This is a genomic window from Acidisphaera sp. L21, from assembly GCF_009765685.1.
GTDB lineage: Bacteria > Pseudomonadota > Alphaproteobacteria > Acetobacterales > Acetobacteraceae > LMUY01.
The window spans coordinates 76,223-130,419 of the sequence record NZ_LMUY01000075.1; the positions used below are offsets into that span (position 1 = coordinate 76,223).

60 protein-coding genes (1 of these 60 cut by a window edge) are annotated in these 54,197 nt (G+C 66.7%); 38 read left to right on the forward strand and 22 right to left on the reverse strand.

The features are described 5' to 3' along the window. Positions 1-277: PaaI family thioesterase (locus GSQ76_RS15110; RefSeq protein WP_254070424.1), on the forward strand; the 277-nt coding region annotated here is incomplete at its 5' end. Next, entirely contained in the window at positions 274-699 is a 426-nt protein-coding gene (locus GSQ76_RS15115; protein WP_158744735.1) for an NUDIX domain-containing protein, read from the forward strand. The genes GSQ76_RS15110 and GSQ76_RS15115, both read left to right, overlap by 4 nt. 3 nt (positions 700-702) lie before the next feature. On the opposite strand, the gene GSQ76_RS15120 is transcribed toward GSQ76_RS15115, so the two are convergent. Together GSQ76_RS15120 and GSQ76_RS15125 are read right to left on the reverse strand one after the other, a co-directional pair. Continuing rightward, positions 703-1,125, reverse strand: coding sequence for a response regulator (locus GSQ76_RS15120; RefSeq protein ID WP_158744736.1), 423 nt, complete (start codon positions 1,123-1,125; stop codon positions 703-705). 506 nt (positions 1,126-1,631) lie between these two features. Next, positions 1,632-2,507 (reverse strand): ABC transporter ATP-binding protein, encoded by an 876-nt coding sequence (locus tag GSQ76_RS15125; RefSeq protein WP_158744737.1) that lies wholly within the window; start codon positions 2,505-2,507, stop codon positions 1,632-1,634. A 312-nt stretch (positions 2,508-2,819) separates the two neighbouring features. On the opposite strand from GSQ76_RS15125, the gene GSQ76_RS15130 reads away from it, so the two are divergent. From GSQ76_RS15130 to GSQ76_RS15140, 3 genes are all read left to right on the forward strand, one after another. Next, the gene (locus GSQ76_RS15130) at positions 2,820-4,316 is read left to right on the forward strand and encodes a lytic transglycosylase domain-containing protein (RefSeq protein WP_158744738.1); all 1,497 of its coding nucleotides are present in this window, start codon (positions 2,820-2,822) and stop codon (positions 4,314-4,316) included. 125 nt (positions 4,317-4,441) lie between these two features. Then, entirely contained in the window at positions 4,442-5,122 is a 681-nt protein-coding gene (locus GSQ76_RS15135; RefSeq protein WP_158744739.1) for a 3-oxoacid CoA-transferase subunit A, read from the forward strand. Positions 5,123-5,143: 21 nt separating this feature from the next. Further along, positions 5,144-5,791 (forward strand): 3-oxoacid CoA-transferase subunit B, encoded by a 648-nt coding sequence (locus GSQ76_RS15140; RefSeq protein ID WP_216851072.1) that lies wholly within the window; start codon positions 5,144-5,146, stop codon positions 5,789-5,791. A gap of 1 nt (position 5,792) precedes the next feature. Here the strand turns inward: GSQ76_RS15140 and GSQ76_RS15145 are convergent, their stop codons facing one another. Further along, a complete protein-coding gene (locus GSQ76_RS15145) occupies positions 5,793-6,149 on the reverse strand; it encodes a hypothetical protein (RefSeq protein WP_158744740.1) in 357 nt (118 codons plus the stop codon). A gap of 221 nt (positions 6,150-6,370) precedes the next feature. On the opposite strand from GSQ76_RS15145, the gene GSQ76_RS15150 reads away from it, so the two are divergent. The 3 genes from GSQ76_RS15150 to GSQ76_RS15160 are packed head-to-tail and all read left to right on the forward strand — an operon-like array spanning position 6,371 to position 8,508. After that, entirely contained in the window at positions 6,371-7,279 is a 909-nt protein-coding gene (locus GSQ76_RS15150) for a transglutaminase family protein (RefSeq protein ID WP_158744741.1), read from the forward strand. A 14-nt stretch (positions 7,280-7,293) separates the two neighbouring features. Further along, the gene (locus GSQ76_RS15155) at positions 7,294-8,115 is read left to right on the forward strand and encodes a transglutaminase family protein (protein WP_158744742.1); all 822 of its coding nucleotides are present in this window, start codon (positions 7,294-7,296) and stop codon (positions 8,113-8,115) included. 30 nt (positions 8,116-8,145) lie between these two features. Then, positions 8,146-8,508, forward strand: coding sequence for a Rap1a/Tai family immunity protein (locus GSQ76_RS15160; RefSeq protein WP_158744743.1), 363 nt, complete (start codon positions 8,146-8,148; stop codon positions 8,506-8,508). An 18-nt stretch (positions 8,509-8,526) separates the two neighbouring features. Here the strand turns inward: GSQ76_RS15160 and GSQ76_RS15165 are convergent, their stop codons facing one another. Continuing rightward, positions 8,527-10,248, reverse strand: a complete 1,722-nt coding sequence (locus GSQ76_RS15165; RefSeq protein WP_158744744.1) for a hypothetical protein — start codon at positions 10,246-10,248, stop codon at positions 8,527-8,529. 153 nt (positions 10,249-10,401) lie between these two features. Here GSQ76_RS15165 and GSQ76_RS15170 point away from each other — a divergent pair, with 153 nt between their 5' ends. Next, entirely contained in the window at positions 10,402-12,009 is a 1,608-nt protein-coding gene (locus tag GSQ76_RS15170) for an ABC transporter substrate-binding protein (RefSeq protein WP_174247356.1), read from the forward strand. 35 nt (positions 12,010-12,044) lie between these two features. On the opposite strand, the gene GSQ76_RS15175 is transcribed toward GSQ76_RS15170, so the two are convergent. Next, entirely contained in the window at positions 12,045-12,464 is a 420-nt protein-coding gene (locus GSQ76_RS15175) for a CHRD domain-containing protein (RefSeq protein WP_216851073.1), read from the reverse strand. 45 nt (positions 12,465-12,509) lie between these two features. On the opposite strand from GSQ76_RS15175, the gene GSQ76_RS15180 reads away from it, so the two are divergent. Then, the gene (locus GSQ76_RS15180) at positions 12,510-13,211 is read left to right on the forward strand and encodes a GNAT family N-acetyltransferase (protein WP_158744745.1); all 702 of its coding nucleotides are present in this window, start codon (positions 12,510-12,512) and stop codon (positions 13,209-13,211) included. Continuing rightward, a complete protein-coding gene (locus GSQ76_RS15185; protein ID WP_254070425.1) occupies positions 13,211-13,876 on the forward strand; it encodes a DedA family protein in 666 nt (221 codons plus the stop codon). Before GSQ76_RS15180 ends, GSQ76_RS15185 begins: the two co-directional genes overlap by 1 nt. Positions 13,877-13,886: 10 nt before the next feature. Here GSQ76_RS15185 and GSQ76_RS15190 read toward each other — a convergent pair whose 3' ends face one another. Together GSQ76_RS15190 and GSQ76_RS15195 are read right to left on the reverse strand one after the other, a co-directional pair. Then, positions 13,887-15,134, reverse strand: a complete 1,248-nt coding sequence (locus tag GSQ76_RS15190) for an ABC transporter substrate-binding protein (RefSeq protein ID WP_254070426.1) — start codon at positions 15,132-15,134, stop codon at positions 13,887-13,889. Next, complete coding sequence (locus GSQ76_RS15195) at positions 15,098-15,451, reverse strand: DoxX family protein (protein WP_158744746.1); 354 nt, start codon at positions 15,449-15,451, stop codon at positions 15,098-15,100. Before GSQ76_RS15195 ends, GSQ76_RS15190 begins: the two co-directional genes overlap by 37 nt. Positions 15,452-15,546: 95 nt before the next feature. Between GSQ76_RS15195 and GSQ76_RS15200 the strand changes: the two genes are divergently transcribed. Further along, on the forward strand, positions 15,547-16,173 hold the full coding sequence (locus tag GSQ76_RS15200; RefSeq protein ID WP_158744747.1) for a PRC-barrel domain-containing protein: 627 nt from the start codon (positions 15,547-15,549) through the stop codon (positions 16,171-16,173). 3 nt (positions 16,174-16,176) lie between these two features. Next, positions 16,177-17,397, forward strand: a complete 1,221-nt coding sequence (locus GSQ76_RS15205; RefSeq protein ID WP_158744748.1) for an MFS transporter — start codon at positions 16,177-16,179, stop codon at positions 17,395-17,397. A 4-nt stretch (positions 17,398-17,401) separates the two neighbouring features. Here the strand turns inward: GSQ76_RS15205 and GSQ76_RS15210 are convergent, their stop codons facing one another. Further along, positions 17,402-18,502: an alpha/beta fold hydrolase gene (locus tag GSQ76_RS15210; protein ID WP_158744749.1), complete on the reverse strand. Its 1,101-nt coding sequence runs from the start codon at positions 18,500-18,502 to the stop codon at positions 17,402-17,404. Between the two features lie 284 nt (positions 18,503-18,786). Here GSQ76_RS15210 and GSQ76_RS31845 point away from each other — a divergent pair, with 284 nt between their 5' ends. Beyond that, the gene (locus GSQ76_RS31845) at positions 18,787-22,491 is read left to right on the forward strand and encodes a hydantoinase B/oxoprolinase family protein (RefSeq protein ID WP_254070427.1); all 3,705 of its coding nucleotides are present in this window, start codon (positions 18,787-18,789) and stop codon (positions 22,489-22,491) included. A gap of 13 nt (positions 22,492-22,504) precedes the next feature. Here GSQ76_RS31845 and GSQ76_RS15225 read toward each other — a convergent pair whose 3' ends face one another. The 4 genes from GSQ76_RS15225 to GSQ76_RS15240 form a co-directional block, all read right to left on the reverse strand. Then, positions 22,505-22,780 (reverse strand): type II toxin-antitoxin system RelE/ParE family toxin, encoded by a 276-nt coding sequence (locus GSQ76_RS15225; RefSeq protein WP_158744751.1) that lies wholly within the window; start codon positions 22,778-22,780, stop codon positions 22,505-22,507. 3 nt (positions 22,781-22,783) lie between these two features. Then, positions 22,784-22,966 carry a hypothetical protein gene (locus GSQ76_RS15230; RefSeq protein ID WP_216851074.1) on the reverse strand — a complete coding sequence of 61 codons (183 nt, stop codon included), beginning with the start codon at positions 22,964-22,966 and terminating at the stop codon, positions 22,784-22,786. A gap of 44 nt (positions 22,967-23,010) precedes the next feature. Next, positions 23,011-23,679 carry a DsbA family oxidoreductase gene (locus GSQ76_RS15235; protein WP_158744753.1) on the reverse strand — a complete coding sequence of 223 codons (669 nt, stop codon included), beginning with the start codon at positions 23,677-23,679 and terminating at the stop codon, positions 23,011-23,013. 79 nt (positions 23,680-23,758) lie between these two features. After that, positions 23,759-24,673, reverse strand: a complete 915-nt coding sequence (locus GSQ76_RS15240) for a LysR family transcriptional regulator (RefSeq protein WP_158744755.1) — start codon at positions 24,671-24,673, stop codon at positions 23,759-23,761. 120 nt (positions 24,674-24,793) lie between these two features. On the opposite strand from GSQ76_RS15240, the gene GSQ76_RS15245 reads away from it, so the two are divergent. Both GSQ76_RS15245 and GSQ76_RS15250 read left to right on the forward strand, forming a co-directional pair. Next, positions 24,794-25,459, forward strand: coding sequence for a peroxiredoxin-like family protein (locus GSQ76_RS15245; protein ID WP_158744757.1), 666 nt, complete (start codon positions 24,794-24,796; stop codon positions 25,457-25,459). Continuing rightward, positions 25,452-26,081, forward strand: coding sequence for a DUF1684 domain-containing protein (locus tag GSQ76_RS15250; RefSeq protein ID WP_158744759.1), 630 nt, complete (start codon positions 25,452-25,454; stop codon positions 26,079-26,081). The genes GSQ76_RS15245 and GSQ76_RS15250 overlap by 8 nt, the downstream gene beginning before the upstream one ends. A gap of 9 nt (positions 26,082-26,090) precedes the next feature. On the opposite strand, the gene GSQ76_RS15255 is transcribed toward GSQ76_RS15250, so the two are convergent. Then, entirely contained in the window at positions 26,091-26,258 is a 168-nt protein-coding gene (locus GSQ76_RS15255) for a hypothetical protein (protein ID WP_158744761.1), read from the reverse strand. Between the two features lie 159 nt (positions 26,259-26,417). Continuing rightward, entirely contained in the window at positions 26,418-26,900 is a 483-nt protein-coding gene (gene ruvX, locus GSQ76_RS15260) for a Holliday junction resolvase RuvX (RefSeq protein ID WP_158744763.1), read from the reverse strand. A 68-nt stretch (positions 26,901-26,968) separates the two neighbouring features. Here ruvX and gatC point away from each other — a divergent pair, with 68 nt between their 5' ends. From gatC to gatB, 4 genes are read left to right on the forward strand one after another with little or no spacing between them, the layout of a single operon-like run. Next, complete coding sequence (gatC, locus tag GSQ76_RS15265) at positions 26,969-27,256, forward strand: Asp-tRNA(Asn)/Glu-tRNA(Gln) amidotransferase subunit GatC (RefSeq protein WP_158744765.1); 288 nt, start codon at positions 26,969-26,971, stop codon at positions 27,254-27,256. Then, on the forward strand, positions 27,253-28,734 hold the full coding sequence (gene gatA, locus GSQ76_RS15270) for an Asp-tRNA(Asn)/Glu-tRNA(Gln) amidotransferase subunit GatA (RefSeq protein WP_158744767.1): 1,482 nt from the start codon (positions 27,253-27,255) through the stop codon (positions 28,732-28,734). Before gatC ends, gatA begins: the two co-directional genes overlap by 4 nt. Beyond that, positions 28,734-29,228 (forward strand): hypothetical protein, encoded by a 495-nt coding sequence (locus GSQ76_RS15275; RefSeq protein WP_158744769.1) that lies wholly within the window; start codon positions 28,734-28,736, stop codon positions 29,226-29,228. Before gatA ends, GSQ76_RS15275 begins: the two co-directional genes overlap by 1 nt. Then, a complete protein-coding gene (gene gatB, locus GSQ76_RS15280; protein ID WP_158744771.1) occupies positions 29,225-30,676 on the forward strand; it encodes an Asp-tRNA(Asn)/Glu-tRNA(Gln) amidotransferase subunit GatB in 1,452 nt (483 codons plus the stop codon). The genes GSQ76_RS15275 and gatB overlap by 4 nt, the downstream gene beginning before the upstream one ends. Here gatB and GSQ76_RS15285 read toward each other — a convergent pair. Next, positions 30,673-30,900 carry a hypothetical protein gene (locus GSQ76_RS15285; RefSeq protein WP_158744773.1) on the reverse strand — a complete coding sequence of 76 codons (228 nt, stop codon included), beginning with the start codon at positions 30,898-30,900 and terminating at the stop codon, positions 30,673-30,675. The two genes, gatB and GSQ76_RS15285, sit on opposite strands and share 4 nt — an antisense overlap. Before the next feature lie 111 nt (positions 30,901-31,011). Next, positions 31,012-31,608: a superoxide dismutase gene (locus GSQ76_RS15290; RefSeq protein ID WP_158744775.1), complete on the reverse strand. Its 597-nt coding sequence runs from the start codon at positions 31,606-31,608 to the stop codon at positions 31,012-31,014. Between the two features lie 130 nt (positions 31,609-31,738). On the opposite strand from GSQ76_RS15290, the gene GSQ76_RS15295 reads away from it, so the two are divergent. Continuing rightward, positions 31,739-32,521, forward strand: coding sequence for a squalene/phytoene synthase family protein (locus GSQ76_RS15295; protein WP_158744777.1), 783 nt, complete (start codon positions 31,739-31,741; stop codon positions 32,519-32,521). A gap of 2 nt (positions 32,522-32,523) precedes the next feature. Here GSQ76_RS15295 and GSQ76_RS15300 read toward each other — a convergent pair whose 3' ends face one another. Next, entirely contained in the window at positions 32,524-32,811 is a 288-nt protein-coding gene (locus GSQ76_RS15300) for a hypothetical protein (protein ID WP_158744779.1), read from the reverse strand. Positions 32,812-32,857: 46 nt separating this feature from the next. Here GSQ76_RS15300 and GSQ76_RS15305 point away from each other — a divergent pair, with 46 nt between their 5' ends. After that, a complete protein-coding gene (locus tag GSQ76_RS15305; protein ID WP_158744781.1) occupies positions 32,858-33,616 on the forward strand; it encodes an SPFH domain-containing protein in 759 nt (252 codons plus the stop codon). Here GSQ76_RS15305 and GSQ76_RS15310 read toward each other — a convergent pair. Further along, complete coding sequence (locus GSQ76_RS15310; protein ID WP_158744783.1) at positions 33,594-33,779, reverse strand: polyhydroxyalkanoate synthesis regulator DNA-binding domain-containing protein; 186 nt, start codon at positions 33,777-33,779, stop codon at positions 33,594-33,596. The genes GSQ76_RS15305 and GSQ76_RS15310 overlap by 23 nt on opposite strands. Positions 33,780-33,872: 93 nt before the next feature. On the opposite strand from GSQ76_RS15310, the gene GSQ76_RS15315 reads away from it, so the two are divergent. From GSQ76_RS15315 to GSQ76_RS15345, 7 genes are all read left to right on the forward strand, one after another. Beyond that, entirely contained in the window at positions 33,873-35,570 is a 1,698-nt protein-coding gene (locus tag GSQ76_RS15315) for a DEAD/DEAH box helicase (RefSeq protein WP_158744785.1), read from the forward strand. Positions 35,571-35,747: 177 nt separating this feature from the next. After that, on the forward strand, positions 35,748-37,280 hold the full coding sequence (locus tag GSQ76_RS15320) for an ABC transporter substrate-binding protein (RefSeq protein WP_254070428.1): 1,533 nt from the start codon (positions 35,748-35,750) through the stop codon (positions 37,278-37,280). Next, the gene (locus GSQ76_RS15325) at positions 37,280-38,221 is read left to right on the forward strand and encodes an ABC transporter permease (protein WP_158744788.1); all 942 of its coding nucleotides are present in this window, start codon (positions 37,280-37,282) and stop codon (positions 38,219-38,221) included. Before GSQ76_RS15320 ends, GSQ76_RS15325 begins: the two co-directional genes overlap by 1 nt. Beyond that, positions 38,218-39,123, forward strand: coding sequence for an ABC transporter permease (locus GSQ76_RS15330; RefSeq protein ID WP_158744790.1), 906 nt, complete (start codon positions 38,218-38,220; stop codon positions 39,121-39,123). Before GSQ76_RS15325 ends, GSQ76_RS15330 begins: the two co-directional genes overlap by 4 nt. Before the next feature lie 31 nt (positions 39,124-39,154). Further along, positions 39,155-40,138 carry an ABC transporter ATP-binding protein gene (locus tag GSQ76_RS15335; protein ID WP_158744792.1) on the forward strand — a complete coding sequence of 328 codons (984 nt, stop codon included), beginning with the start codon at positions 39,155-39,157 and terminating at the stop codon, positions 40,136-40,138. After that, positions 40,135-40,326, forward strand: a complete 192-nt coding sequence (locus GSQ76_RS15340; RefSeq protein WP_158744794.1) for a hypothetical protein — start codon at positions 40,135-40,137, stop codon at positions 40,324-40,326. The genes GSQ76_RS15335 and GSQ76_RS15340 overlap by 4 nt, the downstream gene beginning before the upstream one ends. Continuing rightward, positions 40,326-41,315, forward strand: a complete 990-nt coding sequence (locus GSQ76_RS15345) for an ABC transporter ATP-binding protein (protein ID WP_158744796.1) — start codon at positions 40,326-40,328, stop codon at positions 41,313-41,315. Before GSQ76_RS15340 ends, GSQ76_RS15345 begins: the two co-directional genes overlap by 1 nt. Position 41,316: 1 nt before the next feature. On the opposite strand, the gene GSQ76_RS15350 is transcribed toward GSQ76_RS15345, so the two are convergent. Genes GSQ76_RS15350 through GSQ76_RS15360 form a run of 3 tightly spaced genes read right to left on the reverse strand, consistent with a single transcriptional unit; the run spans position 41,317 to position 45,103 of the window. Further along, entirely contained in the window at positions 41,317-42,087 is a 771-nt protein-coding gene (locus GSQ76_RS15350; RefSeq protein ID WP_158744797.1) for an exodeoxyribonuclease III, read from the reverse strand. Next, on the reverse strand, positions 42,084-44,312 hold the full coding sequence (locus GSQ76_RS15355) for a pyridoxal-dependent decarboxylase (protein WP_158744798.1): 2,229 nt from the start codon (positions 44,310-44,312) through the stop codon (positions 42,084-42,086). The genes GSQ76_RS15350 and GSQ76_RS15355 overlap by 4 nt, the downstream gene beginning before the upstream one ends. Positions 44,313-44,359: 47 nt before the next feature. Continuing rightward, positions 44,360-45,103, reverse strand: coding sequence for an SDR family NAD(P)-dependent oxidoreductase (locus GSQ76_RS15360; protein ID WP_158744800.1), 744 nt, complete (start codon positions 45,101-45,103; stop codon positions 44,360-44,362). A gap of 227 nt (positions 45,104-45,330) precedes the next feature. Between GSQ76_RS15360 and GSQ76_RS32425 the strand changes: the two genes are divergently transcribed. Further along, positions 45,331-46,011, forward strand: a complete 681-nt coding sequence (locus tag GSQ76_RS32425) for a cold-shock protein (protein ID WP_272482682.1) — start codon at positions 45,331-45,333, stop codon at positions 46,009-46,011. Between the two features lie 131 nt (positions 46,012-46,142). Further along, entirely contained in the window at positions 46,143-47,297 is a 1,155-nt protein-coding gene (locus GSQ76_RS15370; protein WP_158744802.1) for an amidohydrolase/deacetylase family metallohydrolase, read from the forward strand. Positions 47,298-47,307: 10 nt separating this feature from the next. Here the strand turns inward: GSQ76_RS15370 and GSQ76_RS15375 are convergent, their stop codons facing one another. Then, positions 47,308-47,718, reverse strand: a complete 411-nt coding sequence (locus tag GSQ76_RS15375) for a hypothetical protein (RefSeq protein WP_158744804.1) — start codon at positions 47,716-47,718, stop codon at positions 47,308-47,310. A gap of 176 nt (positions 47,719-47,894) precedes the next feature. Between GSQ76_RS15375 and GSQ76_RS15380 the strand changes: the two genes are divergently transcribed. The 7 genes from GSQ76_RS15380 to GSQ76_RS15410 all read left to right on the forward strand — a co-directional run. Then, on the forward strand, positions 47,895-49,166 hold the full coding sequence (locus tag GSQ76_RS15380; RefSeq protein ID WP_158744806.1) for an amidase: 1,272 nt from the start codon (positions 47,895-47,897) through the stop codon (positions 49,164-49,166). A 111-nt stretch (positions 49,167-49,277) separates the two neighbouring features. Continuing rightward, entirely contained in the window at positions 49,278-50,801 is a 1,524-nt protein-coding gene (locus GSQ76_RS15385) for a methyl-accepting chemotaxis protein (protein WP_158744808.1), read from the forward strand. 2 nt (positions 50,802-50,803) lie between these two features. Continuing rightward, complete coding sequence (locus GSQ76_RS15390) at positions 50,804-51,103, forward strand: STAS domain-containing protein (protein WP_158744810.1); 300 nt, start codon at positions 50,804-50,806, stop codon at positions 51,101-51,103. After that, positions 51,100-51,465 (forward strand): response regulator, encoded by a 366-nt coding sequence (locus GSQ76_RS15395; RefSeq protein WP_158744812.1) that lies wholly within the window; start codon positions 51,100-51,102, stop codon positions 51,463-51,465. Before GSQ76_RS15390 ends, GSQ76_RS15395 begins: the two co-directional genes overlap by 4 nt. A gap of 14 nt (positions 51,466-51,479) precedes the next feature. Beyond that, positions 51,480-53,642, forward strand: coding sequence for a chemotaxis protein CheA (locus tag GSQ76_RS15400; protein ID WP_158744814.1), 2,163 nt, complete (start codon positions 51,480-51,482; stop codon positions 53,640-53,642). Beyond that, entirely contained in the window at positions 53,635-54,099 is a 465-nt protein-coding gene (locus tag GSQ76_RS15405; RefSeq protein WP_158744816.1) for a chemotaxis protein CheW, read from the forward strand. Before GSQ76_RS15400 ends, GSQ76_RS15405 begins: the two co-directional genes overlap by 8 nt. After that, a protein-coding gene (locus GSQ76_RS15410) for a protein-glutamate O-methyltransferase CheR (protein ID WP_158744818.1) crosses the window boundary here: on the forward strand, positions 54,096-54,197 show its start. Its footprint extends 771 nt past the window's final position; the window shows 102 of its 873 coding nt (coding positions 1-102); it begins with the start codon at positions 54,096-54,098; its stop codon lies beyond the right edge, outside the window. The genes GSQ76_RS15405 and GSQ76_RS15410 overlap by 4 nt, the downstream gene beginning before the upstream one ends.

Here is a 54,197-nt window from a genome sequence, read left to right on the forward strand (position 1 = left end):
GACGATGCTGGACGAGGCCGGGGCCCTGTGCGGCGTCTGGTGCAGCGTGCCCGGCAACCGGCGGTGGTCGGTGACCGTGGACCTGGATTGCCGCTTCACCGGCCAAGCCAAGGACGGTCGCATCTTCGCCACCGGCGAGTTGGTCAGCCGCGGCCGCTCGCTCTATTTCGCCCGCACCGAGATCATCGATGCGCATGGCCGCGTGCTGGCCTACGGCGCCAGCAGCCATAAATGGCGCCGCGGGAGTGAGGTGCTGGAGGGTGTTCCCCGCTCGTGACCCGCGTGCTGTCCTGCGGCGTCATCGTCACGGATGGCCGGCACGTGCTGATCGGCCACGCCACCGGATCCGCCCGGTGGGACATCCCGAAAGGCCAATCCGATCCCGGTGAGCTGCCCGAGCAAGCAGCTCGTCGCGAACTGCTGGAAGAAACCGGCCTAGACCCGGACACTGCGCCGCTGCAGTCACTCGGCCATTTCGATTATCTACCGCGCAAGGACCTGGCGCTGTTCGTCTGGCGGCGCGACATCATGCCCGACCCGGCGGTTCTCGTCTGCCAGTCCCACTTCATTCTAAAGGGCCGAAGCGTGCCGGAATTCGACCATTTCGCATGCCCGCTCTGGCCAGATGCATTGCCGAAGCTGGGCAAGGCGATGGCGGCACGCCTGACGGTGATCGCCGCCGAACAAGGCTGGTGTTAGCGTCTAGTGAACGTAGGCGCCCCGCCGTGCCTCTTGCGGGACGAAGGCGCCGAACATCGCATCATCCAATGCCACGTCGATCAACCGCAGCAGCCGCGCGGGGCTCAGCGGCTTCTCGATGAAGTATTCATGCCGGGCCAGGATCGGCATCGAGGTGCGGCGTGGCGTGCCAGTGTAGATCACGGGGCGGCCGGGATGACTGGCCCGCCAATGCTCGGCAAGCTGATGACCGCTGAGGTTATCGGGCAGGTCCAAATCGGTCACCAGCAAATCGAACGCCTGCTGCTGCGCCAGCAGCCCAGTCGCCTCGGACCCACGGCAAGCACTCACGACGTCGAACCCGGCCTGGGACAGAACGTCCGTCATGATCCATTGCGTGAGCACGTCGTCGTCGGCGAACAAAATGAGGCGGCTGGGCATAGACATCGAAAAGCTCCTGTAGCAGTCCAACCTACTCCCGCCCGCCACAGTCAGATGCAAAGGAACCTCCCTTATTCGTTCACGGCAAGGTGAGGCACGTGATGAGGTGATGCGAACATTAGGAAACTCAGCGACGAGGTGAGATATGTCGCAGTTTGTTTGGCGTTAGCCCCGTCCCTGTTCGCAAGTGTGAAAATTATTAACTCTACCGCCGTATTTCTTTATTATAAGATTAACGAGTACTCGCCTGTCTCGTCCGCAACGCCAGAGATCGCGCTCACGCCATCAGCGGTTTGACGATCGGTCGACAGATGCCGGTAATGCTTATGCCGCAGTGGCAAAACCCTCCAGGGATCGGTCCCCAGTCGGGCCAGGCGCTTCGGGATCGTCAGGATGGTATGGGATGCCGGGTTCAACCGGGCTGTCACCTCTTTCCAGGCGACAGGTGTGCCACCGTCGCGCCCGGCCCATTTCGCAGCCGAGGCTGAAACGGGTTGCAGTGCCCGCACGGCTCAGCTTGGTTCGACCGCCACAACCTCGACCGGACCAGTGCCGAGGTAGCTGTGCAGCACCTCCTGCGGCACGCCGTCGGCACGGATGCGCCCGGAATCGAGCCAGATCACGCGCGTCGCCCACTCCAGCACGATCGACTCGATGTGCGACGACAGCACCAGGATCTCTGCCGCCTTCACGAGGCTCTCCATCCGTGCGCGGGCTTTGTCCAGGAAGGCGGCGTCGCCCGCCAGGAACCACTCGTCCATCAGCAGTATTTGCGGGCGGATGGCGGTCGCCATGCCAAAGGCCAGCCGAATTCCCATGCCGGACGAATACAACCGCACCGGCAGTTCCATGAACTCGCCCAACTCGGCGAAGTCGGACACGTCGTCCACCATGGCGGCGATCTGGGCCCGGCTCATCTGATTGTACAGCCCGCGCAACATGATGTTCTCGCGGCCCGACAATTCCGGATTCATCCCGGCATTCACGTCCAGCAGGGACCCGATGACGCCATCCACCTGCAATTTGCCGATAATGGGTTCGTAGATCCCAGCTAATGTGCGCAGCAACGTGGTCTTGCCCGCCCCATTGCCGCCCACCAGGCCCAACCGGTCGCCGGGGCGCAGGGTGAACGAAATGTCGCGCAGCGCCTGCACCACGACCCGGTGCTGCTGGTCCTCGCCCAACCGGCCGGACGCCGCGGCGAACACCGCCTTCTTCAGGCTGCGGCCGCCGCCGTGATAGATCGGAAAGTCGACGCAAAGCCCCTCGGCCTTGATGAGTGTCTTCACGCCAGGATGACCCGCCACTCGGGCGGAGGCCGATCGGCGATAGGCCAGTCGAGGATAGGCGAGCCAGGCGCCCGGGATTGCCCGGACATCCAGCGGCATGCGCCAGCCTTTCGACGGACGGGCGGGGGAGTGCTCGGCATAATCAAGCCGCGTAGCCGATCAAACCTGGATCTGCAACCTCACGCGCTCCTCGGTCGGATCGTTCCGGCCTCACGAATCTGTGCTCTTAATAACACAGCAACTTGAAAATCGGATAATGAGTGCGTCGCACCCGCTCAGCGTGGCTTGTTGGAGAAGCTTTGCTTCGTTAGGGACTTAGCCGGGCTTCCTGCCGAGTCACCTGAGCGGCCGCCAATCGGATGTCGTAAACCAGGCCATTAATGGCCATGCCTAGACGGAGAACTGCCCCGCATGACGCGCCCCCCGCACTACCTATCCGCAGCCGCCAAGCCTGCCCGTAACCGGTCTACCGGCCGCACCGCATTGCGTGCCGCTGGATGCCTCGGTGTCATGGGACTGCTATCGGCCTGCGCAGGCGGGCAGCACGTCAGCAACAGCCAGGAGGCTGCGGGTTACGAGCAGCGTGCGCACCGCTCCTACACCCCGCCGGGTGGCCGCAGCGACCCCTGGGGGCCGTACATTCAGGAAGCGTCGGGGAAGTACGATGTGCCGGAGCGTTGGATCCGCGAAGTCATGCGCGTCGAATCCGGTGGCCGGACCGAAATGAATGGCGCGCCCATCACGTCCGGCGCCGGGGCAATGGGCCTGATGCAGGTCATGCCAGCCACCTATGACGAGTTGAAGGGCCGCTATGGCCTCGGCGACGATCCCTACGATCCGCACAACAGCATTCTCGCCGGCACCGCCTATATCCGGGAACTGTATGACCTCTACGGCAACCCCGGCTTCCTGGCCGCCTATAACGGTGGCCCCGGCCGGCTGGACGATTACCTGACCCGCAACCGCGCACTGCCGGAAGAAACCCGGCGTTATGTCGCGAAGATCGGGCCATACATCACAGACTCCTTCCCGAGCCGGCGCTCCACTGCCGAGATGTATGCAATGAACTCGCTGCCAACCAGCATCCCGGCCGGCCCGCGCTACAACACGAACAGCGACACGGCGACCGCCGCCTATGTGCCGCCGCCCGCGCCCGCGCCGGTCGCACCCGCTGCCGCCCCGGTGGAGGTCGCGTTCGCGCCGCCTTCGGAAACCGATGGTGCCTTCAACCCGCCGCCGGGTTGGAAGCCGAAGAACATGTCGCGTGCGGAAGTGGCCGCCTACGTGCCGCCGCCCGCCACCGCGCCGGCACCCACAATGGTCGCCGCGGCCGAACCGCAGCCGACTTACGCAGCCGCGCCCTATGTTCCACCGGCAACGCCAGCCCCCAGCTACACGCCGGCCCCCACTTACGCGCCGGCCCCGATGCCCGCCCGCATGGCCGCGGTCGAGCCATTGCCCACGCCGCCCGAGCCGGTTCGCGCTCCTGCGCCGCCGCCCGCTTCTCGCTACGCAGCGGCACTGCCAACGCCGCCAATGCCTGTGTCAACCGTGCAAACCGCCTCCGCCACCGGCTACGCCAGTCCGCAACGCGGCGGCTTCCGCCTCGTCGGTCCGGCCTATGCCGCCCCAGCGCCTGCCTACCGTGGCGGCGCGGGCGAGTGGGCGATTCAGGTGGGCGCGTTCGGCAACGAAGGCCTGGCCCACATCGCCGTCGGCAATGCTCGCGAGCAGGCCGGCGCCGTGCTGTCATCCGCCAAGCCGGCAGTCGCCGGGATCAAGGAAGCGCATGGCACGCTTTACCGCGCCCGATTGATGGGGCTTTCGCGTGAGAGTGCGACGCAGGCATGCGACCGGCTGAAGGGCCGCAGCTCCTGCATCGTGCTGTCACCGGACGCCCAGTCCTAGCAGCCCAGTCCTAGCAGCCCAGTCCTAAAGCCCAGGGCCTAGCGACCCTGGGCCGCCCTCCAACCTTGCCGTTGGGGGAACCCGGGGGCATGGTTCGTTCGAGTGGGTAGGAAAGACGAGTAGGTATGATCGATAAGCGCGTCGCAAATGTCGCGGCGGCCATGGATGGGATTACCGATGGCGCCACCGTGTTGGTTGGCGGCTTCGGAGCGGTCGGGCAACCGAACCAACTGATCGATGGGCTGATCGAGCAAGGCGCTCGGGACCTGACGATCGTCGCCAACAACTCCGGTGTTGCCGAGTTCGGGCTGGCCAAACTGATGAAGCTGCGCCGGGTGCGAAAGATCATCTGCTCCTTCCCCCGCTCCGCCGGCTCGTTCGTGTTCGAGGAACTGTATCGCGCCGGTGAGATCGAGTTGGAGCTGGTGCCGCAGGGCACGCTTGCCGAACGCATGCGCGCCGCAGGGGCAGGGATCCCCGCCTTCTACACCCCCACCGCTTTTGGAACGAAGCTGGCCGAGGGTAAGCCGACTGCCGAGATCGGCGGCCGCAACTGCGTGCTGGAGTACGCATTGCCCGGCGACGTCGCCCTGGTAGAGGCGTGGGAGGGCGATCGATGGGGCAATCTCACCTACAAAGACAGTGGCCGGAACTTCAATCCGGTCATGGCCGCCGCCGCCAAGCTGACCATCGTGCAGGTTCAGCGCATCGTCGAACTCGGCGCGCTCCCGCCGGAGGCGGTGGTCACGCCAGGGGTCTATGTGGACCGGCTGGTCGCCGTCCCCCATGAAGGCCCGCAAGGCTGAGCCCCGGAAAGGAGCCGCAGGATGACCATTCAAGCCCGTGACCGCGTTGGCATGGCCGCCCGCGTCGCCGCCGACATCCCTGAGGGTTGGTGGGTGAATCTCGGCATCGGCATTCCCGTGCTGGTCGCCGACCACGTCCCCCTCGATCGCGAGGTGGTGTTCCACTCCGAAAATGGCGTGCTCGGCATGGGTCCAGCCCCGGCGCCGGACAAGGTGAACCCCTGGCTGATCAATGCCGGCAAGACGCATGTGACGCTTCGCCAGGGCGGCAGCTACGTGCATCACGCCGATAGCTTCTCGATCATCCGGGGCGGGCATCTTGACCTCTGCGTGCTCGGCGCGTTCGAGGTCGCGCAGAACGGGGACATTGCCAACTGGTCCCGCTCCGACAACGATTTCGCGCCCGCGGTGGGCGGCGCGATGGACCTGGCCGTAGGCGCCAAGCGACTTTGGGCAGTGATGGAACACACTACCAAGACCGGCGAATCCCGTCTTGTGAAGACCTGCACCTATCCGCTGACCGCATTGGGTGCGGTCAGCCGGGTCTACACCAACCTGGCAGTGCTCGACGTTACCGAGCGTGGGTTCGTCGTGGTCGACATCGTGCCGGGCCTTGACTTCGCGGGTCTACAGGAACGCACCGCCGCGACCCTGCACCTCCCGGCCTAGCCTACTTTCCAAGGTTCGGCGTCACCCCATCGCCGCCTGCGGGCGAACCGACCCGGTCGGAATTGCTGGTCTGGGTGCCACCGCTCGACAACGTGCCAGTCGGCGTGCTGCTGAATGGCGTGCTGTTGGCCGGCCCTGCATCCAGCGTCCGGCCACCCGCACCCGCCACGCGATCGACCGAGGCTACGCCAGCCGGCCCGACGCTCGGTACCGGAGCATCCTTCAGGACCGTGTCATTGCCCTGAGCGTCCGCCGCGATCGGAAACCCCGCCGCCGACGCCGTGCTGTCGGGCGACGCCAGTAGCGCCAGCGGAGAGGACAGTAGAACGACGGCGAGAACGATCGTGCTGGAACGCATGGTGTGTATCCTTTTGCGTCGCATTAAGCCTGGTCCGGCATAGTGGTTGCTCTGCGATCCGTTCTCGTTTTGGTGACTGCCTCGCTTTAATTATAAAATGCCGCCGCGCTTGAAACGGCTTGCGCAAGCGTGGCGCGAGTCGTGCATACTACTTCCTCTACCCTTGTTCGGAGTCGAGGCCGCTAGTCTCGCTGCGTTCACCAGCCAGTGCGTGGTACCCCTTGCCCCTGCTGACCGTTCGCCACATCACCACCTATCGCTATCGACACCCGGTCGCCTTCGGTGAACATCGAATGATGTTTCGGCCCCGGGACAGCCACGATCAGCGACTGCTGTCGCACAAGCTGGTCATCAGCCCGTCGCCGTCCGCGCTGCACTGGTCGCTGGACGTCTTCGGCAACTCTGTGTCCCGCGCGCAGTTCTCAGTTCGTAATGATACACTCGTTTTCGACAGCCTGTTGGAAGTCGATCATCAGGAGGCCGCGCCCATGAGCGTGCTTCTGGCAGACCACGCTCGCATGTTCCCATTCGCCTACGACACGGACGAGATGCCGGACCTCGCCCGCTCGATCGAGCGGCAATTGCCCGATCCGGGGCACGTCGTCGCCCGCTGGGCGCACGCCTTCCTCAACGAGAACGGCCCGACTCAGACGATCGAGCTCCTGACGCGGATGACCAAAACGATCTGCCGTCGCTTCACCTATCGCGCCCGCCACGAACCCGGCATCCAGGATCCCCGCACAACGCTGCGGCTGGAAACCGGCACCTGCCGGGATTTCGCGATGCTGATGATGGAGGCCGTCCGCGCCCTCGGCCTCGCCGCCCGCTTCGTCTCCGGCTACCTCCATGTGCCAGCCCGCGCCCACCCTGGTGAGGCGGAGCGGCATGGCGGCGGCAATACGCATGCCTGGCTGCAGGTCTACCTCCCCGGGTCTGGCTGGGTGGATTTCGACCCGACCAACGGCATCATAGGCACGCGTGGCCTCGTCCGCGTCGCAGTGGTGCGCGACCCGGCGATGGCCGTCCCGCTATCCGGCAGTTGGACCGGCGCCGCCGCCGACTGCGTCGGCATGGCCGTCACCGTCCGAGTGACCGAAGACGCCGCTTCCTCCATCCAAGTCGCCTCCTGAGGAGCACCTAGTCCATGCGTATCCGCTGCGGTTTTCGCATCGCGTATGACTTCTCGCAGCCCGTGCCCATGCTGCTCGCGCTCAGCTCGCACCCCTCACGAGAGCAGGATTTGCTCACCAAGCCGGTGCTGACCACCAGTCCGGAGTTGGAGGTCAACGCCTATACCGACGATTTCGGCAATGTCTGCCACCGGGTCGTGGCGCCCCAGGGCCGGGTCGAATTGGCCACCGAATTCGACATCTACGATAGCGGCCTGCCCGACGCAGTGGTGCCCGAGGCCAAGCAGTTCGACGTCCACGACCTGCCGAATGGCGCACTCGTCTACCTGCTGGGAAGCCGCTATTGCGAGACCGACAAGCTATCCAATATCGCCTGGTCGCTATTTGGCGGGACAGAGCCGGGGTGGGCGCGCGTGCAGTCGATCTGCGACTTCGCACACGAGCGGATCACCTTTGGCTACCACCATGCGCGGCCCGACAAGTCTGCCTGGGACGGCTATAACGAGCGCCAGGGCGTGTGCCGCGACTATGCCCATCTGGCAGTCACGCTGTGCCGCTGCATGAACATCCCAGCCCGCTACTGCACCGGCTACCTCGGCGACATCGGCATCCCACCCTCGGACGCGCCGATGGACTTCTCCGCCTGGTTCGAAGCCTATCTCGACGGGCCGGATGGCGGCCGCTGGTACACCTTCGACGCCCGGCATAACTTCCCGCGCATCGGCCGTGTCCTCATGGCCCGGGGCCGCGACGCGACCGACGTCGCCCTCGTCACCAGCTTCGGCCCGGCCTGGCTGAGCATCTTCGAGGTTACGACTTTCGAAGTCACGGAGTAGGGTCTGCTCCGCGATATCGGAGGACATTCCTTGACCCGTCTACACACTATGCTCGCCGCCGCAGCGTTCGCGTCGTTGGGCGTCACCGCCCTGCCCAGCGGGGCGCATGCGCAGGCCTTCATCAGCGGCACCCAATTGGCCAAGGCCTGCGCCAGCCACACCCCGGCGGACGAGAACGCCTGCAACGGCTACATCGCCGGCTCTCTGGACGAGGTGGCCGTCAATACCGATTTGCGGGCCACGATCTGCCCCCCGGCCGGCACCAAGCTCTCGGTGATGCGCATGGCACTGGCCAAATATGGCGCGCAGAACCCGGCCGATACCAAGGGCAGCGGCATCGCCCTGGTCCACGCGATGATCAAGGCAACCTATCCCTGCCCAGCCGCCAAGTAGGCTAGCGCCGCGGCCCGGTCAGCTTCCGGCGATGCTGGGGGTAACCGTGGCCGTGGCGCCCACCGGGCACGACCCGCTCAGTTGGTTGACGAAGGCGCCTGGTGCGGGGGCGATCACCAACGCGTCCGGCGGCTCGGCGATGCCGTTGGATTTACGAACCGTGGCGGCGATCGGCGGCAGGTTGGGCAGACGGACCTGAACCGTCTGGCCAACCTGCAGATGCGCGTCCGACCCGATCGTCAGGAAAGCGTGGTCGCAATCCAGTATCCGGATCAGCGGTAGCCCGGCGGTCGTCGCGGCACCCTGCTGCGCCTCGAGCGAGCGGATGACGCCATGCACGCCGGCCAGAACCGGCAGATCGGCCGGTGCCTTCACCGGAATATGGGCGATCCCATCCTGAAATTGGTTGACGTCGTTCGCAGCCGCGGCGCGCTGGCGGCGAAGGTCGGCCAACTTCGCGCGGCCGGAATCGCTGTTGGGTGTCGACTGCGTCAGCGACTGGTCCAACGCGGACAGCTTGGCCTGCGCCATTGCCAACTGGTCCTGCAACAGCCCAATGGCCGGGTCCGCCACCGGCTCGGTATGGATGGTCAGCAGCAATGTCGACGGATCGACCGCCTGGCCATTCTTGATGGCGATGCTGGCGATACGCCCTTGGCCGCTCGCCCGCAGCACCATCATCGGAGCGTTGAACGTCGCGGTCGGCGTCTGATTGACGACGAAGAGGTGCGGCAACAGCTTCACGATGCCCACGCAGGCGGCTGCGACCACCACCACGCCGACCAGGGCGGGCACCGCCTTGCGGACGATCCGGCCGGCGCCAGTGCCGGGTGCGGCCTGCGGGGGATGGCCAGCGGCCGCATCAGCCGGTTCAGCGGCCCACATGCCAGCCATGGCCGGCGTTGCACGGCCGCGCCGGTCGCCAGTGGTCTCGGCTGGCGGCGTCCACTCGATGCTGTCGGCAGGTTTGCTGGGCGGGGCAGGCGGTTCCGCCCAATAGACAGCGCTGCGAAGTGCCTCGTCCTGCTCGGTCGCAGGCAGGTGGCCATCGTCCGCGTAGCCAGTCGACGGCTCGGCAGTAACGGGCTCTTCCGGGAACGCCCACTCCGCTGCCAGCGGCGCGACGTCCGGTTCGGGCTCGGGCTCGGGCTCGGGCTCTTCGAAATACGGCTCCGGCTCATCGACCGGCAGGGTCTCCGGCTCCAACACCTCCGGGGCGGGCAGAACCACATCGGCATACGGTTCGGGCTCGACTGTCGGCGTCAGATCGGCATACGGCTCCGGCTCGGCGACCGGCGCCGGTTCGCTCGGCGTGATGCTGCCCGCCCAATACGCCATCGGCTCGGGCAGCCGGGGCGCTGCCGCGATGGGCTCTGCCTGCTCGACCGGCACAAGCTCCGGCGCCTGGGCAACCTGCTCGACAGGCTCCAGCCCTACCGATTCGTCGAACGCCGCCGACGTCAGGACGATCGTCGGCAGCGGCGGATGCAGCATCGGCCCCCGCGGCATCGCCAATGGAATGACCACGTGCAACGCCGAGATGAACGCCTGCGCCGGACCCGGCGGCGCAAACCGCTCACTGTGCCGCCATGGCGCGAGCGCCGGTTCATCCAGGGGATCAAAGACCGGCGCCGGCCAAGCTGCCGAATAGGCCAGCCGCCGGCGCTCACGGGGCTCCATGCCGGCGGGATGGCGCCCGAAAATCACCACGGGCGGCGTGCTCTTATCGTCGTCTGTCACGCCATCTCCGGGCCATGCTCACGAACCAACAGCCCACTTCTCCCGACGTCCCCGTGCCGTTAGCCGAGCGGTCCGTCGGGCGTCAAGGCTGGCGCAACTCTTGCGTGGCCAACAGGCCGCGATCCGGCCACACACCTTGATGGAGAGCCCACTTTGACCCTCCCGCTTTCTCGCCGTGCCGTGCTTGCCGGCGGCGCCGCTGGGCTGGCGGCCGGGCTGCCTGTCCTGTCCTACGCCCAGGGCGCAACCGCGCTCACCTACGGTATTTCGATGGCCGACATCCCCCTCACCACCGGCCAGCCGGACCGCGGCGCCGGCGCCTACCAGTTCACTGGGTTGACGCTGTACGACCCGCTGGTCGCCTGGGAACTGGACGTCGCGGACCGCCCCGGCAAGCTCATCCCCGGCCTCGCCACCTCGTGGCAAAGCGATCCCGCGGATCATACCCAATGGACCTTCAAACTGCGGCAGGGCGTCGCCTTCCATGATGGCTCGATGCTGGATGCCAACGCAGTGGTCTGGAATTTCGACAAGGTGCTGAACGCGCAGGCACCGCATTTCGACACCCGCCAGTCCGCGCAGGTCCGCCCCCGCCTGCCCAGCGTCGCGTCCTACCGGGTCATCGACCCGATGACGGTGCAGATCACCACCAAGGCAGTGGATGCGCTGTTCCCATACCAATTGCTGTGGTTCCTCGTGTCCTCCCCGGCGCAATACGCCAAGCTCGGCAGTTGGGAGAAATTCGCGTTCGAGCCGTCCGGAACCGGCCCCTTCAAGCTGACCAGCCTGGTGCCCCGCGTGAAGGCGGAGATGGTGCGCAACGATGCCTACTGGAACAAGGCGCGCATCCCGAAGCTGGAGAAACTGACGCTCATCTGCGCGCCCGAGGATCTGACCCGTGCCAACGCGCTGCTCACCAAACAGGTGGACCTGATCGAGACCCCGGCGCCGGACGCCGTGCCGCAGCTGAAGGCAGGCGGCGCGCGGGTGGTGGGCAACGTCACCCCTCACGTTTGGAACTACCATCTGTCCCTGGCCGACGGCAGCCCGTTCCGCGACATCCGCATCCGCAAGGCGGCCAACCTGGCCGTAGACCGGGACGGCGTGGTGCAGTTGATGGGCGGCCTCGCCAAGCCCGCTATCGGCCAGGTCGACCCAGCCAGCCCCTGGTTCGGCAACCCCACCTTCAAGATCACCACCGACATGGACGCCGCGCGCAAGCTGATGGCCGATGCCGGCTACAGCAAAGCCAATCCGCTGAAGACCAGGTTCATGGTGCCGACCGGCGGCAGCGGCCAGATGCTATCCATGCCGATCAACGAATTCATCCAGCAGGGCTGGACCGACATCGGTCTGCAGGTGGAATTCCAGCCTGTCGAGTTGGAGGTCGCCTACACCGCCTGGCGCAAGGGCGCGGCCGATCCGTCGCTGAAGGGCATCACCGCCAGCAACATCGCCTACGTCACCTCCGACCCGTTCTACGCGCTGATCCGCTTCTACAGCAGCAAGCAGATCGCCCCCGTCGGCATCAATTGGAGCGGCTACAAGAACCCCGAGGTCGACGCGTTATGCGACCAGGTCACCAGCAGCTTCGACCCGGCGGAGCAGGACCGGCTATGCGCCCGGATTCACGAAAAGGTGGTGGACGATGCCGTGCAGGTCTGGGTGGTGCACGACACCAATCCGCACGCGCTATCGGGCCGCGTCAAAAGCTACGTCCAGGCCCAACACTGGTTCCAGGATCTGACGACGCTGGCCTAATCCCCACCCGCACGCGGGTGGGGGAGGGACGCCTCTTACTTCATCATCTGGCCGCGAATTTCCCCACCGGGGTTCGCGGCCGTGTGGACGTTCGCGTACATCTTGCCCGACTCCAACGCCGTCACTTGCGCGTCGGTGAGGGTGGCGGTGCCGTGCAGCGGGCTGGTGACGGGCATGGCGAACGGCACCATCACGGCGGCATTCGCCCCCGGGTCGGCCGGCCCGTGCATGTGGCCCATCGTGGCCGGCCCGGTCAGCCCGGAGAAGGTGACGTCGTAGGTCAGCACCTTGGTGGTGGTGTCGAACGTGGCGTCGACCGTGCCCTTGCCGTCCGTCGTCTTTGCGGGCACTTCCGTGGCACCGTTCATGACGGCATGGAACTTCTGGGTTTCGGCATGCGCTGCGGCAGACACGAGCGCGGCGCAGGCGACCAGCAATAGGGCAGGGCTTTTCACTTTGACATCTTCTCCGGTGGATCTTGATTGCAGCCGGGCGGCATCATGATCGTGACGACCCCAAATGTCGATGGCGCCCCCCCGGTCGGCCCCCTCGTCGACGCCACGCCACGCCCGCTACCGGCCCGCATCCGCCTGCGTGGCCGCGACGTGGAATTGGAGCCGCTGCATGTGCGTCACGCGCCCGAACTCTGGGCCGCCGCGCAGGGCGCCGATGAGTCCTGGGCCTACATGGGCTACGGCCCCTTCGCCGACGAGGCCGCCATGACGCGGCACGTCGCCAGCTTCGCCACCACCCACGATCCCATGGTTTGGGCCGTACGCCCGATCGCCACGGGCGTCGTGTCCGGCTGGCTTTCCCTCATGGAGATCCAGCCCGGCAACGCCGCGATCGAGCTGGGAAACATCTGGTTCGGCCCCCGCATGCAGCGCACCCGCGCCGGTACCGAGGCGATGTTCCTCCTCCTGCGCCTGGCCGCCGACGAACTCGGCTATCGCCGCCTGGTCTGGAAATGCAACGCGCTGAACGCGCCGTCCCGCCGGGCCGCCGCGCGGTTGGGGTTCGAGTACGAGGGCACGTTGCGCGCCCACCTTGTCGTCAAAGGCAGGCGCCGCGATACCGCTTTCTTTGCGATCCTGGCAGATGAGTGGCCGCGCTGCCGCGATGCGATGGTGGCCTGGATGGATCCGTCGAACTTCGCGGCCGGCGGCACAGCGATCCGCGGCATGGCAAGCTTCCGCAGCTGATGGACTGGTTCAGCACCGACACGCTCGACCATCTCCTCGGCGAGTATGGCTACGGCGTTGTCTTCGTCATCATCTGCCTAGAGGCGATGGGCGTGCCCGCGCCGGGTGAAAGCCTCATCATCGCCGCCGCCGTCTACGCCGCCACCACGGGCCGGCTGGGGATCGTCGGGATCATTCTCGCCGCGATTGGCGGGGCGATCATGGGCGACAATTTCGGCTATCTGATTGGCCGCTGGGCCGGGTTTCCCCTGCTGAAGCGCTACGGCAAGCATGTCGGCCTCAACGAGCGCCGGCTGACCCTGGGCCGCTACCTGTTCCAGACCCAGGGTGGCAAGGTCGTGTTCGTCGGCCGCTTCATCGCCATCCTGCGCACTTTCGTGGCCCTGCTGGCAGGCGCCAACGGCATGCACTGGAAGACGTTCCTGCTGTGGAATGCCGTGGGTGGCGTTGTGTGGGCGACGCTGTATGGCACCGGGGCCTACCTGCTTGGCAATTTGATGCACAAAATCGCCGGCCCCGTCGGCATCTCGCTCGGCATCATCGCCGCCATCGTCATCGTCGTCGGCATCGTCCTGCTCCGCCGCAACGAATCCCGGCTGGAGGACAAGGCCGAAAAGGCGATGGGCCAGCAGGCCGATCCCCTTCCCGAACAACGCAGCGCCTAGCCGCCCTAGCCTAACTACCCGGTCGCAATTTGCGCACCACGTCGTCCGGCGGCATCACCGCTTCGCCGTTGACGTAGCCCCAATCCACCATGCCGCCATGCCCATTCTGCTTCGTGGTGCGCCCGACATAGGTGCCGAGCGTGCTCTGGTGATCGATCGCCCGAAACCGGCAGACCCCGAACGGCGTGGGAAACGTGGCGTCGGCGAACCCATCCGCCATCTTTTCGCTGTCGGTCCCGCCGGATTTCAGCACGCCCGACGCGATCGCATTGACCAGCGACACGCCCACCACAGCCCCCATCGTCGGCGCCTCATGATATTGCAGCGTGTAGTCCAACACGAACTGCTTGTTGTCCGGCTCGTCGGACAGGCTTTCTGGATAACCGGTCACCAGCCAGCCCGACGGCGTCTCGTCGCCCAGCAGGTTCAGGTATTCCGGCTCCCCCGTCAGCATCGAAACGACGAGGCGATTATCGAACAGCCCGCGCGTGTTACCCTGGCGCACGAAGGCCTGCAGATCCGTGCCGAATAACGCACAGAAGATCGCATCCGGCGCACCCTGGCCCAGCGCGCCGGCTATCGCCCCGGCATCGATATGCCCCAGCGCCGGCCATTGCTCCCCCACGAAGCGGACGTCCGGGCGGCGGGCGGACATGAGTTGGCGGAACCACTTCACGGCCGACTGGCCATATTCGTAATTCGGCGCGACCGTGGCGTATGTCTTCGCGGGCAGGGTCAGCGCCGTTTCCACCAGCATCGCCGCTTGCATGAAGGTGGAGGGGCGAATGCGGTAGGTGTAGCGATTGCCTTTCTCCCACACCAACGCATCGGTCAGCGGTTCGCCGGCGATGTAGAGCTTCTTCTGCTGCAAGGCGTAGGCGCTGATCGCCAGCCCGACATTCGACAAATAGCCGCCCGCCAGCACATCCACCTTGTCGTCATGCACCAATTCCGCCGCCGCCCGCAGCGCACCCTCCGGCGTGCCGCCATCATCGCGGGAGACGATTTCGACCTTGCGTCCGTTCAGCCCACCCAAATCGTTCAGATGCGACAGCGCCAACTCCCACCCTTTGCGATAGGACCGGGTGAAGTCGGGTTGGGAGGTGTAGCTGTTGATTTCCCCGATGCGGATCGGCGTGCTGGACTGCGCCCGCACTAGGGCAGGGCGGGCGAGCAGCCCGGCCGGTGCCGCTGCCAGCAGGGTCCGCCGGCTGAGCACCATTACGCCTGCCTCGCCGACACGGCCCGGCTGCGACATGCCGACACCGCAATCATCGCCGCCAGCGCGGTCAATGCCAGCCGGGGCAGAACCAATTCGGCTTCGCGGCTGCGCAATTCCACGACCAGCATCATCGCCGAAATCGCTGCCAACCCGGCGCCGCCAATGGCGCGGGTCTCGGGGTTGGCGACCAGCATCGCGCCCCCGGCCTCGAACAATCCGAATTTGCGCATGCTGCGCGGCGGCAGGCCCATGCGGCGAAATAGGCGGGTTTGCAGGCCCAACAGCTTCATCAAGCCCATGATGGTGAAGCTCAGTTCCACCAGGGCAGTGCGGCCCTCGTTCTCGCGCAGCATTTCGCACGTCCTCTCCGGTCGATCTGGCATTAACGCCGCTTGCCGGGTGCGGGATGCAGGCGCAAATTCGCAAGGCGGGTGATGGGGTGGGAGCGATGCGGAAACGGCTGGCATTAGGCTGGGCGGTCTTGCTGCTGATGGCGGCGGACCCGGCCCCACAAGCGACGACGCCGGACCCCACCTCCCCGGCGCCTGCCGCCCCGGCGGCGCCTGCGCCAACGCCAGCGCCATCAACGCCCACCCCGGCGCCCGCAGCGGCGCCTGCTCCCGCGCCGGCCGAACCCGAACTGACGGAGGCAGATGCCACCGGTGTGCTCGGCCGCATGGTGCATGACTCCGACAATCGCGACATCGGCCGCATCGTCGACGTCGTCGTAGATCCCACCGGCCAGTCCCGCGCCGCGGTGATCGACGTCGGGGGCTTCATGGGCGTCGGTGCCCGGCGTGTTGCGGTAAACTGGACGCAGGTGCACGTCCCGCCACCCAGCGCCCCAGACAAACGCGTCTCGATCGACCTGACCGATCAGCAAATCCGCGCCGCCCCCGACTACGTGGACCGGACCAAGCCCGCCATGATTGTCGGGTTGCCAGCGCCCGCCGTGGCAGCGAATACAACGCCCATGCCCCAAATTCCGCCGAACCCCGCCGCCGCGTCTCCTGCCGCCCCGGCCTCCACACCCGTTCCCCCACCAGCAGACAAACCACCCGAGGCCAGCAAATAGGCCTTGCCCAACCCTGCCCGGAGCGTACCTGACCGAAGCAACCGGGGCCTCGACTGGCTGAGCTTCTTCGTTGCGAACGTGCAAACCGGCTTCGGGCCGTTCATTGCCGCCTATCTGGCCTCCGAAGACTGGACCCAGGGCGAAATCGGCACCGCGCTAACCATCGGCACCATCACCACCATGGTGATGCAAATGCCGATGGGCGCCATCGTGGATGCGATGCGCGACAAGCGGTTCCTGGCCCTGGTGGCCATCGCTGCCATCGCCGCCGCCGCGCTCATCCTGGCGCTGTTGCCCGAACGGCTGCCGGTATCGATCGCAGAAATCCTGCATGGCGTCGCAAGCTGCATCCTGGGCCCGGTCATCGCCGTGCTGAGCATGGCCGTCGCCGGCGTGAAGGGTCACGCGCTGGGGGAGCGCCTGGGCCGCAACGCGCGCTTCGCCTCGATCGGCAGCGGATGCGCCGCCGGGCTGATGGGTGGCGTCGGCTACCTGGTGTCCGAACGCTCGGTGTTCTTCCTGGCCGCGGTGCTGGTGCTGCCGGCGATCTGGGCGCTGCGCCTGGTGCCCGTCAGCACCGTGCATGCGTTCGAGCGACCGCCCCCGCAGAAGCTGACCACGCTGTTTCGCGATCGCAGGCTGCTGCTGTTCGCGCTGTGCTGCGCCGGCTTCCAATTCGCCAACGCCGCGATGTTCCCGATTGCCGCCGTACAGGTTACCCGGCATGCCGGCGCGGTTGGCCAATTGGTAATCGCCGCCTGCCTCATCGTGCCGCAAATCCTGGTCGCCGTGTTGTCCCCGGTCGTTGGCCGCGCGGCGGAGCGTTGGGGGCGTCGCCCGGTCTTGCTCCTCGGCTTTGCCGCGGTGCCCCTGCGCGCCGCCCTATTCGCGGCGACCGATCAGCCGACTCTGGTGGCGGTCATCCAGGCGCTGGACGGCGTCAGCGGCGCGGTGTTCGGCGTGTTGCTGCCGCTGATCGTCGCCGATATTTCCCACCGCAGCGGCCGGTTCAATCTGTCCATGGGCGCCATCGGCCTGGCCATCGCCGGCGCCGCCGCAGCCAGCACGGAGGTCGCGGGAATCGTCGCCGACCACGCCGGGGCGCGGGGCGCGTTCGCCGCGCTCACGGTGGCCGGGTTGGTGGCCTGCCTGCTGGTCTGGCTGCTGCTGCCCGAAACGCGCGAGAGCGACGAACCGACGACAATCCCAGCCGTCGCCGAGTAGCCCTTTACAGCCGCCGGACGATCTCCGCCGCCAGGACCTGGGCAAAGGGTGGCCGCACCATCGTCGTGTGGGATCCGGGGATCATCACCACATCCAGATTTTTCCGGTGGGCGAACTGGCGCCACACCGGCACCGGGTCGCAGGCATGCGGGTCGCCCAGTTCGGATTTGAACAGCGTCACCTTCAGATTCAACCGCCGCGGCACGTAGGTTTGGTAGGCGACGATCGACGAATCCCGCACACGCTGAAAATCCGGTTCCAACCCGCCGATGTAGTAGGCGGAGGCATGGATCGACGCTGCGGTCTCGCCCGCCGCCTTGCGGCCGAAATAGCGAACCAGGTTGCGGGCGCGGTGCACGATGTGGTCCACCGCCTCGCGCGGCGGCAGGTGGCGCGCCGCCGCCGCCCGAACCAGGCAACGCTTCAGCACATCCCGCACCCACGCGGCTTTCGGCCAATGCCGCTCGTCCAGGTTGGAATCGATCAGGCCGATCAAGCCGATCCGTCGCCCGGTAGCGGCCAGTTCGCGCGCCGTCTCCAACGCCACGATGCCGCCGAAGGAATAGCCTATGAGGTGATAAGGACCATCCGGCTGCCGGGCGATGATGGCGTCGCGGTGGCACTTGGCCATGTCGGTCAAATCGGTCAGCGGCGCAGTTTCGCCATCCAGCCCGGGAAGCTGCAGGCCCCAAACCGGCCCGGAATACTCGATCAGCCGGGCAAAGGCGCATAGCTCCAGCACCAGCCCACTGCCAGCCGACACGATATACAACGGCGGCCGGTCATCCCCGTCGCGCAACTTCACGCACGGCGACGGCTCCGGCCATTGTCCGGTGCGAATGGCGTCCAACAGGGCATCCAGCGTGCCGAGTTGCAGCAGGGCGGTGGCGCGAACGGTCAGCCCCAATTCGCTCTGCAGATCCTTCATCAGGCGCACGATCCGTCGCAGGCCCACCCCGACCTGCAGAATATTGGCACGCGGCGCCCGCGCCTTGGGGCCCAACGAGCGGTGCCACAGTCGCTCGACCAACTCGGCCACATCAGCGGATTGCGTGACCGTTTCCGGCAGCACACCCGACGGCGCGTCGGCAGCGATCGCATTCATGGTGACATCTCACATGCGTGGCAGGGACGTTGCGGGTGCGGCGTTTTGCCAGATGATCGTGTCGATGCCGTTTCGTTTAACACGAACGGCCAGCGGTTAATTCATGAGATGTTTGTATTTTTTTGATACGATGTCAATATTTCTTGAGCGGCCTCGGCACCCTTCTTCCGCCGCATTTCAGGGTGGCCTGCCTCTTGCTCCACAAACCCGGCCGCTAGGCTCGCTGGCGGTGCTGTTGCACAGTCTGGGCGCCTGCCATCAGGCGATCCCCGCAGGAGACCGCTATGTCCGACCAGCCCCGCCCCATCCGCATCGCCGTCGACATCGGCGGCACGTTTACCGACCTTCAGGTGCTGGATGCCCGCGACGGCGCCGTGCAGGCCTGGAAAACGCCCACCACGCCACTGGACCCGTCCGAGGGCCTGCTGCGCGGCGTGCGCGAGGCGTCGGAGAAGTTCGGCTTCGCCCTGTCCGACGTCGGGCTGCTGCTGCACGGCACCACCATCGCCACCAACGCCGTGCTACAACGCCAACTGGCCCGCGGCGCCCTGGTGACGACCGCCGGGTTCGAGGACGTGTTGGAGATCACCCGGCACTACCGGCGCGAGCTGTATCGCCTGGACCCCGATCCGTTCCCCGTCCTGGTCCCCCGCGACCGCCGCTTCGGCGTGGCGGAGCGGGTGCGGGCCGACGGCACCGTCGAAACCCCGCTGCAGGATGGGGCAGTGGATGCGCTGCTCACTCAGTTGGACGCCGCCGGGGCGGAGTGCGTCGCGATAAGCCTGCTGCACGCCTACGCCAACCCGGCGCATGAACAGCGCCTGCGCGACCTGCTGCTCGCCGCCCGACCCGGCTTGGCCGTCTCCATCTCCAGCGACATCAGCCCGGAGATCCGGGAATACGAGCGCACCTCCACCACCGTGCTGAACGCGCTACTGGTCCCAGTGGTGCGCGCCTATCTGCAGCGGCTGGAGCGGCGGCTTGGTGAGGATGGCTTCGCCCCCGGCGTGTTCCTGGTGCAGTCCAACGGCGGCGTCTGCGGCCTACGCCGTGCGGCAGAACAACCGGCGCGCCTGCTGCTCTCCGGCCCCAGCGGCGGCGCCCTGGCTGCCGAGCGCCTGGCCCAATTGCTGGACCGCCCGAACATGGTCGCGGTCGACATGGGCGGCACGTCCTACGACGTATCGGTGGTGCTCGGCGGTCGCGTATCCATCGTGACGCAAGGCGAGGTGGACCGGCTGCCGGTGCGCCTGCCCATGGTGGAAATGCGCACCATCGGCGCGGGCGGCGGCTCCATCGCGTCGGTCGATTCCGGCGGCAGCCTTGGCGTCGGCCCACGCTCCGCCGGCGCCCGCCCTGGCCCGGTCGCCTACGGCCGCGGTGGCACCGAACCGACCGTCACCGACGCCAACCTGGCCCTGGGGCGGCTGGACCCGGACTACTTCCTGGGCGGCACCATGACGCTGGACATGGACGGCACCCGGCAAGCCATCATCGACCGCATTGCCAAGCCGCTGGGCTTGGGTGCGGAGGAGGCAGCCGAGGGCATCCTGCGCGTTGTCGATGGCGCGCTCGGTTCCGCCGTTCGCCTGTCCCTGTTCGAGAAAGGGCTCGACCCCCGCGACTTCTCCCTGCTGTCGTTCGGTGGGGCAGGCGGCCTGCACGCCACCGCCGTCGCCAGCGAAGTCGGCATCCGCGAAGTCGTTTTCCCGCGGGAGCCGGGGACGCTGTCCGCCTACGGCATCCTCTTCGGCGATCTGGTGCAGGACATTTCCCGGACGCACGTCATTCCCGCGACGCCACAGGGGCTGCCAGCGTTGGGCGGGTTGCTTGGTGAGTTGCGCGGCGAAGCCTTGTCCCGCCTGGCGACCGACGGCGTCGCTGCGGAGCACCAGGCGATCGAGGTCTACGTGGACATGCGCTACCACGGCCAGGCCTTCGAACTGCTGGTGCCCTGGGGCGACGTCGCCACGCCGGGCGAGGCGGACCTGGCCCGGCTGCTGGCGGAATTCCACGCCAGCCATCTGCGTCGCTTCTCCTACGCCGACGAGGCGGAGGCGGTGGAGATCGTCACCATCCGCGTCTCCGCCATCGGCCGCCTGCCGCGTCGCGCCGCCGCCGAGCCGGTCATCGCCGACCGCCCCGCCAGCAAAGGCACCCGCCGCAGCTACGAGGGCGGCGCCTGGCAGGACGTCCCGGTCTGGGATCGCGAGGCGCTGACCGCGTCCGATGTCATCGAGGGCCCGGCGCTGGTGGAGGAAACCTTCGCCACCCATTGGATCGGCCGCGGCTGGACCGCGACGCTCGGCCCCGCCGGCGCCCTGGTCGCCACCGATCGCGCCGCCGCCCCCGCGCATACCGGCGCAGTGCTGGGCCCGGTGGAGATCGAGGTGATCCGCAATGCGCTGACCGCCGCTGCGGCCGAGATGGACGTCACCGTCTGGCGCACCAGCCGTTCCACCATCGTGCGCGAGTTGCTGGACTACTCCACCGCCGTTTTCGACGCCGACGGCAACAACCTGGCGCAATCCGCCCGCATCCCCGGGCACCTGAACTCGATGAGCCACTTGCTGCGCGAGTTGCTGGACAAGCATGTCGACGTCGCCAATTGGGGTCCGGACGACGTGGTCGCGACCAACGACCCGTATTGCGGCGGCCAGCATCTGCCGGACATCGTCACCTACAAGCCGGTGTTCCACGAGGGCAAGCGGATCGGCTTCGTCGGCACGCTCTGCCACCACATCGACATGGGCGGCCTGGCCGCCGGGTCGTACGCGGCAACCGCGACCGAGATCTTCCAGGAGGGGCTGCGCATCCCGCCGCTGAAGCTGGTGGAGAACGGCGTCCGCAACGCCGGCGTCTGGGCCATGATCGGCCAGAATGTGCGCAAACCCGCATTGGTGCTGGGCGACCTGTCCTCCCAGCTCGCCAGCCTGGAGGTGGGCGCCAAGGCGATCCGCCGCCTCGCCACCCGCTACGGCGCCGAGGGCATGCTGGCCGCCAGCAGCCGCATCCTGGACATCAGCGAGGCCGCGATGCGCGCCGCCATCCGCCGCATGCCGGACGGCGTCTACGAGTTCGAGGACTTCCTCGATGATGACGGCGTGGTGCTGAACCAGCCGATCCGCCTGCACGTGAAGCTGGAGGTGAAGGGCGACGACATCATCGCCGACCTATCCGGCTGTTCGCCCCAGGCCAAGGGCCCGGTGAACGCCACCCTGGCGTCCTCGGCCGCGGCCGTGCTGTTCGCCGTGATGTCCGCCAGCGACGAGCCAATGGCGGTGAACGCCGGCTGCTACCGCCCGGTGACCATCATCGCCCCCGAGGGCCTATGCGTGAACGCCCGTCACCCGGCGCCGGTCGCACATCGCGTGGCCGTCGGGCACCGCCTGCTGAACACCGTGCACGGCGCGCTGCACCAGGCCGCACCCGACCGCATCCCCGCCGCTTATTACGGCAACAGCTACGTCTGCACCTTCCAGACGGTGGCCGCGGATGGGTCGCGTGAGGTGCTGGTCGAGATCGAGATCGGCGGCTCCGGCGGCCATCCGACGAAGGACGGGGTCAACGCCTACGCCTCCGGAATGCACAACAACAGCAACATCCCGGTGGAGATGATCGAGAGCGGAATGCCGCTGACGCTGTCGCGCTACAATCTGCTGCCCGGCTCGGGCGGGGCGGGGGAGTTCCGCGGCGGCCTGGGACTGGCGCGGGAATGGCGTGTCGACTCCGAAAGCTGCATCTTCACCGCCAACATGGACCGCTTCCACCACGCACCGTACGGCCTAGCCGGCGGCATGCCAGCCTCGGTCGGGCGTCTGCTGCTGATCCGCGACGGCATCGAAACCCCGATCCCGCCAAAGACCGACGGGCTGGTGCTACGCCGTGGCGACCGGGTGCGCCTGGAAACGTCGGGCGGCGGCGGCTTCGGCAAGCCAGCCGACCGCCAGGCGGCGGCAACTGCAAACGATTTGGCGATGGGGTACTAGGCTGTGGAATCCTCTACCGCCGATCCTGCGCGCCATGCCAGACGCGCAGGATATCGACCGTGTTCCCAGCCCTGATTTTGTAGGCGATGACGTAGGGATGGTACGCTAGCAGTTCTCGCAAGCCTGGCACGCCCGAGGCGCGCCCGCGGTAGGGAAACAGCGCCAGGCTGTCCCCCGCGACAAGAATTTCGCGAGCGATCCGGCGTGCCGCGACAGGATTTTCCGATGTGACGTAGCGAGTGATCCGGCGGACATCGGCAAGCGCCCGCGCCGTCCAGACGACTCCCACGTGTCAGCGTGGTTCAGGGGGTGGTGCGTCGATATCTCCGGCGGCAAGGCGAAGCAGCCACTCGCGGACCTCCTCGTGCGGAACCCGCCGCGGGTCGGCCTCGGCCTCGGCAACCGCTCGCGCCAAGGCCTCGGCTTCAAGTTGGTCTTCATCAGCATCGGATATCGGAACGGGATCGCTCATCATTTTATCATACCCTGGATTGCCATCAGCGCTTTGCGCCAAGCATCCTAACCCTCGACCATGTCCACCGCGGCAACATCCAGCAGACGCTCGATCACCTCGGGCTCCTGTGCGCCGGCGATGGCGTGACGCCCGCCGACTACGAAGCAGGGCACGCCGTTAATGCCCAGCCGGTGGGCGCGCAGATTATCGGCATGCACGCCGTCCAACTCCGCATCGCTGGCCAGCATGGCGCGGGCCGCCACCGGGTCCAGTCCGCACGCCCCGGCAATGGCGCACAGCACGCCGATCTCGCCTAGATCGCGGCCATCGGCGAAATGCGCCGTGAACAGCGCCTCCACCACCCCATTCGCGCGCCCGAACCGCGCCGCCCAGCGCACCAGCCGGTGCGCGTCGATACTGGACGGGGTCCGACGCACGCGGTCGAACCGGAACTGCACGCCTTCCGCCCGGCCAATCTCGGCAATCGAGCTGTACAGCCGCCGCGCCCGATCCTCGCCACCGAACTTGCGCACCACGTAGTCGGATCGGGACATTCCCACCCGCGGCATGTCCGGATTCAACAGAAACGGCCGCCACACCAGCTCGACCAGCAAATCCGGACGCCGGCGCAACGTCCGCAACAGCCGACGCGTACCCAGGTAGCACCATGGGCAAACCAGATCGTGCACGACCTCAACCGTGAGGCGTGCTTTGGGGGGAGCAAGGACGTTCACATAGGCATCCTAAGCCGGGGCCGATGAGGCATGATATGGTTTTCTGGACACGGTGCGGCAATAGACCGTGGTCCCTTCGCTACGCCTCGCCATAGGCCGATATCATCGGATCCAACCGGAACTCATCAACGAAGAAATCGATCACCGCCCGGGTCCGCGGCGCCAGGTTGCGGCGGGAGGGATACACCGCGGTGATCGCCGTTGGCGGCGGCTCCCATCCCGTCAGCACGGGGCGCAACCGCCCATCCGAGACTTCGGTGCCGAAGAACCAGGTCGGCAGCAGTGCATATCCCAGCCCGGCCAACACCGCCTCGCGCACGCCCTCGCCATTATCGGTACGGAACCGCCCCGTGACGTGAACGGTGACGCTCCCCTCTGCCCCCTCGAACTGCCATTCCCCGGGCGTGTTGCTGCCAGTGAAGATGATGCAGGGGAGGTGGTCCAGGTCGGACGGATGCCGCGGCTCGCCATACGCGGCGATACAGGCCTCCGACGCGACGGCGATGCGGCGGGAGGAGCCGATTTTGCGCGCCACCAGGCTCGAATCCTGCACCTGGGTCACCCGCACCGCCAAATCGATGCCGTCCGCGACCAGGTCGGTCAGCGTGTCAGACATCCGCAGTTCGATCGACAGTTCCGGATAGCGCTCCAGCAAACGCGGCATGCGCGGCGCTACATAAAGTCGCCCGAAGGTGGAGGATGTCGCCAGCCGCACCAGGCCGCCGGGCAGGGCGTGGCGCCGGCCCACCGCGGCCTCGGCCTCCTCCACACTGTCTAGCACCCGTCTGGCATGGCCCAGCAGGTCCCGCCCATCCTCCGTCAGGGCCAGGCTACGCGTCGTCCGCTGGATCAGCCTTGCGCCGAGATGTTCCTCCAGCGCGGCCACCTGACGCGACACGGCCGGCTGCGTCGTGCCCATTTCCCGGGCCACGGCGGAAAAGGACTGTGCCTCTGCCACCCGGATGAACACGCGGAATGCGGCGAGAAGATCCATGACCTATGCCCCCCGGACATCGATCATATCGTGCCGCTCCTACTATCAATCCTGAAGGCCAGCGACGACATTTCCCTAGTTGGAATGGTCAAGATGCGATACCACGAAGCAGCTATGCACATGGGACAGAGAACTCTTACTCGCCAATTAGAGGCATTCCGGACGGGTCTGCTCGCGCGGCTTCCGCCGGACGAGCGCGAGGCGATCCTTGGTGCAGCGGAGGATTTGCGCGCCGAATTGTCCGACCGCAAGTCTCCCGTGCCCGGCGATACCGCTCCTGCCTTCACGTTGCCGGATCAACACGGCCAAAACGTCTCGCTGAAAGACCGGCTCCGGCATGGCCCGGTGGTGATCCTGTTCGTGCGCGGCGGGTGGTGCCCGTTTTGCACGTTGACCCTGCGCGCCTATCAGGAGGCATTGCCCGCAATCCAGGCCGCCGGTGCCGACCTGCTCGGCATCACCCCGCAATGTGCCGTCAGCAGTTGTGCGGTGGCAGAGCGCGATCTGCTCGCCTTCCCGATGCTGTCCGACGTCGATAATCGCGTGGCCGACACCTACGGCGTGGCCTACGAGCTGTCGCCGGCCATGCGGAAAATCTACACGCGACTGGGCCATGACCTGCCAAAACTAAACAAGACCGGGAACTGGCAAGTGCCGCTGCCCGCCACGTTCATCATCGGCACCGATGGCCGCGTCCTGTGCGCCCATGTGGAGCCAGTCGCACATCGCCGCTTGGAACCGTCCGAAGTCGTCCGAGCGCTGCAAGAATTGCGGGTGAATGCCTGACCCATCGGACGCGGGTCCATATGGCGAGTTGTGGGATTGGCGCCGCCGGGTAGCTGCGCTCTACACCGCCATCCGCAACGACCCGAACCCGCCCCGCGCGTGGGATGCATGGTGCCACGAACGCAACGAGCTGTTCCGAAACCACCCCCAATCCGCCCTCGACCCGCCGCAGCGGGCCGAATTCACCAGGCTTCGGTATTTCCCCTACGACTCGGCGTTGCGGTTCGCCGTAGATCTACGGCCCATCGAACGACCCGCCTTCACCGTGGATGTCGGCGGAGATGGCGCAATCCATCTTCAAGCCTTCGCGCAAACTATCGGCTTATCGCAAGCGCTCGGTCGCGAACTGACGCTGTATTGGGTCGGCGGCTATGGGGGAGGGGTGTTCCTGCCATTCACCGACGCGACCTGCGGGTCGGGCAGCTATGGCGGTGGACGGTATCTGCTGGACACCATCAAGGGCGCCGATCTCGGCACCACGCCAGACGGGCGAACGATCCTCGACTTCAACTTCGCCTACAATCCATCCTGCAGCTACTCTCCCCGCTACGTTTGCCCGCTATCGCCGGCAGACAATCGCCTGCCGGCGGCGGTACGTGCGGGGGAGAAGCTAGCAGGCTAGACGTCGAGTTTAGCGGCGAACCGACTCGGTCGGCGGCAGCGTCGTCGGCATGCCGCCGACATAGCTCTTGAAGCTGCTCACCCAGCCCTGGATGGTCGCGACGAGCGCGCGAGCGATCAGCAGCTTGCCTTCCTGAGCCATCAGCATGGCTTCGCCGGCTTGGTCGAATGCGTTCATAATTATCAATCCTTCTGCTCGGGCGCTGAGGCCCAGGGTTAGCGGAAGGACGTTTCCGGCTTGTTGTGCAGTGCAACATAGCGCCGCTCATGCTGCGCTGCAACATGTATCACGCGAACCGTTATGAACCCTGTGAACGTGTTGCAAAATTGTTGCGGTCTAGTCTTCGGAGTCGCCCGGCAGCGGCCGCAAATAATCCAGTGCCGCCTGCAAAATCACCGCGGCAGCCATGCGATCCACGGTGGCCGCCCGGCGCGCCCGGTTGGCACCCTGGCTGGACAGCGAGCGGTTCGCCTCCGCCGAGGACAGCCGCTCGTCCCACATGGCGGCCGGAAGCCCTGTCGCATCGGTCAGCGCGAAGGTCCAATCCCGCGCCGCCTGGGCCGACGGGCCAAGCGTTCCGTCCATGAGAAGCGGCAGCCCTACCACGAAACCACCCACATCCTCCCGCCGGGCAATGGCCATGATCGCCTCGACCGACTCGGCCAGTTTGCCTCGCTTGATCGAGCCGTAGGGGCTGGCAAGCACCCGGCGAACATCGCTCAGCGCAATGCCGATTGTGCGGGTGCCGGGGTCGAGCCCGATCAGCCGTTGGTTGCGGGGAAGCTGGGCGTGAAGGTCTGTCAGGTTGAATAGCGGCATAGGGTGCCGTTATGGTCGTCCATTGCTACATCGCCAAGAACCTTCCCCTCTTTTGCCAAAGGAGCGCCATGTCGCTCGATCCCGCGACCGTCAAACGCATCGCCCAACTCGCCCGCATCCGGGTGACGGACGACCAGGTCGCCCCGCTTCAATCCCAGCTCAACGGCATCCTCGGCTGGATCGAGCAGTTGCAGGAGGTGAACGTCGATGGCGTGGCGCCGCTGACGGGCGCGGCCGATATGGCGCTGCGCATGCGGGAGGACCGGGTGACCGATGGCGGCATCGCCGAGAAGGTGCTGGCCAACGCGCCGGATCGCGCCGGCGAGTTCTTTGCCGTGCCGAAGGTGGTGGAATGACCTCCAGCCTGACGGAACTGAGCATCGCCGCCGCGTCCGAAGCACTGCGGGCGCGCAAATTCTCCGCCCGGGAACTGACGCAGGCGCATGTCGACGCCATCGCAGCGCTGGACAGCCAGTTGAACGCCTTCATCACCCAGACGCCCGAATTGGCCCTGGCCGGCGCGGACCAGGCGGACGCTGCCTTGTCACGCGGCGATGCCGGGAAGCTGGCTGGAATTCCTTTGGGAATCAAAGACCTATTCTGCACAACCGGCGTACGCACCACCGCCGCCAGCCGCATCCTCGGCCATTTTGTCCCCCCCTACGAGAGCACGGTCACCGCCAACCTGCTGCGCGACGGCGCAGTGTTCCTGGGCAAGACCAATCTGGACGAGTTCGCCATGGGCTCCTCCAACGAGAGCAGCGCCTTCGGTCCGGTGACCAACCCCTGGTCGCCGCCCGGCAAGGCGCTGGTGCCCGGCGGATCCTCCGGCGGGTCCGCCGCAGCGGTGTCGGCCGGATTGGCGATGGGCGCCACGGGAACCGATACCGGCGGCTCGATTCGCCAGCCCGCCTCGTTGTGCGGCATCGCCGGCATGAAGCCGACCTATGGGCGGTGCAGCCGCTACGGCGTGGTGGCGTTCGCGTCCTCGCTGGACCATCCTGGGCCATTCGGCCGTTCGGTGGCGGATTGCGCGACGTTGCTGGGTTCGATGGCCGGGTTCGACCCGAAGGACAGCACGTCCGCCGACCGCGCCGTGCCGGATTTCGCCGCGGCCTGCGCCCGTGGCGTGAAGGGCCTGCGCATCGGCGTGCCGCGCGAATACCGCCAGGACGGCATGGCGCAGGAGATCGACGCGCTGTGGGAGCAGGGGCTCGCCTGGCTGCGCGATGCCGGGGCAACCGTGGTCGACGTGTCGTTGCCGCACACCAAATACGGCCTTGCCGCCTACTATATCGTCGCCCCGGCCGAAGCATCGTCCAATCTGGCGCGCTATGATGGCGTCCGGTTCGGTCTGCGCGGCCAAACCAACGGCGATTTGGACGATTTATACGAGCTGACCCGGGCCGAAGGCTTCGGCGAGGAAGTGCAGCGCCGAATCCTGATTGGCACCTATGTCTTGTCGGCCGGGTATTACGACGCCTACTACACTCGGGCGCAAAAAGTGCGCGCGCTGATTTTGCGCGACTTTACCGAGGCGTTCGGCCAAGTGGACGCATTGTTGACACCGACCACGCCAAACGCTGCGTTCGCGCAGGGGGAGAAGGTGGACGATCCGGTCACCATGTATCTGAACGACGTCTTCACCGTCCCGGCCGATCTGGCCGGTATCCCCGCTATGTCGGTCCCCGCCGGGTTGGATGGCGCGGGGTTGCCATTGGGGCTGCAGGTGATGGGGCGGCCTTTCGACGAAGAGACGGTGTTCGCGGTAGGCGCCGCTATTGAAAAATCCGCCGGGTTTACCGCCCGGCCACGACTGAGGGCAGGTGTATAGTGGCTGTGATGATCAACATGGCGTCCAAGAAGCCGGACGAACTGAAGACGCTGATTGCGAACCACGAGCGGGTCGGTAAGACCGACTCCGACCGGTATCGCGCCGCCGTGGCCGAGCTGGCCAGCCGCAATAGCGGGGAGCTGACGCTGGAAAAGACCGTCGCGGTGATTACCGCCGCGGCCAAGCGCGGCATTTTCATCAGCTACAAGGACGTCGCCGACGGCAACGGCGCCGCCGCCAACCGGGTGCAGTTCCGCATCGCCAAGCACCTGCTGGAGGTCAGCCGCCACGCGCACAAGCTAGGCTGGCCGATGATCTCCGCCATCGTGGTGAACAAGCTGCACGTCGTGGACGGCAAGATGGAGCCGAAGACGCTGGCCGGCTTCTGCGAATGCGCCCGGTCCATGGATCTGGAGGTGGGGGACGAAGCGACCTTCCTGCATGCCCAGCAGCGCGCGGTGTTCCAGGCAGCGAAGGAAGGACGCCTGTCGTGAGCTACACGGTCGCTGGCGCCGAAGGGGAATGGGAGATCGTCTGCGGCCTGGAAGTCCACGCCCAGGTGACCAGCCAGGCCAAGCTGTTCTCCGGCGCCTCGACCGAGTTCGGCGCCGAGCCGAACAGCCAGGTCAGCTTCGTCGACGCCGGCTTCCCCGGCATGTTGCCGGTCATCAACGCGGAATGCGTCGCCCAGGCGGTGCGCACCGGGTTGGGGTTGGACGCGCAGATCAACCTGGTCAGCAAGTTCGACCGCAAGAACTATTTCTACGCCGACCTGCCGCAGGGCTACCAGATCAGCCAGCTGTATCACCCGATCGTGGGCGCCGGTCATGTGGAGATCGAGGTCGAGGGTGAGACCCGGCGCATCGGCGTGACCCGGCTGCATCTGGAACAGGATGCCGGCAAGTCCCTGCACGACCAGGACCCGTCGCGCTCCTTCATCGACCTCAACCGCTCCGGCGTGGCGCTGATGGAGATCGTCTCCGAACCGGACATCCGCTCCCCGGAGGAGGCCGGCGCCTATCTGCGCAAGCTGCGCTCGATCCTGCGCTATCTCGGCACCTGCGACGGCAACATGGAAGAGGGCTCCATGCGCGCCGACGTGAACGTCTCCGTCCGCAAGCATGGCGAGCCGTTCCGTACCCGGTGCGAGGTGAAGAACGTCAACTCCATCCGCTACGTAATGCACGCGGTCGAGGTCGAGGCCCGGCGTCAGGTCGATGTGTGGGAAAGCGGCGGCGAGGTCCGGCAGGAAACCCGGCTCTACGATAACGTTCGCGGCGAAACCCGCTCCATGCGGTCGAAAGAGAACGCCCACGATTACCGCTATTTCCCCGACCCCGACCTGCTCCCGCTGGTGCTGGAGGAGGCATGGGTTGCCGAATTGAAGACCCATCTGCCCGAATTGCCGGACGCCAAGCGCGCCCGCTTCGTCTCCCAATACGGCCTGTCCCCCTACGACGCCGCCGTGCTGGTGGCGGAGCAGGCGACCGCGGTGTTCTTCGAATCCGTCGCCCACGGCCGCGATGCCAAAGCGGCCGCGAACTGGGTCATGGGGGATCTGTTTGGCGCGCTGAACCGCACCGGCCGCACGATCGAGGACTCGCCGGTATCGGCTGCGGCGCTGGGCGAAATGCTGGATCTGATGGCCGACAACACCATCAACGGCCGAATTGCCAAGGACGTGTTCGAGGCCATGGTCGAAACCGGCGATATGCCCGGCGCCATCGTCGAAGCCCGCGGCTTGCGCCAAGTCACCGATACCGGGGCGATCGACGCCGCCATCGAGGCCGTCATCGCCGCCAACGGCGACAAGGTCGAGCAGTATCGCGGCGGAAAGGAAAAGCTGTTCGGCTTTTTCGTCGGCCAGGTGATGAAGGCCATGGCCGGCAAGGGCAACCCGGCCCTGGTGAATGAAGCGCTGAAGACCCGGCTCGCGGCCTAGAACGGCGTGTGGATCGTCAAACTGGCATAGTTGGGCGCAGTAGCGTTCGGGCCAGACCCGATCCCACTGAACCCCGGCGGCAGACTGTTCACGGGCTGCGGCTCGCTTGCGGAGGATTGCGCCGACTGAGGCGACTGGCCAGACACCAACGGCGGACCGCCGACCTGGGCGTTGCAGCCGCATAGGCTCAGCGCAATTGAACAGGCGAGGGCGGCGCGGAACACGGCTTTTCTCCTGGAAACGCGAACGGCCCCCACTCAACGCCTTGGAGTGGGAGCCGTTCCGTCTGTAGCCCCTAGCAGGGCGCCCGAACTGGGCGTCCTACGTCGTGCGCCCTAGATCTGGCTGGCGGCAAACTCGTAGTTTGCTAGCTTGTCCAGCCAGTTGGTCACGTAGTCCGGGCGGCGGTTGCGGAAGTCCAGGTAGTAGCTGTGCTCCCACACGTCGATGCCCAGCAGGGCCTTGCCCTCGCCTGCTGCCAGCGGGTTGGACCCGTTCGGCGTCTTCGTCACCTTCAGCTTGCCGTCCGTGCCCAGCACCAGCCACGCCCAGCCGGAACCGAACTGCGTGGTGGCCGCGGTCTTGAACGACTCCTTGAACTTATCCACGCCACCGAAATCGGCGTTCATCTTCGCTTCGAGCGACGTCGGCATATTGCCGCCTTCGGTCGGGCTCATCGCCTGCCAGAACAGGATGTGGTTCCAATGCTGGCCGGCATTGTTGAACACCGGGCCGCCTTCGGCCGCGGTCATGGTGACGATCTCTTCCAGGGACTTGCCCTGCAGCTTGGCGTCTTTCTCAACGAACCCATTCAGGGCAGTGACATAGGCCTGATGGTGCTTGTCGTGATGCAGCTCCATCGTCTCCTGGCACATGCCCTTCTCGGCCAGGGCCGAATGGGAATACGGGAGGGGCGGAAGTTCGAAGGCCATGGGCTTTCTCCTCGTGATGTAGCGAAGCGACCCCGTTGCTGGCATGAGCAGCCAGCGCGATCACCGGGACGGGCGGACCTTCCTGCCCGCCGTATCTCCCGTCAAGCGCACCAGCCTTATGGATGTTCCCATGTCGCCTCCCTCTTTCTTATCTGCCGTGGGTGAGATCGTCCGCCGCGCGGACCCCGACCGCTTCCTCACCGCCCTGTTCGCCCCGCCAGCCCGGCGGGACCGGCTGTTCACCCTGTACGCCTTCAACCACGAGACCGCCCGCGCCCGGGAAGCTACCACCGAGCCCGTGATGGCGATGATCCGCCTGCAATGGTGGCGCGAGGTCGTGGAGGGCACCGTCAAACATCACGAAGTCGCCACCCCGCTCACCGAACTGCTCGGCGACGGCGCAGTCGACCCGGCGGACCTGCTCTCGGTGCTGGACGCGCGCGAGGTGACGGAAATCGCCACCGTGTCGGAATGGCGATCCTGGCTGCTGTCCGGCCCGGGCGCGCTGGCCCATGCCGCCGGGCAAGCGCTGGGTGCCGAGGACGAGCGGCTACGAACCCTGGGTGCGGCCTACGGCGCCGCCGGAATGCTCCGCAGCATCGTGCCCCATGCCAAGGCCGGGTTTTGCCTGCTGCCGACCGAATTGCTGGCAGGGCACGGGCTATCCACCGACGCCGTCCTTGCCGACCCGTTCGCCCCGGCGCTGCACCCCGTCATCCAGCGCTTGCTGCAGGAGGGGCGGGATCTGCTCGGCCCCCGGCACCGTCCCGGCCCGGGCCTGGCCGCCGCATTGCCTGCGGTGTTGGCCCGGCGCGACCTGCGCCACGCACCGGACCGCATCATCCAGCCGATGCCCCGTGGCTTGGGCGACCGGCTTGCCGTCACGGCTGCTGCCCTGATGGGCCGCGCCTAGCCCTAGCGGTATGCCTGCGGCGTCACTCTGCGAAACTGGCGCTGGAAGGCGCGGCGCCGAACCACCGGATAGTGATCGACCGCCATCAGCCCCAACTTGATCGCCAGCAGCAGGCAGGCGGCAACGGCCAGCCCGATGCTCATCGCACGCCGCCAGCGGGCAGTTGCCGCTCCATACAGTGATGCCGGGTCATTGCCGATCTCCCCTCCGAACCCGAAGGCTAGGCAGCCCGCCAGCCGAGGGTCAACGAAGCGCCACGAGATAAGCAGGTACTCCCCGAGACGCGGCATCAGACAGGAAAGATGCTACTGTCACCACCACGTTCAGGAGCAAACCATGCCCTACTACTTCATCGCTCCCGCGATCGTTGTCATCCTGTTGCTAATCCGCTCGATCCGTATGGTCCGGGAGTGGGATCGTGCCGTCGTGCTCCGCCTCGGTCGGTTCCACGCCATCAAGGGGCCGGGGCTGGTCCTGGTGATCCCGCTATTGGACCAGGTCGCCGTCACCGTGGACATGCGGGTCGAAACCACCACCATCACCGCCGAGCAGGCGCTGACGCGGGATACGGTGGCGGTTGGCGTCGACGCCATCGTGTTCTGGCAGGTCAGCGACGCCCGGGCCGCTGCCATCAACATCGCCAATTACCGCCAGGCGATCGAACGCGTCTCCCAGACCAGCCTGCGCGAGATGATCGGCTCCACCGACCTGGCCCAACTGCTCAGCGACCGCAAAGCCGCCGACGAGAAGCTGCGCGTCACCATCGGCGACAAAACCGGCAGCTGGGGCGTCGCCATCCGCTCGGTCGAGATCAAGGACGTCGCCATCCCACCCGGCCTGCAGAACGCGATGAGCATGCAGGCCCAGGCGGAGCGGGAGCGGCAGGCGAGGGTGACCCTGGCCTCCGCGGAGGAGGCGATCGCCGAGCAGGTGATGCGCGCCGCCTCGATCTACGCGCAGAACCCGGTGGCGCTGCAACTGCGCCAGATGAACCTGCTGTATGAGATGAACAAGGACCGCGGCAGCACCGTGCTCATCCCGACCGACATGGCCAGCGCTCTGGGTGCCGCGTTCAAGCCCCCGCCGGCAGCGTGACCTCCTGCCCGGTCTCGCTGTCGATCACGGTGTACCGGATGCCGCTCACCCGCCAGCTCCGCAACGTCTCGGCGCTGACGTAGCGACCAGCCGCCGGGTGATACAATCGTGCGCCGCCGTAGCGCTTGATGAGGATGGGCGAAATGTCGATTGCGGCCGGCATAACGAACGGTCCTTCTCCCCCTTTTATTGCATCACTGCAACGCGTTTGCGTCAAATGCTAGCGCCGCGCGGCCGCTTGCCCTAAGTCCCGCCAATGCCATTCCCCCCAATTCATCCCGTGCTCGACGCCGCCCTGGCCGCACGGGGGTATGACGAGCCAACCGCCGTCCAATCCGCCGTCCTGGAACCAGAGGCCGAGGGGCGCGATCTGCTCGTCTCAGCCCGCACCGGGTCGGGCAAGACCGTCGCCTTCGGCCTGGCCGCTGCCCCCACCCTGATGCCCGGCGGCGAACTGCCGCGCCCCGGCACTCCCATCGCCCTGGCCATCGCACCGACGCGGGAACTGGCGCTGCAGGTGCAGGCCGAACTCGCCTGGCTGTATGCCGGCGCCCGTATCGCCGCCTGCGTCGGCGGCATGGACATCCGGCGGGAGGCACGGGCGCTGGCCGCGGGCTGCCACATCGTCGTCGGCACGCCGGGCCGCTTGGGCGACCATTTGCGCCGCGGCAATCTGGACCTGTCCGGCCTGAAGGTCGTCGTGCTGGACGAGGCGGACGAGATGCTCGACCTCGGCTTCCAGGAAGAACTGGAGTTCATCCTCAGCGCCGCCCCGGCCGACCGCCGCACGCTGCTGTTCTCCGCCACCATCCCGCACGACATCGCGGCCCTGGCCCGGCGCTACCAGCGCGACGCCCTGCGCATCGACACGATCGACCGCACCCAGCAGCACACCGACATCGAATACCGCGCCATCTCCGTCGCTTCGCACGAGGCGGGGGCCGCCCTGATCAACCTGCTGCGCTGGTACGACGCTCCCCGCGCCCTGGTGTTCTGCGCCACGCGGGAAGGCACGAAGCGGCTGCACATGGCGCTGGTCGAGCGCGGCTTCGCCGCCGTCATGCTTTCCGGTGAGCTCAGCCAGCACGATCGTACCGCCGCCCTCGACTCGATGCGCGCCGGCCGCGCCCGCGTCGGCGTCTGCACCGACGTGGCCGCCCGCGGGCTGGACCTGCCGGAGCTGGACCTGGTGGTGCATGCCGACCTCCCGACCAACCCCGAAACCCTGCTGCACCGAAGCGGCCGGACCGGTCGGGCAGGGCGCAAGGGCGTCTCGGCTCTCATCGTCCCGCACCCCAAGCGCCGTCGCGCCGAGCAAGTGCTGAATGCCGCCCGGCTGAAGGCCGCATGGTCCGGCGCTCCCAGCGCCGACGAGATCCGCGCCCGCGACCGCGAGCGTTTGTCCGACGACCCGATGTTCGAAATGCCCACCGGGACCGAGCGGACGGAGGCGGAGGCCCTGCTCTCCAGCCACGACGCGATCGCCGTGGCGGCAGCGCTTCTGCGCCTGCATCGCGCCCGCCTGCCCCCGCCGGAGGAGATCACGCGCGAACTGCCCCAGGCCGTTCGTGCCCCGGCCACCTATGCTGGCCATGCCGATGCCGCCCCGCGCGGGCCTCGTCCCACGATCACGCCCGGTGACTTCGTCCAATTCCGCGTCGCGGTCGGTCGTAACGAAAAAGCCGACCCGAAATGGCTGATCCCGCTGATCTGCCGCATGGGTGGCGTCACGAAGAAGGAGATCGGTGCCATCCGAGTCTTCGACACCGACACCCGATTCGAGATCACGCGGGACGCCAGCGCCGCATTCGCCGCAGCCACCTTGGAATCCACGGCTGGTGAGCCGCGGATTACCCCCGCTGGCGACGGTCCGATGCCGGTGCGGGCGCCGCAAAAGCCCTACCGCGGCAAGTCGAATGTGGACACGAAAGCACGCCCACGCCGTCATGGCTGATCGTTAAGCCGCGCGGACACATTTGGCAGTTTGCACCATGACAAACTGCCGCTAGGGTCCGCGCTGGCTGCCGTATGGTCATGGCAGCCATGCGATACAGATCTCCAATCGGGTGGAACTATGAAGCGCCGCGTTTTCCTTTCTGCGTCGGCCGGTTTGGCCGCGAGTGGTTTGGCGATGCCGAATCTGGCCTTGGCACAAAATGCCAAGGTGTTGCGCTTCATCCCCCAGGCAAACCTGTCCACCCTCGACGCGATCGTCGGCACCCAATACGTCGTCCGCAACGCCGCTATCATGGTCTGGGACACGCTGTATGGCGTGAATAGCAAGCTGGAGCCGCAGCCCCAGATGGCCGAGGGGCACGAGGTCTCGGACGACGGCAAGACCTGGACCTTCAAGCTGCGCCCCGGCCTGACATTCCACGACGGCGAGAAGGTACTGCCGAAGGACATCATCGCCAGCCTGAAGCGCTGGATGGTTCGCGACTCCATGGGCCAGATGATCGCCGCCCAGTTGGTCGCGATGGAGGGGCCGGACGACCTGACCTTCCGCATCCGCATGTCCAAGCCGTTCCCGAAGATGCTGTTCGCGCTGGGTAAGGCGAACCCGCCTATGGCGCTGGTGATGCCGGAACGGATTGCCTCGACCGACGCATTCAAGGTGATTACCGAGTTCGTTGGCTCCGGCCCGATGAAGTTCGACAAGGCCAACTGGGTGCCCGGCAGTATGGCGGTGTTCACCAAGTTCGACGGCTACACGCCGCGTGAGGAGCCGTCCGACTGGTCCGCCGGCGGCAAGCGCATGTTCGTCGACCGGATCGAGTGGAACATCATCACCGACCCCGCCACCGCCGCCGGTGCATTGCAGAAGGGCGAGGTCGATTGGTGGGAGAACCCGATCCCCGACCTGGTTCCGCTGTTGAAGAAGAACAGCAATGTCGCCGTGGATATCGCTGATCCGCTTGGCAATATTGGGTCGCTACGCTTCAACCACCTGCAACCGCCATTCAACGACGTGCGCATCCGCCGCGCCGTGCTGATGGCGCTGAGTCAAGAAGATTACATGCGCGCCGTGGTTGGTGACGACACCAGCCTGTGGAAGGTCAGCCCGTCTTTCTTCACGCCGGGCACGCCGGATTACACGACGGATGGCGGCGATATCCTGATGGGCCCGCGCAAATACGACGCCGCCAAGGCCCTGTTGAAGGAAGCCGGCTATAATGGCGAGAAGATTGCCCTTTGCGTCGCCACCGACGTCGCCATCACCAAGGCCGAGGGCGACGTGACGGCGGACCTGCTGCAGCGCATCGGCATGAACGTCGACTACCAGTCGCTGGACTGGGGCACGGTCGGCGCCCGCCGCGCAAAGAAGGACCCGGTGTCCCAGGGCGGCTGGAACATCTTCCACACCTGGCACGCCGGCGCGGACTGCATCAACCCGGCGCCCTATTCGGCGCTCCAGGCCACTGGCGACAAGGCGTGGTTCGGCTGGCCGAAATCCGACAAGGTCCAGGCCGGCATCGACGAATGGTACAACGCGCCCGATCCTGCCGCCGAAAAGGTCGCGCTGGCCAAAACCAACCGCGCCGCGTTCGAGGACGTGATCTACGGCCCGACCGGCTTCTTCCTGGGCTACCAGGCCTGGCGCAAGAACGTCACCGGCGTCGTCAAAGCGCCGTTCCCCGTATTCTGGGACGTTAAGAAGACCTGATGTTCGCGTATATTCTCCGGCGCATCGTCGCCACCATCCCGGTGATGGCGATCGTCGCCCTCTTCGTCTTCAGCTTGTTGTACCTCGCCCCGGGTGACCCGGCGGCGATCATCGCGGGCGACCAGGCCAGCCCCGCCGACGTCGAGCGCATCCGGGAATCCCTCGGCCTGGATCGCCCCTTCGTGGTGCGGTTTGGCGAATGGGTATGGCACGTGCTGCAGGGTGACCTCGGCCAGTCCATCTTCACCAACCTGCCTGTCACGCACATGATCGCGCAGCGTGTCGAGCCAACGCTGTCTTTGATGGTACTCACGCTGGTCTTCTCCGTGGTGGTAGCGGTGCCGATGGGCGTCGTCGCTGCCTGGAAACAGGGCACCTGGATCGACCGCGTCGTCATGCTGCTGGCGGTGTTCGGCTTCTCGGTTCCGGTGTTCGTCGTCGGCTACCTGATGGCCTACGCCTTCGCCCTGCAGCTCGAATGGCTGCCGGTGCAGGGCTACACGCCGATCGCCAACGGCATCTGGCCATGGCTGTCCAACCTGATCCTGCCGGTGCTGACCCTGGGGGGCGCCTTCATCGCGCTGATCGCCCGTATCACCCGCGCCACCATGCTGGAGGTACTGAGCCAGGATTACGTCCGAACGGCCAAGGCCAAGGGCGTCAGCCAGGCGCCAATCCTGTTCGTGCACGCGCTGAAGAATGCCTCGGTCCCGATCATCACGGTGATCGGCCTGGGCGTGGCCGGGTTGATCGGCGGCGCCGTGGTCACCGAAAGCGTGTTCGCCATTCCCGGTGTCGGCCGGCTGGTGGTGGATGCGATCCTGCGACGCGACTACCCGATCATCCAGGGCGTCGTGCTCATCTTCTCCTTCGTCTACGTGCTGGTGAACCTGTGTGTCGATCTGATGTACACCGTCTTTGACCCGAGGATCCGCTATTGAGCATCACCTATAACGGGACTGGCGGCGTCGCTGCCGACCTCCCCGACGTGCTGCCGCCGGTCAAGAAGCGCGGCCGCGTTCTCACCTTCATCCGTCGCAATCCGACCCTGTCCGCGGGCGGGATATTGCTGGGGCTGATCGTCTTCATGGCGATCGCGGCCCCCATCCTGGGCACGGTCGACCCCACGGCGATCGCCCCGGCGCGACGCACCCGCGTACCATCCGCGCTCTACTGGTTCGGCACCGACATGCTGGGCCGCGACGTGTATTCCCGCACCCTTTACGGCGCCCGCGTGTCGCTGATCGTGGGCTTCGCCGTCGCCTTCCTATCCTCGATCATCGGCATGCTCATCGGCGTCTGCGCCGGCTACATCCGCCTGGTCGACACCATCATCATGCGGGTTATGGACGGCCTGATGTCGATCCCTTCCATCCTGCTCGCCATCGCCCTGATGGCGCTCACCCGCGGCAGCGTGCAAAACGTCGTCATCGCCATCACCGTGGCCGAAATCCCGCGCGTCACCCGCCTGGTGCGCGGCGTGGTGCTGAGCCTGCGCGAGCAGCCCTATGTCGAGGCCGCCGTCGCCAGCGGCACGCGCACCCCGGCCGTCATCTTCAAGCACATCCTGCCGAACACCCTGGCGCCCATCATGGTGCAGGCCACGTTCATCTGCGCATCAGCCATGATTACGGAGGCAATCCTATCGTTCATCGGTGCCGGCACCCCGCCGATCATTCCGTCCTGGGGCAACATCATGGCCGAGGGCCGTGCGCTGTGGCAGGTGAAGGGCTACATCGTGTTCTTCCCCGCCGTGTTCCTGTCGCTGACCGTGCTCGCAGTAAACCTGCTGGGCGACGGGCTGCGCGATATGCTCGACCCGCGGTTGGCGAAGCGCCTGTGAGAACGCGACGCGCCGCCGGGGCGGCAGTCTGATGGCCCTGTTGGACGTCAAGAACCTTCAGACGCATTTCGGCACCCCCGACGGGGTGGTCCGCGCGGTCGAGGGCCTGTCCTTCCACATCGAAGCCGGGGAAACGGTTGCGATCGTGGGGGAGAGCGGGTGCGGCAAATCCGTTACCTCGATGTCGATCCTCCGCCTGGTGAACACGCCCCCCGGCAAGATCGCCGGCCGGATCGAATTCCAGGGCAAGAACCTGCTGGACCTGTCGGATGCCGAGATGCGCAAATTGCGCGGCAACGACATCAGCATGATCTTCCAGGAGCCGATGACCAGCCTGAACCCGGTGCTGACCGTGGGCAAGCAGATCGGCGAGACACTGCGCCTGCATCAGGGCATGAACGCCAGCCAGGCGACGAAACGCTCGATCGAAATGCTGGAGCTCGTTGGCATTTCCGCGGCGCCGCGGCGGGTGAAGGAATATCCGCACCAGCTCTCCGGCGGCATGCGGCAGCGCGTGATGATCGCGATGGCGCTGGCCTGCAACCCGAAGCTGTTGATCGCGGACGAGCCGACCACGGCGCTGGACGTCACCATCCAGGCGCAGATCCTGGACCTCATGCGCGACCTGAAGACCCGCTTGGGCTCGGCCATCATGCTGATCACGCACGACCTGGGCGTGGTGGCGGAGATGGCCCAGCGCGTCGTCGTGATGTACGCCGGCCGCAAGGTCGAGGAAGCGCCGGTGAAGGAAATCTTCGGCCGCCCGCTGCACCCGTATACCCGCGGCCTGTTGGGCGCAGTGCCGAAACTAGGGTCGTCGCTGACCGGCAACGACGCCCGCAGCAAGCTGGCCGAGATCCCGGGCCTGGTGCCGAGCCTCCGCCAGCGCATCGTCGGTTGCCCGTTCGCCGGGCGCTGCCCGATGGTGACGGATTACTGCCGCCAGGTCGCCCCGGCGGTGGAGCCGAAGGCCCCCGAGCATCTTGTCGCCTGCCATTATGCGGATGCAGCATGATGCGCGCCGTCTTGGCGCTGCCGCTGATGCTCTCGGCTTGCGGCACGCCCAATGCGTGCCTCGCCAACCGCTATGACAATTCGTCGCCGCAGGCGCGCTGCGTCAGCGGCCTGCAACTGCCCTTCGGCATCCTGAAGGACACCGACCCCATGTCCGGCTCGACCGCCCCCGTGGAACCAGCTCTCTAATGGCACTGCTCGAAGTCAACGCGCTCAAGAAGCACTACCCGATCCATGGCGGCCTGTTCGGCGCGCAAACCGCGACCGTCTATGCGGTGGACGGCGTATCCTTCACCGTCTCCGCCGGCGAGACCCTGTCTGTCGTGGGCGAAAGCGGGTGCGGCAAATCCACCGTCGGCCGCGCCATCCTGCGCCTGACGGACCCGACCGACGGCGAGGTCTTCCTCGACGGCCAGCGCATCGATCAGTTATCGCCTGGCAAGATGCGACAGGTCCGCCGCCGCATCCAGGTCGTGTTCCAGGACCCGTTCAGCAGCCTCAACCCCCGGCAGCGCGTGCGCGACGTGCTCGCCGAGCCAATCCGGAATTTCGGCCTTGCCAAGGGCTCCGAATTGGACGACCGCGTCGCCGCGCTCATGGACAAGGTCCGCCTCCCGCGCGACGCGATGAAGCGCTTCCCGCACGAGTTCAGCGGCGGCCAGCGCCAACGTATCGGCATCGCGCGCGCATTGGCTCCCGGCTCCGACCTCATCATCTGCGACGAGGCCGTCAGCGCGCTCGACGTGTCGGTCAAGGCCCAGATCATCAACCTGCTGAGCGATCTGCAGGACGAGTTGGGCCTCGCCCTTCTCTTCATCAGCCACGATCTCGCCATCGTGGAGCATCTGACGCACCGAGTTGCGGTGATGTATCTCGGCAAGATCGTCGAACTGGCCGACCGCCGCTCACTCTTCTCCAACCCGCGCCACCCCTACACCCGCGCGCTGCTCTCTGCCGTGCCGGTGCCCGACCCGCTGGCCAAGCGCGACCGCATCATCCTGAAGGGTGACGTCCCGAGCCCAATCGACCCCCCCAAAGGCTGCCGCTTCCACACACGCTGCCCCTACGTCTTCGACCGCTGCCGCGTTGACGAGCCGCTGCTGCTGGAAAAGTCACCCGGCCAGAAGGCCGCGTGCCACCTGGACGAACTGCCGGAACTGCACGCTGTGCCGATCTAACTCAGGCCAGCCGCACCCAGGCCGGGGCATGATCGCTCGCTCCCTCCTGGCCGCGCACCGCCCGATCGACACCGGCATCGACCAGCTGCCCGGCAAGCGACGGACTCAGCAGCAGATGGTCCAGCCGCAGCCCGGCGTCCCGCGGCCATCGATCCCGCAGATAATCCCAGAACGTCCAAACCGGCCCAGTCGGATGACGCGCACGAATGGCATCCGTCCAGCCCTGTGCCAGCAACCGGCGAAACGCCGCCCGACTCTGCGGCTGCACCAGCGCGTTCTTCGCATAGGATTTGGACACGTACATGTCCGCCGCAGTCGGCACCACGTTGAAATCACCCGCCATCACGAACGGCAACCCGGTCTCGATCATCGCTGCGCCATGCGCGATCAGCCGTTCGAACCACGCCAGTTTATAGGCAAATTTTGGCCCCGGCTGCGGGTTTCCATTCGGTAGATAGACAGATGCCACCAGCACGCCCGCCACCGCCGCCTCGATATATCGGGCCTGATCATCCGACGGGTCACCCGGCAAGCTGCGCCGCGTTGGCACTGGCGCACCCACCCGGGACAAAAGCGCCACCCCATTCCAGGTTCGCTGCCCCTGCCACACCGCGCGATACCCCGCCGCCTCGATCGCCGCCGCCGGGAAGTCCCGATCCGCCGCCTTCAGCTCCTGCAAACAAACCACGTCCGGCCTGGCTTCATCCAGCCAGGCCAGAAGGTTCGGCAAACGCTTGTTAACGTTGTTGATGTTGAAGGTAGCGATCTTCACCCGTGGCCCAGATCGTCCAGTGCCCGGTGCGCCGCCCGGATCAGCGCCGCCTCGATCACCGCCAGGAAATCACCGCCCTCCGTTTCCGTCGTCCACGGGTCCATCGTCGTCGAGATCAGGAAATCGACCCCCAACTCCGCCTGCGGAATCACCCCCAACCGGCGCGAGAACGCGTCCACGAACTGATGCCCATAAACCCGCGGCTCGAACCGGGACGACGTCAGCACCAAATCCAGATCGCTCACATCCGCCCGCGGCTCGATCAGGCTGCAATACTGGAACACCCGGTCGTTGAACGCGTTCGCCTTCGCCAGGTCGGTATTCATCCGACCATCCGGCGTGCGGAAGTTCAGCGAAAACGCCAGAATCACCTGGTCCGATCCTAGCGACGTGAACAGCCGCTTCGCCTCCGGATCGGCCCCCAGCCTCGCCTCCAACCCAACATTGTCGGCATTGACGAACTGGCGGATCGCCGCCCGTTCCGCGGCCAATTCGTCATCCGGGCGCCGGGCACGCTCCGCCGGGGTGGCGTTGAACATCGTCACCCGGAACCGCGTGTCGTCCAGCGTGTGCAGCCGGCAGAACAGCCGCTTGGACGTCCACATGCACTGCCCAAGGATGTGACCGTAGCCAGACCGGTCCGGCCGGATCACCCGATGCGCCAGCCACACCGCCGCCGCGGCGGACCCGGGCTTCGACCCTTCCACCCCATAGATCCCAACCGTCGGCTCCGCCTGGCTATGGAACACCACCGGCGCCTGCAGCGAAATCGCGTCCCGCATCGCCGCGTTTCGGTAGCACAGCGCGCCAGCCGGGTAGGGGATATAGCCGCCCTTGTGCGGATCGACGGTGATGCTGTCGGCTTTGCCCAGTACCGCGTATTGCCGCTGCACATAGTCGCTCATCGCCAGCGTCGGCACGCCCACGTCTTCATCAGCCGACCCGGCCTCGCGCAGCATACAGCGGAAATACCCGCCCCAGGCCGCATCGGCATGGATGGCGAAGTTCAGCCCATGCGCGCGCGAGCGTTCCCGCAATGCCAGCAACCCGGCCAGCGGATCGACCGCGCTCTCCTCCGTGCTGCCGATCACCGCGACCGTGGCCAGCACCGGCACCCGGCGCCGCAGCAGGTCGATCAGCGTGCTCTCCACGTGTTCCAGATCCAGCCTGGCGTCTCGGTCCACCCGCTGGATTATCACCGCGTTCTGCCCCAACCCCAGCAGCGTCGCCGCCTTCGGCCAGGAATAATGGCTGGTCGCAGGCGCCAGGAAGACCGGCGTCTCCTGCACGTCCCGCATGAACGAGCGATAGAAATTTATCAGCCCGACATTTTGCACCGAGTACGCGCCCAGCATCCGCGTCAGCATGTCCGGCGGGATGCCCAGGTCGGTCAGCGCCCGCGGCAGCCCGGCGACCGCATCGATGTCCAGGTTCAACAGCGTCCAGGTGTCCAACTCCACCAGCCGGGCCATCCCGCCCTGCCACAACGGCACCTCCAACCCCTTGGCCTCGCTCAGCGCCGGCACTTCGCGAATGGCCTGGCGGATCGACACTGCGGCGAATTTCAGGTTTCGCGCCGCCCACAGCGCCTCCACATTGGCGACCGTCCCGCCGCTGGTGATGTGCCCCCACGGCAGCGGCTTGCCCGGCTTGGGCGCCTTGCCCTCCGGCGGCACGTAGTAGCCCAGCATCCGGCACAGATCGTTCCCGACCTCGATCTCCAGCCGTGTGGTCACCGGCGATGCCTCGGCCGCCACGTTGTTCTGGTTGTACAGCATCCCGGCGAACAGCCCGATCGTGGCTGGCAGCACCTGGTCCCACAGCATATGCCCCTGATACCGCATCGAGGCGAACGGCGCGGACAACTTCAACTTGTCCAGCAGCTCCGCCACATCGGCACGCAGCCGGGCCACGCCCTCCTGGAACCCGGTGGAGGCGCGCATCGCGCTCGTAATGTGCGTCGGGTCGTCCGGGTGAAAGCCGCGGCGGAACTCGGCGTGGCTGTCGATCGCCGACATGATCAACTCTTTCAGCAGATCGACGTTTTCCGCCTTCGGCCCCAGGAACCAAGCCTCCGGGACGCCCCTGGTAGACCCTTCCAGCCCCAGCGGGCCACGCAGTTCCTGGTCCCACTTCTCCCGCGCGCGCTTGTGCCGCGCCGGCATCAACGCCTCTGGCACGTCGGATGGCAGGTAGGGGGAAACGGTGGAGACGTCATCGCTCATACCCCCCAATCCTGCCCCATGTTGTCCTGTGCTCTTGCCCGTATCGCTCATGGGCCCAGCAACTGGCCGCCATCGACGATGATGCTCTGCCCCGTCACCCAGCGCGCCTTGCTAGAGGCGAGGAACAGCACGACCTCGGCAATCTCCTCCGGCGTGCCCATGCGGCCGAACGGGATCTGCGCCAGGGTGCCGTTGTACAGCGCCGGGTCTTCGGTGCGCCGCCGCTCCCACGTGCCACCCGGGAACTCGATCGAGCCGGGGGCGACGCAGTTCACCCGAACACCGCTCGCCGCATACATCTTTGCCTGGCTCGCCGTGTAGTGCATGACCGCGGCCTTGATCGCGCCGTAGGGCGGGTTCCGCTTGGTCGGGCGCAACGCGGAGATGGAGGAGATGTTGACGATGCTGCCCCCCGGCTGCGCCTGCAAAAACGGCAACGCGGCCTGGCTGGCCCGCACGATCGCCATCAAATCCACCGAGACGGAGGCAGCCCACCCGGCCTCGTCATCTGCCGAGCCAAACCCCGAGGCATTGTTCACCAATACGTCAACGCCACCCAGCGCCTTCGCGGCCGCCGGTAAGAATTTCGCGATTGCATCCGCATCCGCCAGGTCGACCTGCCCGGTGAACGAGCTGGGTCCCATCTCGGCCTTGGCGCTCGCCAACGCCTCCGCACCGCGCGCGCAGATGGCGACCGCAGCACCCTCAGCCGCGAATCCCAATGCGATAGAGCGGCCGATGCCCTTGCTGCCGCCCATCACCACGACCCGCTTACCCGACCATTGGTTCATCGCTGCGTTCCCGTTACCAATTCGCCACATAGGAGACGGCGCGTCGCTTCCGGGCAAGTGTCTGCCGCAGATATGAGATTTAAGCTGCGTTCGATCTTGAATTCATGCCGATGATCGTCAACAAAGTAATGCAGGATCGATGCAATACGCTCCGCGGCCTTGGAAAGGCTGGGGTCCGTACCGATCTGCCGGACTAAGCGCGAGATTTAGGGCAGAGGATTGAGTACTTGAGACCCCCGAAGGACAGCCGTCAGCGGCAACCGCGTCGTCGCGGATTCGACGACGACAATTTCTATGGCAACGCGCCGCCCCCGCCGGTATTCCCGTCGTTTGCGCCGCCGCCTTCCTCCGCGCCGCAGCTCCAAGCGACGGTGAAGTGGTACAACCCCGATAAGGGGTTCGGCTTCGTGGAACTGGCGGATGGTTCCGGTGACGTGTTCTTGCACGCCAACGCTCTGCAGGCCTCTGGCTTCCAGCAGGTCAGCCAGGGCGCCACGCTGCAGGTCCGCGTCGGCCAAGGCCAGAAAGGCAGACAGGTGGAGCAGGTGCTCGCGGTGGACGAAAGCACCGCCTCCAGCGCCCCGGCCGCACCCCGTGGTCCGCGCCCCGCCGGTGGCGGCTACGGCGGCGCCGGTGGCGCAGCGGAGGGCGGCTTCCGCTCCCCACGCCCGCCGCGCCCGCCGATGGATAGCGGCCCGGGTGTCGAGATGACCGGGACGGTGAAGTGGTATGACCCCAACAAGGGCTTCGGCTTCATCTCCCCGCAGGATGGCGGCAAAGACGTGTTCGTCCATGCCACCGCGCTCGAGCGTGCGGGCAAGCCACCGTTGACGGAGGGCCAGTCGGTCCGCGTCGTCGTCGGCCAGGGCCAGAAGGGACCGGAGGTTCGTTCGATCCTGGGCGACTAGGCTTCGGCGAAACCGGTTGAGATTAGGGGCGGTCCGGCAACGGGCCGCCCCTTTTTCTTTGCCATTCCATCTTCCCGGCGGGCCCGGCGGGTAGCAGAGTGGTCGCCTCGTTCCCGGGAAAGGACCCGCCAATGGATCACGATTTTGTCCTACGCAACGGCCGCGTGGTGGACCCCGGCACCGGGCGGGACGAGGTGACCGACGTCGCCTTCGCCGGCGGCAAGGTCGCCGCGATTGGCGCCGGGCTGCGCGGCAAGGCCGATCGCGACGTCAGCGGCTGCATCGTCATGCCGGGCAACATCGATTTCCACACACATGTGTATTGGGGCGGCACGTCCATCAGCATCGATGGCGACGCGCTCGCCCGGCGCTGTGGCACCACCACCTGGCTGGATGTCGGCTCCGCCGGGCCGGGCAATTTCGCCGGGTTCCGCAAGCACGTGATGGAGGTCAGCCAGACCCGCATCCTCGCCTACCTGCACGTTAGCCACGCCGGCATCTTCGCCTTCTCCCCGCAGATAATGGTGGGTGAGAGCCAGGACATGCGACTGATGGACACCGAAACCTGCGCCAGGGTCGCCCTCGCCAACCCGGACCTGATCCGCGGCATCAAGGTCCGCCTCGGCGCCAACACCTCCGGCGTCAACGGCATCGCGCCGCTATTCCACGCGCTGGAGGCCGCGGATAAGGCCGGGTTGCCGGTGATGGTGCATATCGACCGCCCGCCGCCGCGCTACACCGATGTCCTGAAGGAATTGCGGCCTGGCGACACGCTCACTCATTGCTTCAAGCCATTCCCCAACGCCCCGATCACGGCGGACGGCAAGATCAAGGACGGCGTGTGGGAAGCGCGGGAGCGCGGCGTCATCTTCGACATCGCGCACGGCAAGGGCTCGTTCGACTTCGACGTGGCAGAGGCGATGCTCGCCGGCGGCTTCCAGCCCGACATCATCAGTTCGGACGTTCACGTCCTGTGCATCGATGGCCCGGCCTTCGACAATATGGAGACGATGAGCAAGTTCCTCTACCTCGGCATGCCCATCCCCGACATCGTCCGCGCCGTCACCCACACGCCGGCCAAGGTGTTGAAGCGGCCGGATCTGGGCGATCTGTCGGTTGGCAGCACCGGTGACGCGACGATCATGCGGGTGGAGGAGGGGCGGTTCGGCTTCACCGACGTCTCGAACAAGACCCGCACCGGCCGGCAGCGCTTCGCGTTGGACAGCATGGTGGTGGGCGGTGCGCTGTGGCACACCGCCGGGCAACAGGCGCTGGCGGCGAACTAGCCGAGCCGTACTAGCCGGCGCGCAGGGTGACGGACGCGCGGTTGCGCAACCGCCGCGTCATCACCAGCGCACCGAACCCCGCCACCAGCAGAGCCTCCAGCCACTCCTTCCGCGAGGCGTCGCGGCCGGCCAGCAGTAGGAACACGCTGGACACCAGCACCAGCGCCAAGCGCCCGCGGTTACCCGCGCGGATCGAAAGGATGGTCAGCGGTACGAAGGCCACGAACGCGCCGATCGCCAAGGCGGGGATGAAGCTGGCTGCCAGGTTGGGTAGCAGCGATAGCTGCATATCCACCCATTGCGCCGCGTAGACCACCAGCGCCCAGGCCGCCACCAGCGTGTAATTGGCGCCAAAGACATACGCCACCAGCGCCGCCAGCAAGCTGACGATCCAGATCAGGATAATGGGGTTCGAACGCACGGCTTTCTCCAACTCTGCACCGGCGCTGTGTAGCACGGTCGCGGTCCACTGGCCCATCATAGGGTTGCCCTACGCCCGGCCGCCATCGACGGCGCCGGGCCCCGCCGCTAAACTGCCGCACCCGCCAGCCCGGCGGCTGCTTAGGATGGCCCTTTGCCGCCTTGATGGAGCCCACCATGGACCCAGCCGACCTCACCGCCATCGCCGCCCGGGCCAGGATCGCTGCCGGGCAATTGACCCCCGCGGCCCTGATGGAGGCATGCCTGGCCCGCATCGCGGAGCGGGAGCCGACGCTGCACGCGATGGCCTACCTCGACCCGGCGCTTGCCCGGCTTGGCGCCGCACGCGCCCGTCCCGGCGCGCTGCACGGCCTGCCACTGGGCGTGAAGGACGTGCTGGACACGGCCGATATGGTCACCGAGTACAACTCACCCATCTGGAAGGGCCACCAGCCACGCGCAGACGCCGGTGCGGTGGCCTGGGCGCGTGCCGCCGGCGCCGTGGTGGTGGGCAAGACGGTCACCACCGAATTCGCCACGCGAACGCCCGGCCCCACCACCAACCCGCACAACCCCGCCCACACGCCCGGCGGCTCCAGCAGCGGCTCGGCTGCGGGGGTGGCCGCCGGGTATTTCCCGTTCGCATTCGGCACGCAGACGGCCGGCAGCGTCATCCGCCCAGCCGCCTACTGCGGCGTCGTCGGCTACAAGCCGACCTACGGCACCATCGAGCGGCATGGCATGAAGCTGATGTCCTTCTCGCTCGACACGATCGGGGTCATGGCGCGCACCGTTGCCGACTGCGCCCTGCTGGCCGGCGCCGTCTCGGGCCGCGACCTTGGCGATCCGGAGCAGGCGGCGTCCCGCCCGTGGCGCATCGGCCTCTGCCGCTCCCACGCCTGGGACAATGCCGACGCCGCAACGCAGACCCTGCTCCTGGATGCCGCGACCCGGTTGCGCAACGCCGGCGCCGTCGTCTCCGACATCGAACTACCGCCGCTCTACACGGAGGCCGCGGAGGCGCACGCGCTGATGATGCTGTCCGAAAGTGCCCGCGCCATGGCATGGGAGTTGATGACCGCCCGCGACCAACTCAGCCCCGCCTTGCAGGAACGTCTGGAGTGGGGCCTCACCCACACGGCCGAGGCAGCCGACGCCGCCCGGGCCACCTTCGACGCCGCCCGGCGTGGTTTTGCCGACGTCACGTCCGAGTTCGATGTCTTGTTGACACCGTCCGCACCCGGCGAGGCGCCGCTCGGTATCGAGTGGACGGGGGAGCCGTCGTTCAACTCGCTTTGGACCGGGCTGCACGTTCCCTGCGTCACCGTTCCGGCGGGAATGGGTCCGGCCGGCCTGCCGCTGGGGCTGCAAATCGTCGGGCGCCAGGGCGAAGACAGCCGCACCTTGGCCGCTGCGCATTGGATCGGGAGCGTCGCCGCAAATCATTAATGAGACTCCGCCCGAAGCCCTGTCCCTTTAAGAAGTTCTTCAGGCCGCTCACGGCATTCTGATCCTCGCCATCGGCCGCATCTTGCCGGTCGGGCGGATGGGGGTCACGGGTTGTCATTTCGTCGCGCAGTTCGCCCGCTCGGCCTTTCCTGGCAGATCATCATCCCGGCGGCCCTAGCCTTCGTGCTGTGTGCCGGGACGATGCTCGCCTGGACCATGCGCGCGCACGAGGCGTCGGCAGCCAGCGCTGCCGAGTTCGAGCACGAGATACTATTGCTGGGTTGCGCCGTATTGACCGTGGCGGTGATCGGGCTCGCGTGGCTGCTGCGCCGGACACTGCGCCCGATCAATCTCCTCGCCGCCGCAACCCGCCAAATCGCCAGTGGTAATCTGGAACAACCGGTGCCCTGCGCCGACCGCACCGACCAGATCGGCCAGCTCGCCGTCTCATTGCAGCACCTACGGGACGAGGCCGTCGCCAAGCGCCGGCTGGAGGCCGAGGCCGTCGACCACCGCCGCCTCGCCGACGAGGCCCGCGCCCGGCACGAAGCCGAGGGCGAGAAGGCCGCCTGGGAACAGGCGCTGGTGGTGGAAGCCGTCGCGACGGCGCTGGAGCGGCTCGCCGGTGGCGACCTGACCTACCGTCTGCAAGATGAATTCGCCGCCGACTACGAAGCGCTGCGGGGCAATTTCAACGCCGCCAGCCACCGCCTGCAGGATGCGCTGACGGCGATCCTCGGCAATGCGCATGGCATGCGGTCCGGCACCGGGGAAATTGCCCAGGCCGCCGACGATCTGTCCCGCCGGACCGAGCAGCAGGCCGCGACGCTGGAACAAACCGCCGCGGCGCTGGACGAGATTACCACCACCGTCGGCAAGACGGCGCAGAATGCCCGCGATGCCGGCCGGGTCGTCGGCGACGCCAAGCGCGATGCCGATCAATCCAATGTCGTCGTCACCGACACGGTCGCCGCGATGGACGCGATCAAGGACTCCGCCAACCAGATCAGCCAGATCATCGGCGTCATCGACGAGATCGCGTTTCAGACCAACCTGCTTGCGCTCAACGCCGGGGTAGAGGCTGCACGGGCCGGTGACGCCGGGCGTGGTTTCGCCGTGGTCGCCAGTGAGGTGCGTGCCCTGGCCCAGCGTAGCGCCAGTGCGGCACGCGAAATCAAGACCCTCATCGCGACCTCCGCCACGCAGGTCGGCCGGGGCGTGGAATTGGTGGGTGAAACCGGTCGGTCACTGGGCCGGATCGTGGATAGGGTGATGCAGATTAACTCGGTGGTCACAGCCATCACCGATGCTTCGCAGGAACAGGCGGAGGCGTTGCAGCAGGTGAACACCGCCATCAACCAGATGGACCAGGTGACGCAGCAGAACGCCGCCATGGTGGAGCAATCCACCGCGGCCAGCCACAGCCTGGTGAAGGATGCCAACGAGCTGGTGGCGATGACGGCGCATTTCCAACTCGGCCAGTCGGCCGGGAAGGGCGATGTGGTCGCAATCGCCCCGACGCGCCGGCCCGCGGCCGCGCGGCCAGCCGCACAAGCGAGGGCGAAGGCCGGCCGTGGGGCCGCTGCCGTGGCCCGCAAGCCCGTGTTGGACGAACACGGATGGGAGGAGTTCTGAGGATGGAGCAATCAAGCGATGTGGGGATCACCGCCCTGCCGCCGGTGCTGGACCTGACGGCGGCCGGCCCGTTGGCGGCGGATCTGCTGGGCCGTCGTGGCGCCCCGCTGATGATCGATGGCTCCGGGGTGCAGCGTCTCGGCGCGCAATGCCTACAGGTCCTAATGGCCGCGAAGGCGACCTGGGCCGCAGACGGCAACTACTTCTCGGTGGAGGCGCCATCCGACGCCTTGACCGAAACCCTCGCAGCACTCGGTGCTGCAGATCTTGTCTTCCAATCGACTGAGGAGAACCCCGCGTGACCAAAACCGTGCTGACCGTGGATGACTCGCGGACCATGCGCGACATGCTGCACCTGGCCCTGTCCGAGGCGGGCTACCGCGTCGTGCAGGCTGTCGACGGCCTGGATGGGCTGGAGGTGCTGAAGGGCGAGAAGCCCGACGTGATCGTGACCGACATCAACATGCCCCGCATGGATGGTTTCGGCTTCATCGAGGGCGTGCGCAGCGATGTCGCCAACCGTGCGATCCCCATTCTGGTGCTGACCACCGAAAGCGACGCCGCGAAGAAGACGCGTGCCCGTGAGGCGGGTGCGACTGGCTGGATCATCAAGCCGTTCAACCCGACCAAGCTCGTCGACGCCCTGCGCCGCGTCGCCGCTTAACTAGGGAGCCCAAAATGGACCCGATGGACGCCATCCGCCAAACGTTCTTCCAGGAATGCGAAGAACAACTGGCCGAACTGGAAAGCGGCCTGCTCGCCATGCAGGGCGGTGCACGCGATTCGGAAACGGTGAATGCCGTGTTCCGCGCCGTCCATTCGGTAAAGGGCGGTGCCGGTGCCTTCGGGCTCGATGACCTCGTGCGCTTTGCCCATGTGTTCGAAACCACGCTGGAGGCGGTTCGCTCCGATCAGTTGGTGGCCGACGCGCATGTCCTGAAGGTGATGCTGCGGGCGGCCGACGTGCTGGCCGATCTGGTTCGCGCCTCCCGCGACGGCCAGGTGCTGGACGAGTCGCATGCCAGCGCCTCGGCGACCGAGTTGGCCTCGCTGGGCGGCCCAGCCGCTGGCCCGGCGATAGCGGATGATGCCGATCCGTTGGCCTCGCTGATGTTCCAGCCGATGATGGTGGAAGCTGCGCCGGAGCCGGATCGTTGGATCGTTCGCTTCCGTCCACGGGCGGAGATGTATGCCAAGGCGAACGACGCGGTGATGCTGCTGCGCGAACTGGCGCGGCTGGGCCCAACTAGCGTCAGCCTCGATGCCAGCGATCTGCCGGATCTGGCGACGCTGGAGCCGGAGGGCGCCTATCTCGCCTGGACGGTGCAGTTGCAGACCGACCAGCCGGAATCGTCGATCCAGGAAGTGTTCGAGTTCGTCGATTGCGATTGCGACGTCGACATCAAGCCCGCCGACGCCGTGATGGCCGAGGAGCCAGCGGCTGAGGTCGATCCTAATGCCGATGTCATGGCGCTGATCCGCAGCCTGCAGGCCGAAGTCGCGCCCGAGCCGGAGCCTGCCGCAATCCCCGAGCCGATCTTGGTTGCTGTACCGATTCCCATGGCCGCGCCGATCGCCGCCGCCGCTCCCCCGCCGCCGCAGGTTCGCGAAGAAGCGGTTGCGCCGAAGCCGACCATCCGCGTCGACCTGGATCGCGTCGACCGCCTGATCGATCTGGTGGGCGAATTGGTCATCAACGGCGCCATGCTGACGCAGCGTGTCGGCGAGGCGGGGATCAGCCGCGCCTCCGCCGTGACGGTGGCGCTGGACGAGCTGGAGCATCTGACGCGCGAGATCCAGGACAGCGTCATGGCGATCCGCGCACAGCCCGTGAAGTCGGTATTTGCCCGCATGCCGCGCCTGGCGCGCGAAGTGGCGGCGATGACCGGCAAGCAGGTCCGCCTGACCTCCGAGGGTGAGGCGACCGAGGTCGACAAAACCGTGATCGAGCACTTGGCCGACCCGCTGACCCACATGATCCGCAACGCCATCGACCACGGGCTGGAATCGCCCGACGTTCGCCGTGCCGCAGGCAAACCCGAAGAGGGCACGGTGAAGCTGCAAGCGCTGCATCGCTCCGGCCGCATCGTGATCGAGGTATCCGACGACGGCGCCGGCATCAACCGCGCCAAGGTGCGGGAGAGCGCCATCGCCAAGGGCCTGGTCGCACCGGATGCGGTGCTGAGCGATGAGGAAACCGACAACCTGATCTTCCTGCCGGGCTTCTCCACCGCCGACAAGGTGTCCGACATTTCGGGCCGCGGCGTCGGGATGGACGTCGTGCGCCGGTCGATCCAGGCATTGGGTGGCCGCATCAACATCGCCTCCCGACCCGGCAAGGGCTCCACCTTCACGCTCAGCCTGCCGCTGACGCTGGCAGTGCTGGACGGCATGGTCGTAACGGTTGCCGAACAAACGCTGATCGTGCCGTTGACCGCGATCATCGAAACCCTGCAGCCGCGCGCTGCCGACATTCACGAGATGGGCGACGCTGCCCGCGTCATCGCCATCCGCGGCACCTATCTGCCGCTGATCGGCGTGGGCGCGGCGCTGGGCTGGGCCGATCCGGAGCGGTCCGTCACTGGCGGCGTGGCATTGCTGATCGAGGGCGAGGATGGCAGCCGCGCCGTGCTGCTGGTGGATGCGATCCAGGGCCAGCGCCAGGTTGTCATCAAAAGCCTGGAAGCCAATTACCGCCGGGTGCCCGGTGTAGCCGCCGCAACCATCCTCGGCGATGGCCGCGTGGCGCTGATCCTGGACGTGGACGCCATCGTGTCCGACGCCCGGGGTGACGCACCCTTCGCCGAAACCCGCGCCGAGTTAGGATTGGCCTATGCTTGATACGATTGTAGCCAGCGCTAAGGAACGCGAGCTGATCGCGTTCCGCATCGCCGAACAGGAATTCTGCGTCGACATCATGGCCGTGCGGGAAATCCGCGGTTGGGCCCCGGTGACACCGCTGCCACATTCGCCGAGCTTCCTGCGCGGCGTGCTGAACCTGCGCGGCGCCGTGTTGCCGATCGTCGACTTGGCCGCCCGCCTCGGTTTGCCCGCCACCAACCCGACCGCCCGCCACGTGATCATCGTGGCGCAGGTGAACGGGCAGGTGATCGGACTGCTGGTGGATGCGGTGTCCGACATCCTCACCATCGGTGACGGCTCGATCCAGCCACCGCCGGAGGTCGCATCCGGCCGCGTCCGCACCTTCGTGCAGGGCCTGGTCGCGATCGAGGGTCGTATGGTGAGCTTCATCTCGCTGGACCGGGTTCTGCCGCGGCCGGAGGCCGAAGCCGCATGAACGCCCCCGTCGCATCGCGACGGTCCTCGGTGGGCATGGTCGATGGTGAGTTTCTACTGACGACAGCAGATTTCAACACCATCGCCAAGATGCTGCAC

What these genes read in the sequence shown, in the direction of transcription:
- GSQ76_RS15120 (WP_158744736.1), bottom strand. Translation starts at nt 1,125, where the DNA reads ATGTCTATGCCCAGCCGCCTCATTTTGTTCGCCGACGACGACGTGCTC.
- GSQ76_RS15125 (WP_158744737.1), bottom strand. Translation starts at nt 2,507, where the DNA reads ATGCCGCTGGATGTCCGGGCAATCCCGGGCGCCTGGCTCGCCTATCCT.
- GSQ76_RS15130 (WP_158744738.1), top strand. Translation starts at nt 2,820, where the DNA reads ATGACGCGCCCCCCGCACTACCTATCCGCAGCCGCCAAGCCTGCCCGT.
- GSQ76_RS15135 (WP_158744739.1), top strand. Translation starts at nt 4,442, where the DNA reads ATGATCGATAAGCGCGTCGCAAATGTCGCGGCGGCCATGGATGGGATT.
- GSQ76_RS15140 (WP_216851072.1), top strand. Translation starts at nt 5,144, where the DNA reads ATGACCATTCAAGCCCGTGACCGCGTTGGCATGGCCGCCCGCGTCGCC.
- GSQ76_RS15145 (WP_158744740.1), bottom strand. Translation starts at nt 6,149, where the DNA reads ATGCGTTCCAGCACGATCGTTCTCGCCGTCGTTCTACTGTCCTCTCCG.
- GSQ76_RS15155 (WP_158744742.1), top strand. Translation starts at nt 7,294, where the DNA reads ATGCGTATCCGCTGCGGTTTTCGCATCGCGTATGACTTCTCGCAGCCC.
- GSQ76_RS15180 (WP_158744745.1), top strand. Translation starts at nt 12,510, where the DNA reads ATGATCGTGACGACCCCAAATGTCGATGGCGCCCCCCCGGTCGGCCCC.
- GSQ76_RS15185 (WP_254070425.1), top strand. Translation starts at nt 13,211, where the DNA reads ATGGACTGGTTCAGCACCGACACGCTCGACCATCTCCTCGGCGAGTAT.
- GSQ76_RS15190 (WP_254070426.1), bottom strand. Translation starts at nt 15,134, where the DNA reads ATGTCGCAGCCGGGCCGTGTCGGCGAGGCAGGCGTAATGGTGCTCAGC.
- GSQ76_RS15195 (WP_158744746.1), bottom strand. Translation starts at nt 15,451, where the DNA reads ATGCTGCGCGAGAACGAGGGCCGCACTGCCCTGGTGGAACTGAGCTTC.
- GSQ76_RS15200 (WP_158744747.1), top strand. Translation starts at nt 15,547, where the DNA reads ATGCGGAAACGGCTGGCATTAGGCTGGGCGGTCTTGCTGCTGATGGCG.
- GSQ76_RS15210 (WP_158744749.1), bottom strand. Translation starts at nt 18,502, where the DNA reads ATGAATGCGATCGCTGCCGACGCGCCGTCGGGTGTGCTGCCGGAAACG.
- GSQ76_RS31845 (WP_254070427.1), top strand. Translation starts at nt 18,787, where the DNA reads ATGTCCGACCAGCCCCGCCCCATCCGCATCGCCGTCGACATCGGCGGC.
- GSQ76_RS15230 (WP_216851074.1), bottom strand. Translation starts at nt 22,966, where the DNA reads ATGATGAGCGATCCCGTTCCGATATCCGATGCTGATGAAGACCAACTT.
- GSQ76_RS15240 (WP_158744755.1), bottom strand. Translation starts at nt 24,673, where the DNA reads ATGGATCTTCTCGCCGCATTCCGCGTGTTCATCCGGGTGGCAGAGGCA.
- GSQ76_RS15245 (WP_158744757.1), top strand. Translation starts at nt 24,794, where the DNA reads ATGGGACAGAGAACTCTTACTCGCCAATTAGAGGCATTCCGGACGGGT.
- GSQ76_RS15250 (WP_158744759.1), top strand. Translation starts at nt 25,452, where the DNA reads ATGCCTGACCCATCGGACGCGGGTCCATATGGCGAGTTGTGGGATTGG.
- GSQ76_RS15255 (WP_158744761.1), bottom strand. Translation starts at nt 26,258, where the DNA reads ATGAACGCATTCGACCAAGCCGGCGAAGCCATGCTGATGGCTCAGGAA.
- ruvX (WP_158744763.1), bottom strand. Translation starts at nt 26,900, where the DNA reads ATGCCGCTATTCAACCTGACAGACCTTCACGCCCAGCTTCCCCGCAAC.
- gatC (WP_158744765.1), top strand. Translation starts at nt 26,969, where the DNA reads ATGTCGCTCGATCCCGCGACCGTCAAACGCATCGCCCAACTCGCCCGC.
- gatA (WP_158744767.1), top strand. Translation starts at nt 27,253, where the DNA reads ATGACCTCCAGCCTGACGGAACTGAGCATCGCCGCCGCGTCCGAAGCA.
- GSQ76_RS15290 (WP_158744775.1), bottom strand. Translation starts at nt 31,608, where the DNA reads ATGGCCTTCGAACTTCCGCCCCTCCCGTATTCCCATTCGGCCCTGGCC.
- GSQ76_RS15295 (WP_158744777.1), top strand. Translation starts at nt 31,739, where the DNA reads ATGTCGCCTCCCTCTTTCTTATCTGCCGTGGGTGAGATCGTCCGCCGC.
- GSQ76_RS15300 (WP_158744779.1), bottom strand. Translation starts at nt 32,811, where the DNA reads ATGCCGCGTCTCGGGGAGTACCTGCTTATCTCGTGGCGCTTCGTTGAC.
- GSQ76_RS15305 (WP_158744781.1), top strand. Translation starts at nt 32,858, where the DNA reads ATGCCCTACTACTTCATCGCTCCCGCGATCGTTGTCATCCTGTTGCTA.
- GSQ76_RS15310 (WP_158744783.1), bottom strand. Translation starts at nt 33,779, where the DNA reads ATGCCGGCCGCAATCGACATTTCGCCCATCCTCATCAAGCGCTACGGC.
- GSQ76_RS15315 (WP_158744785.1), top strand. Translation starts at nt 33,873, where the DNA reads ATGCCATTCCCCCCAATTCATCCCGTGCTCGACGCCGCCCTGGCCGCA.
- GSQ76_RS15320 (WP_254070428.1), top strand. Translation starts at nt 35,748, where the DNA reads ATGCCGAATCTGGCCTTGGCACAAAATGCCAAGGTGTTGCGCTTCATC.
- GSQ76_RS15325 (WP_158744788.1), top strand. Translation starts at nt 37,280, where the DNA reads ATGTTCGCGTATATTCTCCGGCGCATCGTCGCCACCATCCCGGTGATG.
- GSQ76_RS15335 (WP_158744792.1), top strand. Translation starts at nt 39,155, where the DNA reads ATGGCCCTGTTGGACGTCAAGAACCTTCAGACGCATTTCGGCACCCCC.
- GSQ76_RS15340 (WP_158744794.1), top strand. Translation starts at nt 40,135, where the DNA reads ATGATGCGCGCCGTCTTGGCGCTGCCGCTGATGCTCTCGGCTTGCGGC.
- GSQ76_RS15345 (WP_158744796.1), top strand. Translation starts at nt 40,326, where the DNA reads ATGGCACTGCTCGAAGTCAACGCGCTCAAGAAGCACTACCCGATCCAT.
- GSQ76_RS15355 (WP_158744798.1), bottom strand. Translation starts at nt 44,312, where the DNA reads ATGAGCGATGACGTCTCCACCGTTTCCCCCTACCTGCCATCCGACGTG.
- GSQ76_RS15360 (WP_158744800.1), bottom strand. Translation starts at nt 45,103, where the DNA reads ATGAACCAATGGTCGGGTAAGCGGGTCGTGGTGATGGGCGGCAGCAAG.
- GSQ76_RS15370 (WP_158744802.1), top strand. Translation starts at nt 46,143, where the DNA reads ATGGATCACGATTTTGTCCTACGCAACGGCCGCGTGGTGGACCCCGGC.
- GSQ76_RS15380 (WP_158744806.1), top strand. Translation starts at nt 47,895, where the DNA reads ATGGACCCAGCCGACCTCACCGCCATCGCCGCCCGGGCCAGGATCGCT.
- GSQ76_RS15390 (WP_158744810.1), top strand. Translation starts at nt 50,804, where the DNA reads ATGGAGCAATCAAGCGATGTGGGGATCACCGCCCTGCCGCCGGTGCTG.
- GSQ76_RS15400 (WP_158744814.1), top strand. Translation starts at nt 51,480, where the DNA reads ATGGACCCGATGGACGCCATCCGCCAAACGTTCTTCCAGGAATGCGAA.
- GSQ76_RS15405 (WP_158744816.1), top strand. Translation starts at nt 53,635, where the DNA reads ATGCTTGATACGATTGTAGCCAGCGCTAAGGAACGCGAGCTGATCGCG.